This window comes from Rhodopseudomonas sp. BR0M22 (genome assembly GCF_010907035.1).
GTDB lineage: Bacteria > Pseudomonadota > Alphaproteobacteria > Rhizobiales > Xanthobacteraceae > Rhodopseudomonas.
Genome location: NZ_QUMK01000047.1, coordinates 1 through 45,354 on the forward strand (window position 1 = coordinate 1; position 45,354 = coordinate 45,354).

Consider the following 45,354-nt stretch of genomic DNA (forward strand, 5'->3'; position numbering starts at 1 on the left):
AGATGTGTATAAGGGACAGGATCTACACGATGTGGCTGAAACGCTGGACCGCGCAGAACATCGTGATCGGCGGCGCGGCGGGTGCGCTGCCGCCGGTGGTGGCGTGGGCGTCGGTCACCGGATCGCTGGCGGTCGAGCCGATCCTGCTGTTCTTGATCATCTTCTTCTGGACGCCGCCGCATTTCTGGGCGCTCGCTCTGTTCCGCAACGACGACTACGCCCGCGCCGGGGTGCCGATGCTGCCTGTGGTCGCCGGTCCCGATCACACCCGGCTGCAGATCCTGCTCTACACCGTGGCGCTGGTCGCGGTGGCGGCCGCGCCGTGGCCGCTCGGCTATTTCGGTGCGATCTATGGCGTCGCCTCGCTGGCGCTCGGCGGCTGGATGCTGGTGCTGGCGGTGCGGGTGTATCGCCAGCGCTCCGGCAGCGCGGCGCTGCGCGCGACCCGGAATTTATTCAAGTTCTCGATCCTGTATCTGTTCGCCCTGTTTGCTATCCTCCTGGTCGAGGTCGTTGTCGCGGCGGTTCTGCGGCTGATCGGATGATGGAGGACGCGATGGAGCCAGTTCACAAGCCGCCGCCGGGCATCGTTCTCACCGAGGCACAGAAGAAACGCCAGCGCGAGCGTTCGATCGCGATCGCTGTGGCGCTCGGCGTGCTGGTGGTGCTGTTCTTCGCGGTCACCATGGTCAAGGGACCGGCGGTCTTGCACCGGCCGATTTGAGGATGCCGACGATGTCGCCTCCGCCCTCCCAAACTCCGCAGCAACCCGTGCCGCATCGCGGGCTCGGGCGTGATACGGCGGTGGCGGCGGTGTGTGGTCTGGTGGTCGCGCTGATGGTCGGTGCGTCGTTCGCCGCTGTGCCGTTCTATAACTGGTTCTGCCGCACCACCGGCTTCAACGGCACCACACAGGTGGCGCGCGCCGCGCCGAGTGCCGCGCCGCTGGCCCGGACCGTCACGGTCGGCTTCGATTCCAACGTCAATGGTCTGCCGTGGAAGTTCGAGCCAGAGCAGCGCGAGATCGATGTTCCGATCGGCAAGGTGGTGACGATCTACTACCGCGTCACCAATCTCTCCAAGCACGCCACCAGCGGACAGGCGGCCTACAACGTTACGCCGCTGACCGTCGGATCCTACTTCACCAAGATCAACTGCTTCTGCTTCACCGAGCAGACCCTGGCGGCCGGTGAAAGCCGCGACATGCCGGTAGTGTTCTACATCGATCCGGCATTCGCCGCCGATTCGGAGAACGACACCGTCAAGACGATCACCTTGTCCTACACCTACTACCCGGTGCGCGATCCGGCGCCGAAGCCGGTGGCTTCGAGCGAATCGGCGCCGCGCAAGGGCAATCTCTGAACGCCGCAACAAGAACAGCCCGGGACTTAAAGACCGCCATCCCGGAGGGACCGAAACGGAGAGCGACCATGGCCACGGCGCACGTCAAGCATCACGACTATCATCTCGTCGATCCGAGCCCGTGGCCGTTCGTCGGCTCGGTGTCGGCGTTCGTCATGGCGCTCGGCGCGGTGTCCTGGATGCACCAGATGTATCAGGGGGCCCCGATCGTGTTCGGCGTCGGGGTGATCGGCGTGCTCTACACCATGGCGAGCTGGTGGAGCGACGTGATCCGCGAGGCGCAGTATCAGCACGATCACACCCGGGTGGTGCAGCTCAGCCACCGCTACGGCATGATCCTGTTCATCGCCTCCGAAGTGATGTTCTTCGTCGCCTGGTTCTGGGCCTATTTCAACTCGGCGCTGTTTCCGGCCGACCCGGTCCACGCCACCCGCGATGCGCTGTTCGGCGGGGTATGGCCGCCGAAGGGGATCGAGACGTTCGATCCGTGGCATCTGCCGCTGCTCAATACGCTGATCCTGCTGACGTCGGGCACCACCGTGACCTGGGCGCATCACGCACTGCTGCACAACGACCGCAAGGGTCTGAAGCAGGGGCTGATCTTCACCATCCTGCTCGGCGCGACGTTCTCCTGCGTGCAGGTCTACGAATACAGCCACGCGACCTTCTCGTTCGCGGGCAACATCTATGGCGCCACGTTCTTCATGGCGACCGGCTTCCATGGCTTCCACGTCCTGGTCGGCACCATCTTCCTGCTGGTCTGCCTGATCCGCGCTTATGCGGGGCATTTCACGCCGAAGCAGCATCTGGGCTTCGAATTCGCCGCCTGGTACTGGCACTTCGTCGACGTCGTCTGGCTGTTCCTGTTCGTCTGCATCTACGTCTGGGGCCATGGTGCGTCCGCCATGGCGCACGGCGCGCATTGATGCGGACGACCAGGTTGGTCATTGCGAGCCAAGCGAAGCAATCCAGATCCGCGCATCGGAGCCTCCGGATTGCTTCGTCGCTTCGCTTCTTGCGATGACGCCAAATGGAGGCGTCATCGCCCACCCTCCTGCAGAGTGCATTGCGCGGCATTGCCTGCCGCTGCCCGCGCTGCGGCGAAGGTAAGCTCTATTCGGGCTTCCTGACTCTGGCGCCGCGCTGCGAGGTCTGCGGCCTCGATTTCGGCTTTACGGATGTCGGCGACGGCGCTGCGGTGTTCACCATCCTGATCGGCGGCGCGGTCGTGGTGCTGTGCGCGCTGATCGTCGAGGTCAAGTATCAGCCGCCGTTCTGGCTCCACGCGGCGCTGTGGCTGCCGATGGTGCTGATCACCACGCTTTTGCCGCTGCGCTCGATCAAGGCGCTGCTGGTCGCGCTGCAATTCCACCACAAGGCGCGGGAGGGCCGCCTGGTCGGCCGCGAGCCGCAATGACCACGGCTGCGGCACACAGGCGCGGCATCGCGGGCATGAGCGTGATCGCACTGACGATGGTGGCCGTGCTGCTGTCGCTGGGGATCTGGCAATTGCAGCGGCGCGACGAGAAGCATCGGCTGATCGCAGCGCTCAACGAGCGGTTGGCTGCCAGCCCGGTGGCGCTGCCGGCGGCGCGCGACTGGCCGACGCTCGATCCGGCGCACGATGAATTCAGGCGCGTCCGGTTCACCGCGACCTATCTGAAACTGCCGGACGCGATGGTGTATTCGTCGGGTTCGGCGGTGCGCGACGACGTCGCCGGGCCCGGCACCTGGGCGTTTCTGCCGGCGCGGCTGCCGGACGGCCGCACCGTGGTGATCAACGCCGGCTTCGTGCCCAACACCATGCAGGATCGCGGTGCCGAGAACCGTGCGATTCAGCCGCTGCTGAACGGGGAGGCGGCGACGCTGACCGGCTATTTGCGGTTTCCCGAGCAGCCCGGCCTGTTCGTCCCGGCCCCGAACCTCGACACGCGGTTGTGGTTCAGCCGCGACGTGCCGGCGATGGCCGTGGCGCTGGGCTGGGACAAGGCGGCCGATATCGCGCCGTTCTATATCGACCTCGAGACGCCGCTGCCGGCCAACGGCGTGCCCAAGCCCGGGCCGCTCGGCGTGCATCTGCGCGACAACCACATGCAATACGCCATCACCTGGTTCGGCCTGGCGCTCGCGGTTGCGATTGCGTTCGGGGTCTGGCTGTTCGGCCAGCGGGGGCGTTCCGCCCCCGTGCTCGGTTGATGCCGCGGGCTTGGCCGGCCTCCGGCGTATCGTGTAGGATCGCCACAAGCGTCGGTCTGGTTCAGTCCTTGTGGGCCCAGGAGCCACCTCATGCCGTCAAGCTATAGCTACTCGGTCATTCTCGAGCCCCAGGAAGGCGGCGGTTTCACCGTGCTCGTCCCGGCGCTTCCCGAGGTCGTGACGGAGGGGGACACCGAGCAGGAAGCGCTGGCTAACGCCGAGGAGGCGATCCGTGCTGTCCTCGCCTACCGGCGGGACCAGGGAAGGGCGCCCCCATCCGATGCACATCCCGAAATTCGCTACGTGACTGTAGCTGCCTGACATGGGCGACGGCCGGCTGCCAGTCATCGGCGGCAGGCGGGTGATCCAGGCGCTCATGAGAACGGGTTTTGTCGTCGATCGGATCGTCGGCAGCCACCATGTTCTGGTCTATCCCGGCGATCCGGCGCGCACCGTGACGGTTCCGGTCCATGCAGGACGAGACCTGAAGCCGGGCACGCTGCGATCGATTATCCGGCAGACCGGGCTGACGGTGGAGGAGTTCGTCGACCTTCTTTGAGGCGGCATCCCCCCGCTGCAAAGGTGGCAACATGCAGCGGCAACGTCCCGTTGCCTGCCTAAGCGACGAACAGGGGCTTCTCCGATGGGAGCGATTTCCCCTGCGCCTCAAACTCCTTTATGGTGAAGCCGATTTCACCCGCGCGTGAGACTGAACTCGATCAATATCAAAGGCTTGGGCGTTAGGCCGGGCCTTTGGAGGCACCCTTGACGACCTATGTTTCGACCCGGGGCGACGCCCCGCGCCTCGGCTTTTGCGACGTGATGCTGACCGGGCTCGCCCGCGACGGCGGGCTTTATATCCCCGAAGTCTGGCCCCAGCTCACCCCCGACACCATTACCAGCCTGTTCGGCCGGCCCTATTGGGAAGTCGCCGTCGAGGTGATCCGGCCGTTCGTCGCCGGCGAGATTTCCGACGCAGAGCTCGGCCGCATGGCCAGCGATGCCTATGCCACGTTCCGGCACCCGGCGGTGGTGCCGCTGCGCCAGACCGGCCCGAGCCAGTTCGTGCTCGAACTGTTCCACGGCCCGACGCTGGCGTTCAAGGACGTCGCGATGCAGCTGCTGTCGCGGCTGATGGATCATGTGCTCGAGAAGCGCAAGCAGCGCACCACCATCGTGGTGGCAACCTCCGGCGACACCGGCGGTGCCGCGGTCGAAGCCTTCGCCAATCTGAACAATGTCGACCTCATCGTGCTGTTTCCGCACGGCCGGATCTCCGACGTGCAGCGGATGATGATGACCACGTCGGGCGCGCCGAACGTGCATCCGCTGGCGATCGAGGGCCATTTCGACGATTGCCAGGCGATCGTGAAGGGGCTGTTCAATCACCACAAATTCCGCGATCAGGTGGCGCTGTCGGGCGTCAATTCGATCAACTGGGCCCGCATCGTGGCCCAGGTGGTGTACTACTTCACCAGCGCGGTGGCGCTGGGAGCGCCGAACCGCGTGGTCGACTTCACCGTCCCGACCGGCAATTTCGGCGACATCTTCGCCGGCTACGTCGCCAAGAAGATGGGCCTGCCGGTGCGGCGGCTGAAGATCGCTGCCAACGTCAACGACATCCTGGCGCGCACGCTGAAGACCGGCATCTACGAGGTCCGTGAGGTCCACGCCACCACCTCCCCGTCGATGGACATCCAGGTGTCGTCGAATTTCGAGCGGTTGCTGTTCGAGGCCTCCGGTCGCGATGCTGCGCTGATCCGGTCGCTGATGGGCTCGCTGTCCCAATCCGGCCGGTTCGTGCTGCCGGATACGGTGCTGGCCGCGATCCGCGAGGAGTTCGACGCCGGCCGCGCCGACGAGCCGGAAACCGAGTCCGCGATCCGTGCCGCCTGGCGCGAGGCGGGCGACCTGATCGATCCGCACACCGCAGTGGCGCTGGCCGTCGCCGATCGCGACACCACCGATTCGAGCGTGCCGAACATCGTTCTGTCGACCGCCCACGCGGCCAAGTTTCCGGACGCCGTGGAAGCCGCCTGCGGCATTCGGCCGGAACTGCCGGCCTGGCTCGACGGTCTGATGAGCAAACCCGAATCGATCAAGATCATGCCGCGCGATCAGGTGGCAATCGAACGTCATGTGCTGGCGGTGAGCCGCGCCGCCAAGCAAGGAGTCGCCGGATGACCGTGGAAGTCAGCAAGCTGCCCTCCGGCCTCACCGTCGTCACCGACACCATGCCGCATCTCGAAACCGCGGCGCTCGGCGTCTGGACCGGCGTCGGCGGCCGCGACGAGAAGCCCGACGAGCACGGTATCTCGCACCTCCTTGAACACATGGCGTTCAAGGGCACCACGCGCCGCACCTCCCGCGAGATCGCCGAGGAGATCGAGGCGGTCGGCGGCGACCTCAATGCCGGCACTTCGACCGAGACCACCGCGTATTACGCGCGGGTGATGAAGGCGGACGTGCCGCTGGCGCTCGACGTGCTGAGCGACATCCTGGCCAATCCGTCGTTCGAGGCCGAAGAGCTCGAACGCGAGAAGAGCGTGATCGTGCAGGAGATCGGTGCCGCGCAGGACACGCCCGACGACGTCGTGTTCGAATATCTCAACGAGCTTTGCTATCCGGAGCAGCCGATCGGCCGCTCGCTGCTCGGCACCGCCAAGACGCTCAAGAGTTTCAGCCGCGAGAAGCTGCAGTCGTATCTGTCGACGCATTATCGCGGGCCCGACATGGTGGTGGCGGCGGCCGGCGCGGTCGACCACGCTCGCATCGTCGAGGAGGTATCGCACCGCTTCGCCAGCTTTGACGGCACACCGGCGCCGAAGCCGCAGCCGGCGATGTTCGGCGCCGGCGGCGCCCGCGTGGTGCATCGCGACCTCGAGCAGGCGCATCTGACGCTCGCGCTCGAAGGGCTGCCGCAGAGTGCGCCGACGCTGTTCAGCATGCAGGTGTTCACCAACATCCTTGGCGGCGGAATGTCGTCGCGGCTGTTCCAGGAGGTGCGGGAGAAGCGGGGGCTGTGCTACTCGATCTATACCTTCCACGCGCCCTACAGCGACACCGGCTTTTTCGGCCTCTACACCGGCACCGATCCGGCCGATGCGCCGGAGATGATGGAGGTGATCGTCGACGTCATCAACGACGCAGTCGATACCCTCACCGAAGCCGAAATCGCCCGCGCCAAAGCCCAGATGAAGGCCGGCCTGCTGATGGCGCTCGAAAGCTGCTCGTCGCGCGCCGAACAGCTCGCCCGTCATATTCTCGCTTATGGCCGACCGTTGCCGGTCGACGAGTTGGTCGGTCGGATCGACGCTGTCACGGTCGAGACGGCCCGCGAGGCAGGACGCACGCTGCTGGCGCGCAGCCGGCCGGCTGTGGTGGCGCTCGGCAGCGGCCGCGGTCTCGACAGAGCAGCCGGCTTTGCTGAAGGCTTGACACAATCCAAGTCCAAGACGTCCTATCATTGATCTGACGCCGCGGGTCGCGGCGTTCGTGGCCCGCCGAATCTGCGGGTCGGGAGTGCCGCGATGGCGCTGTTTCGTATGCCCTCCGTCGGCCCCGCCGCGCTGGCGCCGCGCGGCAATGGGTTGCTGCTGCGCGCGCCGCAGATGGCGGATTTTCCGCAATGGGCCGAGCTGCGCGAATACAGCCGGGCCTATCTGACGCCGTGGGAGCCGATTTGGCCTTCGGACGATCTGACCCGTGCCGGCTTCCGCCGCAGGCTGCGACGCTACGCCGAGGACATCGCCGCGGACCGCTCCTATCCGTTCCTGGTGTTTCGCGAGCCGGACAACCAGTTGGTCGGCGGCGTCACCCTGTCGAACGTCCGCCGCGGCATCGTGCAGGCCGGCACCATCGGCTATTGGACCGGGCAGCCGTTCGCACGTCAGGGTTTCATGACGGCCGCTCTCCGCGTGCTGTTGCCGACGTTGTTCGGCGAGCTCAACCTGCACCGCGTCGAAGCCGCCTGCATCCCCACCAATGCCCCCTCGATCCGCGTGCTGGAGAAATGCGGCTTCACCCGGGAGGGGCTGGCCCGGCGTTACCTGTGCATCAACGGCGTCTGGCAGGACCATCTGCTGTTCGGCCTTCTGCACGAGGACTTCCGCGGCTGATTCGTCCGGTGCCGGACCGCCTGCCGCCTTTGGTTCGCCGGCATTGCTTTGCTATAACCCCGGCCGACGAAACGATGGCAAGGCCGGGTGGAGTGAATGGCTCAGGAGATTGAACGGGTGCCGGCGTGGCACCGGACCGCGCGGGCGGCGCGGGGCGCGGTCGCGGTGGCGATCTGCGGCACGGTATTGGCGGCGACGCCGGCGTGGTCGCAATCGTTCTCCGATCGCTTCAAGAGCCTGTTCGGCGGCTCGTCCGATCGGGATCAGGCGCCGACCGTCACCAACGGTCCTCCGGTCGAAAGCGAACTGACCTGTCCGTCGGTGACGGTGCGCTCCGGCGCCTCGACCTATGCGGTCGGTCTGCCCGGCAAGGAAGCCAGCGGCGCCGATCTGCGCTATCAGGCGGTGATCAGCCGCACCGCTCGCGAATGCAATCTCAACGCCGGCATCATCTCGGCCAAGATCGGCATTCAGGGCCGAATCATTGCCGGCCCGGCCGGTGCGCCGACCTCGGTCGAAGTCCCGCTGCGCGTCGCCGTGGTGCAGGAGGGCGTGTCGCCGAAGACGGTGTTCACCAAGGCGTATCGCACGACAGTGTCGATGCAGCCCGACGGCAGTGTGCCGTTCAGCCTGGTGGCCGAGGACGTCGCCTATCCGGCGCCGTCGGTCAGCGCCAACGATGCCTACGTGTTCTATATCGGCTTCGATCCGCAGGCGCTGAAGCCGGAGCCGCGGTCGCGCAAGCGGAAGTAACCCGCAGTACGATTGAAACGGCCGCGACGTCGATCGCATGACCACCCCACAAACAAAAAGGCCGGCGCGATTGCTCGCGCCGGCCTTTGATGTTTGAGAGGCGACCGCTCAGTTGAGCTTGCCGCGGACTTCCTGGATGCCCTTGCTGAGAAGGTCGTCGGCGAGGTTGCCCTTGACCGATTCCGACAGGATCCGTCCGGCTGCTGCCACCGCTGCCTCGGCTGCCGCCGCGCGAACGTCGGCGAGGGCCTGAGCTTCGGCGAGGGCGATCTTGCTCTCCGCGGTCTTGGTGCGGCGGGCGACGAAGTCTTCCAGCTTGGCCTTGGCTTCCGCTGCGATCCGTTCGGCATCGGCCTTGGCGCTCTCGACGATCGCCTGAGCTTCGCGTTCGGCCGAAGCGCGGCGCGCCCGATAGTCGGCGAGCAGCTTGGCAGCCTCGTCCTTCAGCTTGCGCGCCTCGTCGAGTTCCGCCTTGATCCGATCGCGACGCTTGTCGAGCGCCTGCAGCACGGTGCGATGCACGCCGACATAGGCGAACACGCCCATCAGAATGACGAACGCAATCGCGACCCAGGTCTCTGCTTCTCCGAAGATTGCCATCAGCCTCAGCCCTTCAACGAAGCGTCGACTGCGCTATCCACCGCCTTGCTGTCCGGCGTGACGCCGGCGAGCTGCTGGACGATCGCCGAGGCGGCGTCCGACGCGATGTTGCGCACGTTACCCATCGCGGCGGTACGCGTCGATGCGATGGTCTTCTCGGCGTCTGCGAGCTTCGCAGCCAGCCGTTCTTCCAGCGTCTTGCGCTCGGCTTCCGCCTGCGCGTTGAGCTTTTCGCGGGTTTCCGCGCCGATCGCCTGGGCCCGGGCGCGGGCATCGGCGAGTTCGGCCTCGTAGGCCTTCAGCGCGTCGTCCGCTTCGCCCTTCAGCTTCTGTGCCGCCGCCAGATCGCCGTCGACGGTCTTCTGCCGCTCTTCGATCACACCGCCGACGCGCGGCAGTGCGATCTTGGAAACGATCAGGTAGAGCGCAACGAATGCGATCGCCAGCGACACCAGTTGCGAGGCAAAGGTTTCCTGCTGGAAGGGCGGGAACGGCGCCTTGTGGCCTCCGTCCGCTTCCGTGTGGGCAGTGCTGCCCTTGGCGTCGCCATGACCTTGAGCCACGGGCTTCTCCTGTTCGGCCGGTCGCGACCCCGGAAGGTCAGGACCGGATTTTGGGTCTTAGAGGGCGAACAGCAGCAGCAGCGCGATCAGCAGCGAGAAGATGCCGAGCGCTTCGGTCACCGCGAAGCCGAAAATCAGGTTGCCGAACTGGCCCTGGGCGGCCGAGGGATTGCGCACCGCAGCGGCGAGGTAGTTGCCGAAGATGATGCCCACGCCAGCGCCGGCGCCGCCCATGCCAATGCAGGCAATACCAGCGCCAATGTACTTCGCGGCAATCGGATCCATGTAACGAACTCCTGTTGGGGTTGGGTGTAGTCGTTTGCGAGTGGGTCTTTAGTGGCCCGGATGAATTGCATCGTTGAGATAGATGCAAGTCAGAATGGCGAACACATAAGCCTGCAGGAACGCGACCAGCAGCTCCAGCGCGGTCAGCGCAATGGTCAGGCCGAGCGGCAGCACCGCGCCGAACCAGCCGACGACGCCGACTGCGCCGAGCATCGCCACGAAGCTCGCGAACACCTTCAGCGCGATGTGGCCCGCCAGCATGTTGGCGAACAGACGCACCGAGTGCGAAACCGGCTTGAGGAAGAACGAGATCACTTCGATGAAGACGACCAGCGGCAGGATGTAGATCGGCACGCCGGAGGGAACGAACAGCTTGAAGAACTTCAGCCCGTTCTTGGCGAGGCCGTAGATCAGCACCGTGAAGAACACCAGCAGGGCCAGCGCGACGGTGACGATCAGATGGCTCGACACCGTGAAGGTGTAGGGGATGATGCCGATCAGGTTCGACACTGCGATGAACATGAACAGCGAGAACACCAACGGGAAGAACTTCAGGCCTTCCTTGCCGGCCGTCGACCGGATCATGTTGGCGACAAATTCGTAGGACAGCTCGGCGATCGACTGGAACCGGCTCGGCACCAGCTGGCGGCCCGGCAGCAGCATCAGGATGCCGATCAGCGCCACTGTGCCGAACATGTAGGTCGACGAATTGGTGAACGCGATTTCCTGCCCGCCAATGTGACCGATGGTGAAGAGCTTGGTGATCTGGAACTGATGGATCGGATCGGCGGCCATTCGTGTCTCGGTCTGTCAGTGGCGCGATCTTGCGCGGGAATCGAACGATCGGATGCGCTTCGGATCCCGCTCAGAGCCGCTCGGATTGCTTCGCCATCACACCCGCTGCCCTCATCACATTGATCACACCGGCAATAAAGCCGACGATCGCAAATCCGATGAGGCCCCAGGGCGAGGTCGACAACAAGCGATCGAAACCCCAGCCGAGAGCCGCTCCGCCGAGAACGCCCGCGACCAGCTCCGAGGAAAGCCGAAAACCGAGTGCCATGGCCGAAGCTCTGGCAGGTCCGTCTTCACTTCCTGTTCCGGATTGGTCCGACTGGAGCTTCCGGCTTTCCCGAGAATGGGCCAGCCGTTGCTCCAGGCTTCCGAGCCTTGCGGAAAGCGCGGCCTCCTCGGGCGATCCGTCGCGCGTTTCATGCGATCGTCGGCTGCCGTCGTGCGTGTCGTCCGCCATGATGTGGAGACCCGAACTAGCTGCCGCTAACGATGAAATAACGCCCCGGAGACCCTTAAAAGCCGCGCGGACCATACTGACCACCTGTAGGCAAGTCAAGATTCGGTCGCAGCCCGTTACAGCGTTGTTTTGGCTGATTTTATTGATGATCTGCGAGTCGATGCGATAACTTGTCCGCAGTGCATTTGCGGCGTTGCGCCATGATCCGGCTTGCACGGTGCGAATGGCTCTGATCCGATGCGCCGGCTTCCAGCGATCCGTTCGCAACGATCTGCGAGGAAGCTCTCGCCATCGGAGCCCGCATGTCGCGTCGGATAGACTATTACTTCTCGTTCCAATCGCCCTGGGCTTATATCGGCCACCAGTCGTTGCGGCGGCTGGCGGACACCTACGATCTGAAACTGATCTACAAGCCGGTGCTCCTGACCGGGCTGTTCTCCGAAACCGGCGGGCTGCCACTAGCGAAGCGGCATCCGGCAAGGCAGCATTACCGGACCGTCGAACTGCAGCGCTGGCGTGACAAGCGCGGCCTCGACTTCAAGTTGTGGCCGAAGCACTGGCCGTTCGACGCGCGGCTCGCCGATGGCGTGGTGATCGCCGCGCTCGCCGCCGGGATCGATCCCGAGCCGTATGTCCAGCGCGCTTATGCCGCGGTGTGGGAACGCGAGCTCGATCTCGCCCAGCCGGAGGTGCTGATCGAACTCGCCGATGCGGCTGGTCTGCCGGGCGAAAAGCTGGTTGCCCAGGCCGGTTCGGACGAAATTCGTGCCGCTTACGAACAGAACCGGCTCGATGCGATCGCCGGCGATGTGTTCGGCTCGCCCGCTTATGTGCTCGACGGCGAGGTGTTCTGGGGCCAGGACCGGATCGAACTGCTCGAGGATGCGTTGAAATCCGGTCGCGGGCCGTACCGGCCGGTCGACCGGGCCCCCATATAGGCGGGGTCTGGAATCGTAACGCGGAGCATCCCGATGAGCTTTGCACCCATGGCCGCGGTCTTCTCGCCCGCGGGCGCCCGGCGCGGCCCGCGCCTCGCCGCGCTGACGTTGTTGCTCGCTGTCGGCGGCGCGGGTGGCGCGGTGGCCGAAACGCCGTTGCCGGACAGCGAGAACGGGCGCTATGCTTTCAAACCCGCAACCGAGGGCGTGGTGCGGCTCGATACCCGCACCGGCAAGGTCTCGACCTGCACGGATAAAGGCAGCGGTTGGGCCTGTTACGAGATCGCTGACGAGCGCGCCGCATTCGATGCCGAGACGGGCCGGCTGCAGGCCGAGATCGACCGGCTGAAGCAGGAAGCCGAGGCGCTGCGCGCGGCCAACGATAGCCTGAAAGCGCAGCTCGCCAGCGCCGGTCAGTCCGGCGGCAAGATCGAAGAGGCACTGCCGAAGAGCGATCGGATGCCGCAGCCGCAGGTCACCGAAAAGGATGGCCAGCGCAAGCTGGAGATCCCATTGCCCAGCGACCAGGACGTCAATCGAGTCATGGGCTTCCTCGAGCGTGCTTGGCGGCGCCTGGTCGAGACGGCCAATCGGCTGCAGAAAGACTTCAGCGGCGACAAGATCTGACCGTCGTGAAGCGAGATCGCCGATGAGTTCATCCCGCATTCTCGGTCGCGCGCCGCTGGCGCGCGCGGCTGTCACCAGCGTCGCATCATCGTCTCTGACCGTGCAGACCGGCGGCGCCGGGTTCACCGACATCAGCCGCGAGGTCGCGGCATTCGTCACCGAGGCGCAGGCGCGCGACGGCAGTGTTACCGTGTTCGTTCGACACACGTCGGCGTCGCTGACCATCCAGGAAAATGCCGACCCGACCGTGCTGGCCGATCTCACCACGGTGCTGAACCGGCTGGCGCCGGAAAATGCCGGCTGGCGCCACGACACCGAGGGAGCGGACGACATGCCGGCCCACGTCAAGACCATGCTGACATCGGTGTCGCTGCAGATCCCGGTGCTGCAGGGCCGGCTCGCGCTCGGCACCTGGCAGGGCATCTATCTGATCGAACACCGCGCGCGCCCGCATCGCCGCGAGGTCGTACTGCAATTTATCGGTACGACGGCGTAATCACTCTTCCCAATATGGACTGCGCCATCATCCTGATGAGGTGCCCGGTGGAGTCGAGCGTCTGGAAGGGGGAGGACATGCAGTAGTCGCGGCCTATGGTTCGAGACAGCGCTACGCGTCTCCTGACCATGAGGTTGTGCACCTTGTTATCCGCCTCATCTTAGCGCCAAAAACAAAGCGGCCGCGGATTGCTCCGCGGCCGTTGCTATTTGGGTGGTCCGGCGCGGGCGCCGGACCACTGATCATCAGGTCTTGCTGATGTCGACGTTCTTGGTTTCCGGCAGGAAGATCAGGCCGACCACGACGGTGATCGACGCGAACACGATCGGGTACCACAGGCCGGCGTAGATATCGCCGGTCGAGGCGACGATCGCGAACGCGGTCGCCGGCAGCAGGCCGCCGAACCAGCCGTTGCCGATGTGATACGGCAGCGACATCGAGGTGTAGCGGATCCGGGTCGGGAACAGTTCGACCAGCAGCGCCGCGATCGGGCCGTACACCATGGTGACGAACAGCACGAGGACGAACAGCAATCCGATCACCGCTGCGGTTCTCGAATTGAAGACGTCGAACGGGTGCGACATCTTGATGATCTGCGGGTTGCCGGCCTTCGGATAGCCGGCTTCCTGCACCGCTGCCAGCACCTGAGGATTCGAGGCCTTGGCGTCGCTGTACGGCACTTCCTTGTCGTTCACCATCACCTTGACGCCGGAGCCGGCGGGGCCGCTGACGGTGGAGTACTTCACCGAGGACTTCGACAGGAAGTCACGCGCGGTGTCGCACGGCTTGGTGAAGACACGGGTGCCGACCGGGTTGAACAGGTCGCCGCAGCCGGCGGGATCGGCCACGACCTGCACCTTCACGGTCTCGATCGCCTTTTCCAGCGCCGGATTGGCGTAGGTGGTGATCATCCGGAAGACCGGGAAGAACGACAGCGCCGCGATCAGACAGCCGGTCAGGATGATCGGCTTGCGGCCGATCTTGTCCGACAGCCAGCCGAAGATGATGAAGAACCCGGTGCCGAGCAGCAGCGACCACGCGATCAGCAGGTTCGAGGTGTAGCCGTCGACCTTCAGGATCGATTGCAGGAAGAACAGCGCGTAGAACTGGCCAGTGTACCACACCACGCCCTGACCCATCACCGCGCCGAGCAGCGCGATCAGCACGATCTTGGCGTTGCCCCAATTAGCGAACGCTTCGGTGAGCGGCGCCTTCGAGGTTTTGCCCTCCTCCTTCATCTGTTTGAACACCGGCGATTCGTTGAGCCGGAGCCGGATCCAGACCGAAACGCCGAGCAGCGCGACCGACACCAGGAACGGCACGCGCCAGCCCCAATCGGCGAACGCAGCTTCGCCCACGATGGTGCGCGTGGCGAGGATCACCAGCAGCGACAGGAACAGGCCGAGCGTCGCGGTGGTCTGAATGAACGAGGTGTAGTAGCCGCGTTTGCCGGGCGGGGCGTGCTCTGCGACGTAAGTCGCGGCGCCGCCGTATTCGCCGCCGAGCGCGAGGCCCTGCAGCAAGCGCAGCGTGATCAGGATGATCGGCGCGGCGATGCCAATCTTCTCCGCGTTGGGCAACAGGCCGACGATGAAGGTCGACAGGCCCATGATCAGGATGGTGACCAGGAAGGTGTATTTGCGGCCGACGATGTCGCCGATCCGGCCGAACACGATGGCACCGAACGGACGCACCAGGAAGCCGGCGGCGAACGCCAGCAGCGCAAAGATGTCCCGGGTGGCCGGCGGATAGGCGCTGAAGAATTGCGCACCGATGATCGCGGCGAGCGATCCGTACAGATAAAAATCGTACCATTCGAAAACGGTACCGAGCGAAGAAGCGAGAATGACGAAGCGCTCGTCGCGGGTCATTCCGCCAGATCGCCTGCTCGTCGCAGCGAGTGTAGCCATCAGTGTTTGCCTCCCTGAGGTTGTTTCGAGGGCTATGTTGTTGTTTTTATTGAGCAAGTGCCGTGCGTCATCGCTCCGGCAAATCGTGCGTCAGTGTACGGTAGCACCACCGCTGCGTTGCGGCATTACGACTTTCGACGCCAAAAGTGCGCACAGTTGCGCTTGCTCAATGTTTTCGGTCGCGTGTGAGGGCATGATGATACGGACGAGGCGGTGACGTCCGCCTTGCCAGCCGTCCATCTGAGGGCGACACTTGCAACCGGTTCGCTGCGGCGTGCCGGGAGAAAGACGGTTCGGTTCCAGCTTGCGAGTAAGGGACATCATGAGCACCCCCGCCAGCACGCACTTGATCATTGCCGACGACCACCCGTTGTTTCGCGATGCACTTCGTCTGGCGGTTGCCAGCGTCGTTTCGACCGCGAAGATTGGTGAGGTCGGATCTTTCGAAGACCTGACTGCGATGCTCGAGCGCGAGGGCGATGTCGACCTGGTGCTGCTCGACCTCAAGATGCCGGGGATCAGCGGTTTTTCGGGGCTGATCTATCTGCGGGCACAGTATCCGGCGATCCCGGTGGTGGTGGTGTCCGCCAGCGACGATGTCGAGACCATCCGTCGCTCGCTGGATTTCGGTGCCTCGGGCTTTGTGCCGAAGCGGTTCGGTGTCGAGAAGCTCGGCGAGGCGATCCTGCGGGTGCTGGACGGGGACGTCTGGGTTCCGCCGGACGTCGACCTGTCGGCGGCGGCCGATCCGGAGACCTCCAAGCTGCGCGACCGGCTGGTGACGCTGACGCCGCAGCAGGTGCGGGTGCTGATGATGCTGTCCGAGGGGCTGCTGAACAAGCAGATCGCCTACGAGCTCGGCGTGTCGGAGGCGACCATCAAGGCGCACGTTTCGGCGATCCTGCAAAAGCTCGGGGTCGAAAGCCGCACCCAGGCGGTGATCGCCGCGGCGAAGATCTCCGGCAACCAGTGGCGCCAGGAAGAGCCGATCGCGTCGTAGACTTCGTCGTCTTGTCCGCCTGAGAAAGCCTTTCCCTCATGGTGAGGAGGCGCGAAGCGCCGTCTCGAACCATGAGGCGGCACCGCCTTGCCTCCCAGCTCATCCTCCGAGACGGCCCCTGCGCGGCCTCCTCAGAATGAGGTCGGCGTGCCGGTATAAGGGCTTACTCGGCCGCCGCGACCGCCTGTTGGGCGTGCCATTGGCTCAGCAGCGCGCGCAGCGAGGCGGCTTTCACCGGCTTGTTCAGCACCGCGATTTCTTCCTGCCGTGCCGAGGCGCGCACGCCGGGGCTGCGGTCGGCGGTGATCAGGATCGCCGGGATGGTCTGGCCGAAGCGCTGACGGATTTCGCGGATCGCCGCGATGCCGTTGCCGCGGTCGAGGTGGTAGTCGACCAGAAGGCCGGTGACGCGCTGCTCGCTGCTCTCGATCGCCCGGATCGCAGCTTCGGGATCGGCGACCGCGATCACCTTGGCGTCCCAGGTTGTCAGCAGCGTCTTCATGCCGTCGAGGATTGCCGGATCGTTCTCGATGCAAACCACGAGGATGCCGCTCATCGAGGCGCGTGACAGCGGCGTCGCGCTGGTCACCGCGGCGGTGTGGTTGACGACTTCGGCGACCGGCACCGTCACCGAGAAGCACGAGCCGCCGCCGCGGTTGGAATCCAGCGCGATGCCGTGGTTGAGCACCCGCGCCAGCCGCTCCACGATCGACAGGCCGAGGCCGAGGCCGCGGGCGATCCGGGCGCCCTGTTCGAGCCGGTGGAATTCCTTGAAGATCTCGCCGCGCTTGAGGATCGGCACGCCGACGCCGGTGTCGTAGATGCCGATTCTCAGCGATTGGCCCTGCCGCCGGCAGCCGACCAGCACCCGGCCCTGCGGGGTGTATTTGATCGCGTTGGAGATCAGGTTTTGCAGCAGCCGCCGCAGCATCAGCCGGTCCGACTGAACCGGCAGCGAGCACGGCACGAAGCTCAGCTCCAGCCCCTTGGCGCGCGCCGTCGGGGCGAACTCGATTTCCAGCGACCGCATCAGATCGCCGATGACGAAGCTGGAGATCGACGGCGTCATCGCGCCGGCGTCGAGCCGCGAGATATCGAGCAGCGCGCCGATGATTTCTTCGATCGCCTGCAGCGACTCGTCGATGTTGTCGACCAGCCGCGAGTCTTCACCGCCGGCCTGACGTTCGACCAGGCTGGTCGCGTATAGCCGCGCCGCATTGAGCGGCTGCAGAATGTCGTGGCTGGCCGCGGCGAGAAAGCGGGTCTTGGAGATGTTGGCTTCTTCGGCGGTACTCTTGGCCAAAGCGAGCTGCGAATTCAGCCGCGTCAGCTCCTCGGTGCGTTCACGCACCCGGCGCTCCAGCGTGGCGTTGGCGCGTTCCAGTGCTTCGGCGGCTTCGAAGCTCGGGGTGACGTCGGAGAACGTGATCACCAGTCCGCCGTCCGGCATCCGGTTGGCCCGGACCTCGACCACCAGATGGCGGTCCGGAAACCGTTCGATGAACGGCTCGCCCTCGGTGGTGTAGGCGGCCATCCGCATCTGGGTGTGGGCCTCGGCATCGGTCGGGGCGATGCCGTTGCTGGCGAGGAATTCCAGGATCTCGATCAGCGGGATGCCGATCTGAATGATGTGCGGCGGCAGGCCAAGAATTTCGCCGAACTGCCGGTTCGAGCAGATCAGTTGCAGTTCGGGATTGAACACCGCGATGCCCTGGCGGACGTGGTTCAGCGCGGTTTGCAGGATTTCGCGGTTGAAATGCAGGGCCGCGTGGGAGTCGTCGAGCAGCTTCAGCGCGGCTTCGGCCGAGACCGTGCGCCTGCGCAGCAGCAGCGACAGAACCAGTCGCGACGACGCCGCGCCGATCGACGACGCAATCAGATGCTCGGCGTGCTTCAGCAGCTCGAAATCCGCCGGTGCGGTGGGGTCGAGCGTGATGCGCCGACCGGCGGCGAAGTTGCGGAACGAGTCACGGGCGCGGTCCGGACCGAGATATTGCGACACCGCCCCGACGATGTCCTGCACCGTCACGGTGGTGCGCCAGCGCCGGAACGCGGGGGTCATCGGTGTCAGCGTGTCGGGCACGAACACTTCGGCCTGCAGCCGCTCGATCGACGACGGCTGCCGCAGCAGCGACAGCACGAGATAGGCCAGGAGATTGAGCGACAGGCTCCACAGCACGCCGTGCAGCAGCGGCGGCAGATCGGAGCCGAACAGCGCCTGCGGCCGCAGCGCCTCGATGCCCCACGGGCCGTGTTGCAGCAGCAGCAGACCGGCGGTCGAACTCTCCATGAAGCTCGGGATGAACAGCGTGTAGGCCCACACCGCGAACCCGACCAACAGGCCGCCGATCGCGCCCCGCGCGGTGGCGCGGCGCCAGATCAGGCCGCCGAAGAACGACGGCGCGAACTGGGCGATCGCGGCGAACGACAACAGGCCGATCGCGGCGAGCTGGGTGTTGCCGAGCGCTCGGTAGTACAGATAGGCGAGGATCAGGATTGCGAAGATCGCCAGCCGCCGCACCGTCAGCAGGAAGCTCCCGAAATTGCGCTGTTCGTCGGGTCGCGGCGCGCCGTGACGCTTCAGCACCAGCGGCATCACCAGATCGTTCGACACCATCACGGCCAGCGCGACGCATTCGACGATCACCATCGCGGTCGCGGCCGACAGCCCGCCGATGAACACCGCGACGCTGAGCATCGGGGCGTTGGCCTCGATCGGCAGCGCCAGCACGTACATGTCGCTGTCGACCTTGCCGAACGGGAATTTGACCAGGCCGGCCAGCGCGATCGGGATCACGAACAGGTTGATCGCCACCAGATACAGCGGAAACAGCCAGCGGGCGCGGCCGACCTCGGCCTCGTTGGAATTCTCCACCACGCTGACGTGGAACTGCCGGGGCAGCATCATGAACGCGCAGAACGACAGCGCCGTCATGGTCAGGAAATTGGCCGGCGACGCCGAGTCGAGCGCCCGGACCGCTTCCGGCATCTGCATCGCCCGCTCGATCAGAGCCGACGGACTGAACAGCCAGAAGGTGACGAAGATGCCGGCTGCCAGGAACGCCACCAGCTTGACGATCGACTCGGTCGCGATCGCCAGCATCAGGCCGTGCTGATGCTCTGTGGCGCTGGCCTGGCGGGTGCCGAACAGAACAGTGAACACCGCCATCGCCATCGCGACGATCAGCGCGATGTCGCCGACGATCGGAATGTCGGCGATGTTGTGGTCGTCGCCGAGGATGGTCTGAAGCGACGACGACACCGCCTTCAATTGCAGCGCGATATAGGGCACCGAGCCGATGATGGCGATGATCGCCACGGTGGCGGCGACCTTCTGGCTCTTGCCGTAGCGGGCGGCGATGAAGTCGGCGATCGAGGTGATGTTCTGCGATTTCGCCAACCGGATGACGCGGCGCAGCAGCGGCGTCGCCACCATGATCATCAGCACCGGGCCGACATAGATCGCCAGGAAGTCGAAGCTGGAGCGGCTGGCGAAGCCGACCGACCCGAAGAACGTCCAGGAGGTGCAGTAGATCGCCAGCGACAGCGGATAGATCAGCCCGCCGGCGCGTTCGCGCTGGCCTTGCGACAGCCGGTCGCCCCAGCTCGCGACGCAGAACAGAAACCCGATATAGGCGAGCGCCGCTGCGATCACGCCCCAATCGTGCAGCATCGCGGTCGTGCTCCCTCGCGCCAGGCGGCAGGCGATTGATCGATCGCCCCGCACTCGGCCGGATGCGGCCTTGCAGGACGTGATCGCCAGTCTACCAAAATCGAAGGGGCGCCTGCGACAGGGATTTTCCCGGCCGCGGGCGCCCCCGCTGGATAGTCGTTATCTTATCGCGCCCGCGATGCGGATCACTCCGCGGCGATCGCCTTGGCGCCGAGCGGCAGACCGAGCTCGTTCCAGACCTGCACCAGGGATTCGGCGAGCGCGTCGATCAGCTTGTCGTCGTGATACGGCGACGGCGTGATCCGCAGACGCTCCAGGCCGCGGGCGACGGTCGGATAGTTGATCGGCTGGATGTAGATGCCGTGCTGTTCGAGCAGCAGATCGGACGCCTTCTTGCACTTCTCGGCATCGCCGACGAACACCGGCACGATGTGGGTGTCGGTCGGCATCACCGGAATGCCGGCGTTGTTCAGCACCGCCTTGACGCGGGCGGCGCGGTCCTGATGCCGCTCACGCTCCCAGGTCGAGGCGCGCAGATGCTTGATCGCGGCGGTCGCGGCGGCGCAGATCGGCGGCGGCAGCGAGGTGGTGAAGATGAAGCCCGGCGCGTAGGAGCGCACCGCGTCGATCACCTCGGCCTTGCCGGCGATGTAGCCACCGAGGCAGCCGAACGCCTTGGCGAGGGTCGCCTCGATGATGTCGATCCGCGCCATTACGCCGTCGCGCTCGGCGACGCCGGCACCGTGAGCACCGTACATGCCGACTGCGTGCACTTCGTCGCAGTAGGTCATCGCATTGTACTTCTCGGCGAGATCGCAGATCTTCGCCAGCGGAGCAGTGTCGCCGTCCATCGAGTACAGGCTCTCGAATGCGATCAGCTTCGGCCGATCCGGGCCGGCTGCGATCAGCAGTTCTTCGAGATGCGCCGTGTCGTTGTGGCGCCATACCATGCGCTCGCAGCCCGACTGGCGGATGCCTTCGATCATCGAATTGTGGTTGAGCGCGTCCGACAGGATCAGGCAGTTCGGAATCAGCTTGCCGAGGGTCGACAGGCCGGTCTGGTTGGAGACGTAGCCCGAGGTGAACAGCAGCGCCGCTTCCTTGCCGTGCAGCGAGGCGATTTCCTGTTCCAGCTGCACCAGCGGATGATGCGTGCCGGCGATGTTGCGGGTGCCTCCCGCGCCGGTGCCGATCCGCGTTGCGGTCTCGACCATCGCGCCGACCACTTTCGGGTGCTGGCCCATGCCCAAGTAATCGTTCGAGCACCAGATCACGACATCGCGAGGTCCGGAAGCGGAGTGCCAAGTGGCGTGCGGGAACCTGCCGGCGAGTCGCTCGAGATCGGCGAACACGCGGTAACGACGCTCCTCGTGCAGGCGGTTGAGAGCGTCTTGAAAGAACTGGTTGTACTGCATCGCGATGACCTGTTGGGGAGGCGGATCGAACGACGGAACGCCGTGGGCGGCGAAACTATTAGAACTCTTCCATCACCGAAGTCGAGGCGCAATTCGACGATCGAACCGCGCCGGTTCCGATCCATATCACCGGTCTCGCAGGTGATTGCTTGATGAAGATCAATGCCGTTGCGAGGGCGCGTCCCGGCATGTCCGGGAAGATGCGGACAGCGAGTCCAAAAGTTAAGTCGGCGTAAATCGCAGGATCCCGTCGGTGATCGGTGCAATCTGCAGACGGTGCTGCGCAAGCATGTAGTTGACGTGCGCGATCAGCTCGCCGACCGCAAAGCCGGTCTGATGTGCATCGAGCACATGTTTGTGAAACACCACCGGGACGAGTTCGGCGGAGCTCATCGGCGTAGCGCGGCAGGCGTCGGCGATCATGCCGCAGCGTTCCTCGTGATGATCGGCGAGCTGTTTGATGCGGGCTTTAACGCCGTGAAACGGCAGGCCATGTCCCGGCAGCACCAGCGCATCGTCGGGCAAAAGCGCGTCGAGCTCAGCGAGCGAGGCGAGGTAGGAGCCGAGCGCATCTTCATCCGGCTCGTGGGCCCAGACGCTGACGTTGGGCGAGATCTTGCTGAGTACCTGATCGGCGGACAGGAATAATTTTTCGGCCGCGCAGTACAGCATCACCTGATCGGGCGAGTGGCCGGCGCCGGTGATAATACGAAACGACCGTTCGCCGATCCGAATCTCCTGGCCCTTGGCGAGGCGGCGATACGCCGCGGGCAGCGGTACTGTCTTCTTCAAATAGTCCTGGCCGCGGCCGACCAATTGGTCGATCACATTTTCGTCAATGCCGTGGCGGCGGAAGAATGCGCGGTTGTTCACCAGCCGCTCGTCGGTTCGCCTGTTCTGGTGATACACGCCCTGCAGATATTCGATCTGCGACATGTAGAACGGGCAGCCGAAACGCTGCACGATCCAGCCGGCCATGCCGACGTGATCCGGATGCGCATGGGTGACGATCACCCGGCTGATGGCAAAGCCCGCGAGCGCGCCGTCGAACAGCGTTTCCCACGCCGCGATGGTGGCATCGTTGCCGAAGCCGGTGTCGACCATGGCCCAGCCGTCGCCGTCGGCGAGCAGATAGATGTTCACATGGTTGAGCCTGAACGGCAGCTTGAGCCGCAGCCACAATACCCCCGGCGCGACTTCGACCGCCTGATCCGGTCCTGGGTGGCTGTCGTACAGATAATCGAGTTCGTCGTGCGGTGTGGTGGCGTCGGTCTTCTTATTCATTCGGCGCAGGCTCCCTGACCCGGCTTAGCGGGAGCGGAGCGGAGGCGCCAGCCGAAAAACCGCCTGGGCGGCTGCAGCCACCACAGGGCTGAGCCCTACCGCGCCAAAGCGCTGAGGCGGCAGCGTCTGGACGCAAAAAAGGCCGGCGGCGCGTGCGCCACCGGCCGTTCGATCCTCCGCCGGCCGGTCAGGCGGCGCGGATATTGATCAGGAACGCGTCGATCTCCTCGCGCAGCAGCGCCGCTTCCTGGCGCAGCGAGCCCGAGGCATTGAGTACCTCGGCGGCCGCAGAGCCGGCCTGAGAGGCCGCGGCGCTGACGCCGACGATATTGCTGGAGACCTCGCTGGTGCCGCCGGCGGCGTGCTGGATGTTGCGGGCGATCTCGCGGGTCGCCGCGCCCTGCTGCTCGACCGCGGCGGTGATGGCGGTGGTCACCTCGTTGATCGAGGTGATGGTCTGGCCGATGTTGCGGATCGCGCCGACCGCGGTGCTCGTCACCCCTTGCATCGCGGCTATCTGGGCCCGGATTTCCTCGGTCGCCTTCGCGGTCTGGCTGGCGAGGTCCTTGACCTCGGCCGCCACCACCGCAAAGCCGCGTCCGGCGTCGCCGGCGCGCGCCGCTTCGATCGTGGCGTTCAGGGCGAGCAGGTTGGTCTGCGACGCAATGCTCTGGATCAGGTCGATCACCGCGCTGATCCGCTCGGCGTTGTCGGCGAGCCCCTGCATCGTCGTGTCGGTCTCGCCGGCTTCGCGCACCGCGCGGGTGGCGATCTCCGCCGACGTGGTGACCTGACGGCTGATCTCGGCGATCGAGGAGGCGAGTTGCTCGGTGCCGGTCGCGACCGTCTGGACGTTGACCGAAGTCTCTTCGGCCGCCGAGGCGACGGTGGTGACCAGCGCGCTCGACTGCTCCGATGTCGTCGCCATCGCGTCCGCGGTTTCCTGCATCTGGTCGGTGGAGGATTGCAGCTTCTCCATCGCGGTGCGCACGGTCGCTTCGAACTCGGCGATCCGCGTCTCGATCCGCTGGGTCCGCTCGGCCTTGGCGGCGCGATCCTTGTCCTGCTCCTCGCTCAAGGCGCGCGCGCGGATCATGCTGTCGCGGAAAACTTCGAGCGTTTCAGCCATCACGGCGATTTCGTCGCGGCGGCTGCCGCGATCGATCGCGGTCTCGAGATTGCCGGCCGACAGGCTCTGCATCGATTTCTGCAGCCCGCCGATCCGGCGCAGGATGCTGCGGCCGACATACAGCCAGACGAACAGGGCGGAGCCGATCAGCGTGAGCGCGCCGAGCGCGATCATCACCTGAGTCGCCAGCGTGATCTGCGATTGCGCCTGCGAGGTTCCGACCTTGGTTTCGTTGCGAACGGTGTCGACGAGCTGTTTGACGCTGATGCCGAGGCCGACATTGAGCTTACGGGTCTCGTCGAGCAGCAGGTCGCGATAATCGCGAGCGTCGAGTTCGAGCTGCCGCAGCTTGAACGCGCTGGTCTTGCCGTCGCCGAGCGCCATCAATTTCTGTGCGGTAGCCTTGATCTCGGACGTGGTCTTGTTGTCGGGAAGGCCGTCCAGATTGGTGTTCACGACCTGCCGGGATTCCTTGAAGCTGGCTTCCACCGGCTCCAGATCGTCGGAGCTCGATGCAGACAGCGCCGCCATCAGATCGGAAGCGATCAGATTGCTGAGAGCGATCACGTTGCCGAGCTGTTCGATGCGTCGGCCCGCGTCGGTCGCGTCGTCCTGCGATAGGTTGGCCGAGCCGAGCAGCGCGTTCATCTGAGTCTGGGCGTCGAGCATCGCCGGATTGGCGACGGCGATGAAGGCGTCGTGGGCACGGCGCAGCTCGGCATAGAGTTTGGCGTGCTGCGTGCTCAGATCGAGCCGTTCCTTGGCGGCGGAGCCGAGGCTGCGGATGGTGTCGGCGATGTTCTTCAGGGTCTCGTTGAGCGCCGACACGACGGCTTTGTCGCCGCCGTAAGTGGTGATGTCGGCGAGCTTCTGAAGCGCGACCTGCTGGGCCGCCTTCATCCGCGCCGAACGATCGCGGAGCTGCTCCTCGGTTTGCGAGTCGAGCAGGATCGGTGCCTGACTGGCGAGACTTTCGCTTTCGGTGGCGAGCTGCAGACTGGCGGCCAGCTTGGGAATGTCGCGACCGCTCAGCTCCGACATCGTCCTGCCGAGTTGGTGCAGGCTCACGCCTGCCCAGGCACTGATCAGGATTGCCATACCGGCAATGACGGCGAATGCGGCGAACAGACTGCCACGAATTCCGAGTTGCGGAAAACGAAGCCGCGGACGTCGGAATTTCGGGAATTTCCCAGACATATTTCCCCCACCAGACATGATTCAACGTGGCGTCGGTCTCGGCGGCGCCTGGCGGGAGTATCAGATTAGGGAGTTAATATTCTTCACGTAACTCCACGAGGATCGATCGCAATTTGAGCAATCGGTTCGGCGGTGGTCGATATGGTTTCGCAAATGAAAAAGGGCCGGCGCGAGGCCGGCCCTTTCCTGCTTCCAAGAGAGGAAGCGATCAGGTCTTAGTACTTGGCAACAACCGGGCCGCCCCAGTTGAAGCGGTAGTTCAGGCCGGCCTTGACAACGTGCTCGTCGTTCTTCGCGGTGAAGCCCGGGGCGAGGGTGACGTTGCCGAAGTCGTAGTACTGGTACTCGATCTTGCCCGACCAGTTCGGAGCGAACAGGTATTCGAGACCGCCACCGACGGTGTAACCATCGGTCTTGCTGTCGATCGCAACGCCGACGCCGTTGAAGGTCAGGCTGCTCGAGTAGTCGGCGTAAGCCCAACCACCCTTGACGTAGAGCAGCGCCGGACCCCAGGTGTAGCCGAGGCGGCCGGTGACCGAGGCCAGACCACGCTGGTTGTCAGCGTAGGTGAACAGGGCGCCCGGGGCACCGAAGGTGACCGACTGGTTGGTGCCGCTCAGCCAGCTGTACTGACCTTCAACACCGAGCACCCAGTTCGGAGCGAACTGCCAGTCGTAACCAGCCTGCACACCGCCGAGGAACTTGCCGTTGTCGGAAGCGGTGACGCCGGTGCCGATGCTGTTGTCGCCCGAGAAGGCGCCGCCGATGTGACCACCGATGTAGAAGCCGGTCCAGTTGTAGATCGGGGCCGGGGCGTAGGCCGGAGCCTTGGTGTACGGACGGGCAGCGAGGTCGGCGGCGAGGGCCGGGGCCGCGCCGAGGGCGACCAGGGCCACGGTGCCGAGCAGAATCTTCTTCATGATGTTGTCTCCAGACTTTGTCAGACGCACCGTTCGTCGGCGCCATCTGCTGCTTGGCTTAGCGGGATTTTACGTAAAATGCTGTCACCGGGAGGCCACACTCCCTTCGGAACTAAACTCATGACACCGCACAATTTTTTATGGCTAATGGAACCTTAATCGAGTCTAAATTCCGCCTTAATTCGGAACCCGGCGCGCCGTCGCATTAGGCGGCAAAAATTCCGCTCTGCCCAAACTTTCGGCGGCCCGTGGATGCCCGTTTAACGTCTTGATTTATGACGGATATGTACGGTCCGGCACGCTTGCCTCCCTCCGCCAGAATGATGTTATAATGTAACGAAAGCGCGGTTCGTGGCGGGCGATGGGATAGGGCGTGAGCGAGTTTTCCTCTTCTTCTTCTCACCCGAGAAGCGGCGCGCACCATGTGCATCTGCACGTCCACGGCGCCGAATCGCCGCATCCCCCGCAGCCGGCACCCTGGTCGATCCTGAGAATGGGACTGGTCAGCCGGGTCGCGGCGGCCGCCGCCGCCAGTGCCGTGCTGTGGGCCCTGGTGCTGCTGGCAATGAGGTGACGATGACCGCGCAGCTCACTTTCCAGAACGTCACGCTGGGTTACGATCGCCACCCGGCCGTGCATCATCTGACCGGCCGCGTCGACGCCGGCACTCTGCTGGCCGTGGTCGGTCCCAATGGCGCCGGCAAGTCGACCCTGTTCCGCGGAATCGTCGGGATTCTGAAACCTTTGGCCGGATCGATCGACCGCAATGGCGTCGATGTCCACGATATCGCCTATCTGCCGCAGAGCGCCGAGATCGACCGGACGTTTCCGATCTCGGTGTTCGATTTCGTCGGCACCGGCCTGTGGCGTGCGACCGGCGCGTTCGGCAGCCTCGGCCGACCGGCCAAGCAGCGGATCTCCGGCGCGCTGGCCGCGGTCGGGCTGTCAGGTTTCGAGAACCGCAACATCGGCACGCTGTCGGGCGGTCAGATGCAACGCATGCTGTTTGCGCGCGTGCTGCTGCAGGATGCACGGGTGATCGTGCTCGACGAGCCGTTCAATGCCGTCGATGCGCGGACCACAGCCGACCTTGTCGCTCTGGTGCAGCATTGGCACGAGGAGGGGCGGACCGTGATCGCCGCGCTGCACGACATGGAGTTGGTGCATGCTAGCTTTCCCGAGACGCTGCTACTGGCGCGGACTGCGGTGGCGTGGGGGCCGACCGCCGAGGTGCTGACCCCTGACAACCAGACCGAAGCGCGGCGGATGTGCGAGGCGTTCGACGACGGCGCGCCGGCCTGCACCGCGGCTCCGCAGGCTGCCTGACACCATGATGCTGTACCAGGCGCTGATCGCGCCGTTCACCGAATTCGAATTCATGCGCCGGGCGCTCGCCGGTATCGTCGCGCTGTCGCTCGGCGGCGCGCCGATCGGCGTATTTCTGATGCTGCGGCGGATGAGTCTGGTCGGCGACGCGATGGCCCACGCTATCCTGCCCGGCGCGGCGATCGGCTTCCTGCTGTCGGGACTCAACCTGTTCGCGATGACGTTCGGCGGCCTGATCGCCGGCTTCGCGGTCGCGATTCTGGCCGGACTGGTGTCGCGCGTCACCGAGCTGAAGGAAGACGCCTCGCTGGCGGCGTTCTATCTGGTGTCGCTGGCGCTCGGCGTCACCATCGTGTCGATGCGCGGCACCAATATCGACCTGCTGCATGTGCTGTTCGGCAACATCCTGGCGATGGACGACCGCACCCTGTTGGTGATCGCCTTCAACGCGACGCTGACACTGTTGGCGCTCGCGGTGATCTGGCGTCCGCTGGTGATCGAATGCGTCGACCCGTTGTTTCTGCGCACCGTCAGCCGCGCCGGCGCGCCGGCGCATCTGATCTTCATGGCGCTGGTGGTGATCAATCTGGTCAACGGCTTTCATGCCCTCGGCACGCTGCTCGCGGTCGGCCTGATGATCCTGCCGGCAGGTATCGCCAAGTTCTGGGCCCGCGACATTTCCGGGATGATGCTGGTGGCGGTCGGCAGCGCGATGCTGTCGGGCTATTGCGGCCTGGTGCTGTCGTATCACGGCGGCCTGCCGTCGGGCCCCGCGATCATTCTGGTCGCGGCGGTGATCTATCTGATTTCGTTGTTTTTCGGCCGGTCCGGCGGAGTGGTTCGCAAGCTGTTTCCCGGCCGTCACCTGGAGGCTTGAGAGCGATGATCCGTTGGGGAATGGTGTTGATCGCGGCGCTGCTGATGGCGGCCCCGGCGCAGGCCGATGATCGTGTTCGCGTGGTCGCGAGCTTTTCGATTCTCGGTGATTTCGTCCGCAACGTCGGCGCCGATCGCGTCGAGGTCTCCACGCTGGTCGGACCGAACGGCGACGCTCACGTCTACACGCCGTCTCCAGCCGACGCCAAGACCATCGCCGACGCCCGGCTGGTGGTGGTCAACGGCCTCGGTCTCGAAGGCTGGCTGCCGCGGCTGGTGCAGTCGTCCGGCGGCAAGGCGACCATCGTCACCGCGACCAAGGGCATCAAGGTGCGCGAGGCCGATGCCGATGATGATCACGGCCATGGCGGCGGCGATCATGCCCACGACCACGGTAAGACCGATCCGCACGCCTGGCAGTCCGTGCCCAACGCCAAGATCTATGTCGCCAACATTCGCGATGCGCTGATCGCGGCCGATCCCGCCGGCGCCGCGACCTACCGCGCTAATGCCGAGGCCTATCTGGCCAAGCTCGACGCGCTCGACCGCGACGTCCGCGCCGCGGTTGCGTCGATCCCGGCTCCACGCCGCAAGGTGATCTCCACCCATGAGGCGTTCGGCTATTTCGCCGATGCCTATGGGATCGCCTTCATTGCCCCGCAGGGCGTGTCGACCGAGTCCGAGGCGAGCGCCCGCGACGTCGCCAGCATCATCACTCAGATCCGCAAGGACAAAGTGCCGGCGGTGTTCCTGGAGAATATCAGCGACCCGCGGCTGATGCAGCGGATCAGCGCCGAGACCGGCGCCAAGATCGGCGGGACGCTGTATTCCGACAGTCTGACGCCTGAAAACGGCGACGCCCCCACTTACATTGATATGGTCAGGCACAATATAAAGACGCTGACCGGCGCGCTGAGCAGTTAGCGGCCCGGTCCCGCTGCGTCCGGCCGCCCGGCGAAACGCGCGGTCCCCGCCCTTTCCGGCCCCGACTTTCGAGACGCGCACAACGTGTGTTTCAGGCTGGGGTTTCGTGCTGGAGCAAGTATCCGATGTCCTCTACCGCTGCCTCGAAAATTCCCGTCACCGTGCTCACCGGCTATCTCGGCGCCGGCAAGACGACGCTGCTGAACCGCATTCTGTCGGAGAACCACGGCAAGAAATACGCGGTGATCGTCAACGAATTCGGCGAGATCGGCATCGACAATGACCTGATCATCGGTGCGGACGAAGAAGTGTTCGAGATGAACAACGGCTGCGTCTGCTGCACGGTGCGCGGCGACCTGGTGCGGATTCTCGCCGGGCTGATGAAGCGCAAGGGCAAGTTCGACGCGATCATCGTCGAGACCACTGGGCTCGCCGATCCGGCGCCGGTGGCGCAGACTTTCTTCGTCGACGAAGACGTGCAGAACGCCGCGCGGCTCGATGCGGTGGTGACCGTCGCCGACGCCAAATGGCTGAGCGAGCGGCTGAAGGACGCGCCGGAAGCCAAGAACCAGATCGCCTTCGCCGACGTCATCGTGCTGAACAAGACCGATCTCGTCTCTCCGGCCGAACTGGCCGAAGTCGAAGCCCGGATCCGCGCGATCAACCCTTACGCCAAGCTGCATCGAACCGAGCGCTGCCAGGTTGCGCTCGCCGACGTGCTGGAGCGCGGCGCGTTCGATCTCGACCGGATTCTGGAGATCGAGCCGGCCTTCCTCGAAGCTGACGAACATGATCACCATCACGATCACGACCATCACCACGGTCACGATCATCATCATGGTCACGGGCTGAAGCACTATCACGACGAGGACATGCAATCGCTGTCGCTGAAGAGCGACAAGCCGCTCGATCCGGCCAAGTTCATGCCCTGGCTGCAGCAATTGGTGCAGACCGAAGGCGGTAAGATCCTGCGTTCCAAGGGCATTCTCGCCTTCAGAGGCGACGATGATCGTTATGTGTTCCAGGGCGTTCACATGATGCTGGAAGGTGATCACCAGCGGCCCTGGAAGGACGATGAGCCGCGCGAAAGCCGCGTCGTGTTCATCGGCCGCGATCTGCCCGAACAGGCGATCCGCGACGGCTTCGCCAAGTGCATCGCGTCATGAGCGGCTTCGAGGCGCCCGGCGAGGCCGGGTCGATCGCGTCGGTCACCGATCGGGTCAAGCCGGTCGCGATCGAAGGCGGTGCCAGTGCGGTTCACTTCCTCGGCGATACCGCGGTGTTCATCGGCACCGAGGAGAACGCGACGCTGGTCGCCGCCGACGGCACGACTTCGACTGTCCCGCTGCAAGGCGGCGGCATTCTCAGTGCGGCGTGCGACGGCAAGCGCATCGTCACCGGCGGTGACGACGGCAAGGTGATGCTGCTGGACGCGTCGGGCAAGGCCGAGACCGTCACCACCGATGCCAAGCGGCGCTGGATCGACAACGTCGCGCTGCATCCGGACGGCGCGGTGGCGTGGTCGGCCGGCAAGATCGCCTACGTTCGCGCGCCCAAGGGCGAAGACAAGTTCTTCGAGGTACCCTCGACCGTCGGCGGCCTCGCGTTCGCGCCGAAGGGGCTGCGGCTGGCGATTGCGCATTACAACGGCGTGACGCTGTGGTTTCCGAACATGGCCGGCAATGCCGAATTCCTCGAATGGGCCGGCTCGCATCTCGGCGTGATGTTCAGCCCGGACAACCGCTTCCTGGTCACCGCCATGCACGAGCCGGCGCTGCATGGTTGGCGCCTGGCGGATTCCAAGCACATGCGGATGACCGGCTATCCCGGCCGGGTGCGGTCGATGGCCTGGACGGTCGGCGGCAAGGGCCTCGCCACCTCCGGGGCCGATACCGTGATCATCTGGCCGTTCGCCAGCAAGGATGGGCCGATGGGCAAGCAGCCGGCGATGCTGGCGCCGCTCGGGGCGCGCGTCAGCGCGGTCGCCTGCCATCCCAAGAACGACATCCTCGCAGCCGGCTACAGCGACGGCACCGTGTTGCTGGTGCGGATGAACGACGGCGCCGAAATCCTCGCCCGTCGCAACGGCACGCCGCCGATTGCGGCACTCGGCTGGAATCCCGGCGGCACGCTGTTGGCGTTCGCCGACGAGGATGGTGCGGGCGGCATCCTTCCGCTGTAAGAGGGAGCCGTCTCCGAAAGCAGGCGGCTTCCGATGCGCTTCCTCACCACCTTCCAGACCGCGGACTTCTTCGACACGCTGGTCAGCCTCACCGTCGCGTTCGTGCTCGGGATGCTGATCGGTGCGGAGCGGCAATATCGGACCCGCGCGGCGGGACTGCGCACCAACGTGCTGGTGGCGGTCGGCGCTGCCGCCTTCGTCGATCTGGCGATGCATCTGGCCGGTGCCGACGGCGCCGTTCGGGTGATCGCCTATGTGGTCTCCGGCATCGGTTTTCTCGGTGCCGGCGTGATCATGAAAGAGGGCATGAACGTCCGCGGCCTGAACACCGCCGCGACGCTGTGGAGCTCGGCCGCGGTCGGCTGCTGCGCCGGCGGCGACATGGCGGCGCAGGCGGCGGCGCTGACGGTGTTCGTGATCGCCGGCAATACGCTGCTTCGGCCGCTGGTGAACGCCATCGACCGTATCCCGTTCGACGAACGCACCTCGGAGGCCACCTATGCGGTCCGCCTGACGGCCGGCAGCGCTGCTGCAGGCCGGCTGCGCGAGCACCTCGAAGAACGGCTGGAACAGGCCGATTATCCGGTTGCGGAGGTCGAGGTGGAAGCGGCCGAACGTGCCGACGACAAGGTCGAGATCGTCGCCACCCTGGTGTCGACTGCGGTCGAGCCGAGCGAACTGGACGCGGTGGTCGCAGAACTCGGCAAGGAACCGGGTGTGGATTACGCCTCGTGGGAAACCAGCACTAAAGATTGATTCACCTTGTAGGCAATTGCGACCGTTCGGGAACCCAGTGCGACACTGGAACCCGGAACGATGGCTGCGCGCGCCCGTTGGTTCTGCGAGCAAGGGATGAGAAACATGACGGCGAACGACAACGACAAGGAGCGCGGCCTGAAGCGGGATCTGCTGCTGGCCGGTGTGCTGATCGCGGCTGGCGTGGCGCTTTCCGGCCTGTCGCTCACTCAGCTTGATACCAGCACTGGGCGGCTGCAATTCGCCCAGGCGACGCCGCAGCCGCCAACCTCGACTCCGGGCGCGGAAACCAAGTCGCCGGCCCCGGAAGATCCGAAGCCGACCGGCGCCCGCCCGCACGATATTCCGCCGCAACCGGCGCGGCCTGACCAGGACGCGATCCAGTCCGGCGCCAAGCCGGCGCTACCGCCCGCTCCGCCGGAGAAAATCGGCGACCCGATCAAGCCAAAGGGCGGCTGAATCACGACAGCTAGAAACGGACGATCGATACTTGCCGGGCCGCATTGCGGGCTCGGCCTTTTTCTTGTGCTGAGAGTGGAGCTTGCATCGTGGCGGGAGATTCCGGGTTCGCGCTACGCGCGCCCCGGAATGACTCGTGGAGGCGACTCACCGCACAACGTCATTCCGGGGCGCGAGCGCAGCTCGCGAACCCGGAATCTCGCCGTGTTCTGGCGGGAAGCGGACAGCGCGAACGCTGTCTGTTCAAAGGCCGCTCGGCCTCAGCGCACCAGGACGTTCTTGAACTGCCACGGATCGGAGGTGTCGATGTCCTCCGGGAACAGGCCGGGGCGGTCGGCGAGCGGGGTCCAGTCGGTGTAGTAGCCCTTCACCGGGCCGAGATACGGCTTCTGCACTTCGAGGCAGCGGCGGAAGTCCATCTCGTCGGCTTCGACGATGCCGGCTTCCGGGTTCTCCAGCGCCCACACCATGCCGGCGAGCACGGCCGACGACACCTGCATGCCGGTGGCGTTCTGATAGGGGCAGACTTCGCGGGTTTCTTCGATCGAGAGCTGCGAGCCGTACCAATAGGCGTTCTTGGCGTGGCCGTAGACCAGCACGCCGAGCTCGTCGATGCCGTCGACGATCTCGTTTTCATCCAGGATGTGCCACTTCGGCTGCATCTTGCCCTCGGCGCCGAACATCTCGTGCAGCGACAGCACCGCGTCGTTGGCCGGGTGATACGCATAGTGGCAGGTCGGCCGGTACACCACGTTTTGGCCGTCCCGCACCGTGAAGTAGTCGGCGATCGAGATCGACTCGTTGTGAGTGACGAGGAAGCCGTACTGCGCGCCCGGCGTCGGGCACCAGGTGCGGACGCGGGTGTTGGCGCCCGGCTGCAGCAGATAGATCGCGGCCTGACAGCCTTCGGTGTGCTTGCGGCCGTTGTCCGGGATCCAGGTCTCGTGCGTACCCCAGCCGAGTTCGGCCGGCTGCAGTCCTTCGGACACGAAGCCTTCCACCGACCAGGTGTTGACGAACACGTTCATCGGCTTCGGCGTTTTGGCGCGCTGGGTATCACGCTCGGCGATGTGGATGCCCTTGACGCCGAGCTTCTGCGCGAGCTGGCCCCAGCCTTCGCGGCTCTTCGGCTCGTTGAATTCGAGGCCGGTATCGCGGGCGATGTCGAGCAGTGCCTGCTTGACGAACCACGACACCATGCCGGGGTTGGCGCCGCAGGTCGACACCGCAGTGGTGCCGCCCGGGTTCTTGGCCTTGGCGGCCAGCAGCGTCTCGCGCAGCGCGTAGTTGGAGCGCTTCTCCGGGCCGGCATTCTTGTCGAAGTAGAACCCGAGCCACGGCTCGACCACGGTGTCGATGTACAGAGAGCCGATCTCGCGGCACATCGTCATGAGGTCGACCGAGCCGGTATCGACCGACAGGTTGACGCAGAAGCCCTGGCCGCCGCCTTCGGTCAGCAGCGGGACCAGCAGTTCGCGGTAATTGTCCTTGGTGACCGCCTGCTTGATGAAGCGGACGCCATGCTTCTCGGCGAGCTCGCTGTCGGCGTGCGGGTCGATGATCACGAACCGCTTCTTGTCGTACTCGAAGTGCCGCTCAATCAGGGGCAGCGTGCCCTTGCCGATCGAGCCGAAGCCGATCATCACGATGGGGCCGGTGATCTTGGCGTGGATCTTCGAGGTAGACGACATCAGGTTTGCACTCCGGACAGGGGGATAGGGATCACGCCGCTATGTGCGGACAGGACGGTTCGGGAATATGACGGCGAGGTGAATTTCGGATGTCACCCGCGACCGGCAGTCAGTTCGGTTCGGACACGCTGAGCAACGTCAGGGAGCGCTGCTCGCCCGACGGGGTCTCGAAGCTGATCGACTGTCCGACGGAAAGGCCGATAAGCGCGGCACCGATCGGGGTCAATACCGAAATACGGCCCGATTCGACGTCGGCTTCGGTCGGATACACCAGCGTCACCTGCTTTTCCTTGCCGGTGGTATCGTCGCGGAAGGTGAGGGCGGACTCCATGCAGACGATCCCCGGCAAGGGATCATTGTCGGGCGCCACATTGGCGCGGGCGACCTCGCCGGCGAGGAATTCGGCGGTGGCCGGGTATCGCTGTGCGGCGGCTTCGGCGAGCTGGCCGAGCCGCTCGGCGTCGCAGTTCCGGATGGTAATCGGTGGGCGCTGTGTCCGAATGGATTGCATCATGTCTTTCACGGGTCCTTGTCACGCCGCACGCGTCATGCGCATCGGCATTCATGGGATAAGTAGCAGTCTGAAAAAGGGGAAAAGTCGTCGACGAGATCGTTAAGCCCGGACGGCGCACGCGCGCGCCCGGGTCACCTTCCTGCGTGAAGGCGACCGGCGCGCAGCGTCAAACGGTTGCGGGGCAAGATCGTCATGATCGTCGGAACCTAGGGCTCCCCGCCCGAAAGTCAACGGGGAGCCGATTATTGTATGATTAGATAGGCTTAGCTGCGGCGCTTGGCGGTGACTTCGATTTCGATCTTCATTTCCGGCTTGTACAGGCCGGCAACCGCGACGATCGTGGCCGCCGGGCGGATCTCCGACAGGTTCTCGCCGCACACCGCGAACACCGCGTCCGCATCCTTCGGATCGGTGATGTAGTAGGTCGCGCGCACGATATCCTCCATCGCGAAGCCCGCTTCCTTCAGCGCCGCGCCGATGGTCTTGAAGCAGTTGCGGGTCTGCGAGGTGACGTCCTCGGGCAACGTCATGGTGGTGTAGTCGTAGCCGGTGGTGCCGGAGACGAAGACGAAATCGCCGTCGACCACGGCGCGGCTGTAGCCGGCGGTCTTCTCGAACGGCGATCCGGTGGAAATCAGGCGACGCGACATCGAAACAATCCTGGAACTGAGGGAAGATCGGCAGCCAATGCCGTGTCTGACTTTGCAAATCAAGGCCGAGACTGTCTCAGCCCTGACACACGATCGGGTTACGCTACGGTTGTCTCGGCGCTGCGGTCCCGCCGCCTGCGCCAGGCATCGACGGCGATCTTGAGGGCGAACACGGCGAGCACCAGCACCGTGACGCGCGGGCGCTTGGCCGGGTCGCGGGGCGCGAACGCGCGATGAGTCGGGCGCGGGAAACTCAGAATACGCATCGGACTATCCTTACGCTTACGCGGCGCGACGAAGACGCACCCGCTCGGCGCGCGCCGGCTTGGCGGCGGCGCCGGTGGCGACGATGAGGCCGGCGGCGCCATCGAGCGCGCCTTCGCGCAGTTCGAGGCCGAGCAGGCGGTCGCGTTCGAACGGGCCGGGCAGCGCCAGCTCAGTCATCTTCTCGGCCGAGAAGCCGAACCGCGCGTAGTACGGCGCATCGCCGAGCAGGATCACGGCGCCGTGGCCGCGTGCGGCGGCTTCGGCCAGCGCCACGCGCATCAGCGCACCGCCGACGCCGAACTCGCGGCACGACGAATCGACGGCGAGGGGGCCGAGCACGAGTGCGGCCCGGCCCCCTGCGTCGACATGCCAGAGCCGCACCGTGCCCACCAGCCGGCCTTGACGGACCGCGGAGAAGGCGAGGCCTTCCGCGGGCGCGCGTCCATCACGCAAACGCTGGCAGGTGCGCGCATGCCGGCCTTCGCCGAAGCACGCATCCAGCAGGCGCTCACGCGCGGCAATGTCGGAGCTCTTTTCCGCACGGATCGCGAACGGAACGGCTGCGACGTTCAAGGCGGTCAGGGTGGCGAGGGTGTTCGTCATGGCACGTCGATCCCCACGCTCTCCGGCGAACCGCGCCGGCAGCATGTTGTCAGCAAAAAAAACGCATGTGACGGGAGAGGCCGGCGAGCCGGCCTCGACTTTTTTGGCTTCCTCTCCCGCGCACGGGAGAGGCCCGGGGTGAGGGCGACACCAGTCGCTGCTTCACCCTGCTATCCGATCACCTCGCAAGCGAGGAAGGGAAGGCTCAGATGTGGTAGGTCGCCAGCGGCGGGAAGCCGTTGAACGCCACCGCCGAGTAGGTCGACGTATAGGCGCCGGTGCCTTCGATCAGCAGCTTGTCGCCGATCTCGAGCGTCACCGGCAGCGGATACGGCAGCTTCTCGTACAGCACGTCGGCGGAGTCGCAGGTCGGACCGGCGAGCACGCAAGGCGTCATCTCGGCGCCGTCGTGGCGCGACTTGATCGCGTAGCGGATCGACTCGTCCATCGTCTCGGCGAGACCGCCGAACTTGCCGATGTCGAGATACACCCAGCGCAACTCGTCCTCGTCGCTCTTCTTCGAGATCAGCACGACTTCGGTCTCGATCACGCCGGCATTGCCGACCATGCCGCGGCCCGGCTCGATAATGGTCTCCGGGATCTGGTTGCCGAAGTGCTTGCGCAGCGCCCGGAAGATCGAGCGGCCGTACTGCACCACGGCCGGCACTTCCTTCAGGTACTTGGTCGGAAAGCCGCCGCCCATGTTGACCATCGACAGGTTGATGCCGCGCTCGGCGCAGTCGCGGAACACCTGCGCGGCCATCGCCAGCGCGCGGTCCCACGCCTTCACCTTGCGCTGCTGGGAGCCGACATGGAACGAGATGCCGTAGGCTTCCAGGCCGAGACGCTTGGCGACGTCGAGCACGTCCACCGCCATCTCCGGATCGCAGCCGAACTTGCGCGACAGCGGCCACTCGGCGCCGGCGCAATCGTAAAGGATACGGCAGAACACCTTCGAGCCGGGCGCAACGCGCGCGATCTTCTCCACCTCGGCGGTGCAGTCGACCGAGAACAGGCGGATGCCGAGCTCGTAGGCGCGCGCGATGTCGCGCTCCTTCTTGATGGTGTTACCAAACGAGATGCGGTCCGGGGTCGCTCCCGCGGCCAGCGCCATCTGGATCTCCTGCACCGAGGCGCAGTCGAAGCACGAGCCAAGCGAGGCCAGCAGCGACAGCACTTCCGGCGCCGGGTTGGCCTTGATCGCATAGAACACGCGGCTGTCCGGCAGCGCCTTGGCGAAATGCGTGAAGTTGTCGCGGACCACTTCGAGGTCGACGACCAGGCACGGCTCGACGTCCAGACCCTTGGCGCGGCGGTCGCGCAGGAATTCGCGGATACGTTCGGTCATGGCACTCTCCCACGCGCCCAGCGACGGGCGCGAACCAAAACGATGGCGCTGGTCCGACGGCTTCAGCGCCGTCGCGCGATGGAGGCGCGGCGAGCGATCAGCTCGGACAAGCAGTGCTGCCTTGGATTGGTTGGGAAGGATCCCGCCCGCTCACTGGCAATGAAGGACAAGCCTCTTCGGTATTCGCGCCGGCTGATGGAAAGCCGGCAGAGACCAAAAAAGCCCGCTCCGTCGTTGCTTTAAGTCGCGTCCCCCGTTGAGAACGAGGTGCGCCGGTTCGCCTCCGGCTGTCAGTCACGGTTGCAAGAGAGGAAGCCACCTTCAACGGCATCTCTTGAGAGAGATGCTGGCCTCTGCGCGTCGCCGCTTCGAGACCCTCGGCTCTTCATCCCTTGGCGGCTGTCCGGCCTCTTGTCCGGATACCTACCGACTGACACACGACCACGGGCACGTGCGAAATTGGGCAAGGGTCAAATAGGTGTTTCGATGCCGGGCTGCAAGATTTTTTTTGTCTTAACCGGCGAATTACTCCGCCCCCGTCGCGAAGCGTTGCCGATCCATCACACAGTCGCGGACGAAGCTGAACATCTGTTCAAGTTCGTCAATAACCACGGGGGTAAATGTGACGGCGGCGTGGCGGCGCGTTGGCGTGCAGTACCGGGAAATCAGGCGCGCTTGAAGAACGGCTCGATGCGCTGCGCGTTGCGAATGAAGCCGATCATGATCACGACGCCGATCACGAACAGCACCGCCTGCAGGATGTGAGCGGCGACCTCGCCTAGCCCGAACAGGATCGCCAACGCCCACCCGCCTGCGAATGCGGCTCCGAACACCTCGGCGCCGATCAGGATGGCGGCGCTGATGACGGTGATGACGCTCGGCCAAGCGATCTGGCGCGATCCGGCGGCGGTGACAGGCTTGCTCATGGTTCGAAAGGTCCTTCTGGCGGGCGCAATCTAGCGAAATCGCCCGCGGCGGCAAGCGGTACGCGATGGTCTGTTAAAGTGTCAGCAGTGGGGCGCCCGGTTCAACCTGCGTAATTTACCGGCATTGGCGAGGTGTTCCGGGCGCAAAAAAGCCTTACCCAATGGTATATGTCGGAACCCGAAACGCTCCGCACGCAGGATGGATTGATGTCAGAGAGCTCCGCGCCGATTGCCGCACCCCTCATGTCCGGCAATCCGCTGCTTGCCGCCTGGACCACCCCATTTCAGACCCCGCCGTTCGACGAGATTGCGCCCGAGCACTTCATGCCCGCGTTCGAGCGGGCGTTCGCCGATCACGCGGGCGAGATTGCGGCGATCGTCAACGACCCCGCCGAGCCGGATTTCGATAACACCGTCACGGCGCTGGAGCGCTCCGGCAAGCTGCTGAACCGGGTCGCTGCGGTGTTCTACGATCTGGTGTCGGCGCATTCGAGCCCGGAGCTCTTGAAGATCGACGAAGAGGTGTCGCTGCGGATGGCGCGGCACTGGAATCCGATCATGATGAACGCGGTGCTGTTCGGCCGGATCGCGGCGCTGCGCGACAAGCGCGACAGCCTCGATCTGACGCCCGAGCAGAGCCGGCTGCTCGACCGCACGTACACCCGCTTCCATCGCTCCGGTGCCGGCCTCGACGAGGCGGCCAAGGCGCGGATGGCCGAAATCAACGAGCGGCTGGCGCAGCTCGGCACCGGCTTCAGCCATCATCTGCTCGGCGACGAACAGGACTGGTTCATGGAGCTCGCCGAAGGCGACACCGACGGCCTGCCGGCCAGCTTCGTCGCAGCCGCCCGTGCTGCGGCCGAAGAGCGCGGGATGCCCGGCAAGGCGGTCGTGACGCTGTCGCGCTCGTCGGTCGAGCCGTTCCTGAAGATGTCGAGCCGGCGCGATCTGCGCGAGAAGGCGTATCGGGCCTTCATCGCCCGCGGCGACAATGGCAACGATAACGACAACAACACGATCATCGGCGAGATCCTGCGCCTGCGCGAGGAGAGCGCCAAGCTGCTCGGCTACCCGACCTTCGCGGCCTACCGGCTGGAAGATTCGATGGCCAAGACGCCGGAGGCGGTGCGCGGCCTGCTGGAGCGGGTGTGGAAACCGGCGCGCGCCCGCGCGCTCGCCGACCGCGACGCGCTGCAGGAGCTGGTGACGGAGGAGGGCGGCAACTTCAAGCTGGCGCCGTGGGACTGGCGCTATTACGCCGAGAAGCTGCGGCAGCGCCGCGCCAATTTCGACGACGCCGCGATCAAACCGTATCTGACGCTCGACAACATGATCGCCGCGGCGTTCGACACCGCCACGCGGCTGTTCGGCATTACCTTCGCCGAGCGGAAGGACGTCCCGGTGTGGCACCCGGACGTTCGGGTCTGGGAGGTGAAGGACGCCGATGGCGGCCATCGCGGACTGTTTTATGGCGATTACTATGCCCGGCCTTCGAAGCGCTCCGGCGCCTGGATGACCTCGCTGCGCGATCAGCAGAAGCTCGACGGCGATGTGGCGCCGCTGATCATCAACGTCTGCAACTTCGCCAAGGGCGCGGGCGGCGAACCGTCGCTGCTGTCGCCGGACGATGCCCGCACGCTGTTCCACGAGTTCGGCCACGGCCTGCACGGCATGCTGTCGGATGTGACCTATCCGTCGCTGTCCGGCACCAGCGTGTTCACCGACTTCGTCGAGCTGCCGTCGCAGCTCTACGAGCACTGGCAGGAGCAGCCTCAGGTGCTGCGGCAATTCGCCCGCCACTATCAGACCGGCGAGCCGCTGCCGGACGAGTTGCTGCAACGCTTCCTGAAGGCGCGCAAATTCGGCCAGGGCTTCGCCACCGTCGAGTTCGTCTCCTCGGCGCTGCTCGATCTCGAATTCCACACCCAGCCGGCCGCCAGCATCGGCGAGATCCGCGCTTTCGAGCGCAAGGAACTCGCCAAGATCGGCATGCCGGATGAAATCGCAATGCGGCACCGGCCGACCCAGTTCGGCCACATCTTCTCCGGCGATCATTATGCCTCTGGCTACTACAGCTACATGTGGAGCGAGGTGATGGATGCCGACGCGTTCGGCGCGTTCGAAGAGGCCGGCGACATCTTTGCGCCCGAGGTGGCCAAGCGGCTGCGCGACGACATCTATTCGTCCGGCGGTTCGCGCGACCCGGAGGAAGCCTATGTGGCGTTCCGCGGTCGCAAGCCGGAGCCCGACGCGCTGCTCCGCCGCCGCGGCCTGCTCGATACGCCGGAGGCTGCGTAGCCGCATGATCGGCCTGTTGCGCCGCGCCGCCATCCGCTCCGCGCTGATCGCGGCCGTGCTAGCTCTAGTGGGCATCGGCGCCGCCGAGGCGCACCCGCACGTCTGGGTGACTTCGACCAGCGAGCTGGTCTATGCGCCGGACGGTTCGCTCACCGGCGTGCGGCATTCTTGGGCGTTCGACGACATGTTCTCGACCTACGCTCTGCAGGGCATCGAGACCAAGCAAAAGGGCGTCTACACCCGTGAGGATCTGGCGCCGCTGGCGCAGACCAACGTCGATTCGCTGAAAGAATTCGCCTATTTCACCTTCGCCAAGGTCGGCGGCAAGAAGCAGAAGTTTGGAGATCCGGTCGATTACTATCTGTCCTACAAGGACAGCGTGTTGACACTGCACTTCTTCCTGCCGCTGAAGACCCCGGTGAAGAGCAGCCAGCTGGCGGTCGAGGTGTTCGATCCGAGCTACTTCATCGACTTCTCGTTCGCCGAGAAAAATCCGGTCAGTCTGGTCGGCGCGCCGGCCGGCTGCAAATTCGACTTCCAGCGCCCCAACGACGGCACCGCGACGGCTCAACGGATGAGCGAGGACAACTTCCTCAACGGCGACAATTCCAACTACGGCGCGATGTTCGCCAACAAGATCACGGTGACCTGCCCATGACGTCTCATCGCCGGTTTGCGGTTGCCGCCTTGTTCGTCTGCATCGCCGCGCTCGTGCTCGGCGACGCCACGCTGCACGCGGCGTTCGCCCACAATCCCTTCGGCGCGCCGAAGGGGACGCCGGAGCCGCAGGCCGGCGGCATCGTCGGCTGGCTGCTGGCGCAGCAATCGGCGTTCTACAAGCAGATGTCGGCGACGATCCGCGCCGCCAAGGCCGACGGCAGCGCGGTGTGGACGCTGCTCGGCATCTCGTTCGCTTACGGCGTGTTCCACGCCGCCGGGCCCGGGCACGGCAAGGCGGTGATCTCGTCCTATCTGGTCGCCAACGAAGAGACCGCCCGGCGCGGTATCGCGCTGTCGTTCATTTCGGCGCTGCTGCAGGCGCTCGTCGCGGTATCGATCGTCGGCGTTTGCGCGTGGCTGCTCAACGCCACCGCCAGCACGATGTGCAGCGCCGAGCGGGCGATCGAGATCGGCAGCTACGCTCTGATCGCGCTGTTCGGTGCGCGGCTGGTCTGGGTCAAGGGCGGCGGCTTCCTGCGTGCCCTGCAGGCCTCGATGCGCAAGCCGCAATTGGCGATGGCGGGTGTGCCGGCGGCGCTGGTGGATCACGACCGTCACCACCACGATCATGATCACGACCATGGTGGGCACGGTCATGCCCACGCCCGTGCTGCGCATGGCGATCATCAGCATCACCATCATGACCATGGTCACGACCACGACCACGACCACGCCCATCACGATCACCACCATCATCACGGTCCCGGCGAAGCCTGCGACCATTGCGGCCATTCGCACGGGCCTGAACCCAGCGAACTCGCCGGTCCGGGCGGTTGGCGGCGCGGCCTCGGTGCGGTGCTGACGGTCGGCATCAGGCCGTGTTCCGGCGCGATTTTGCTGCTGGTGTTCGCGCTGGCCCAGGGATTGTTCTGGGCCGGCATCGTCGCCACCTTCGTCATGGGGCTCGGCACCGCGATCACGGTCGCGACCATCGCGGTGGCGGCGGTGTCTGCCAAGGGGCTGGCCCGCAAGCTGGCCGTGCAGCGTGACGGCGGCGGCATGCTGGTGATGCGGGGGCTCGAATTCGGCGCCGCCGGCCTCGTGCTGCTGCTCGGCTGCGGACTTCTCCTAGGCTATGTTGCGGCCGAGCGTGTGACGTGTCTTTAACCAGCAGGCCGCAGAGTTCTGTTTTTGAACCGTCACGGCAAAACTCGACGGAGTTTCGTGCGTAGATGGTGTAGTCGTCACGGAGCCGCTGCGGTGATTCCGCAGTGGCTGAACAGCAGCCCCGTCATCGCGTCGTCTTGACAACGATAGGCCAAAGCGCGAAGCCAAGCAGCAACATGAGCGTCATCATACCGATCCATGGACCTGCGATCGCCCCGGCGCCCGCGCCGGAGCGGGTCGGCGTGCTCCTGGTCAACCTCGGGACCCCCGACAGTTGCGACACCAAGGGCGTGCGGATCTATCTGCGCGAGTTCCTGTCGGATCCGCGCGTGATCGAGAACCAGGGGCTGTTCTGGAAACTCGCGCTCAACGGCATCATTCTGAACACCCGTCCGGCCCGCAAGGCCAAGGACTATCAGAAGATCTGGAACCACGAGGCGAACGAATCGCCGCTCAAGACCATCACCCGCGGGCAGGCCGAGAAGCTGGCGGCGTCGCTGGGGGATCGCGGTCATCTGATCGTCGATTGGGCGATGCGCTACGGCAATCCGTCGCTGCGCGACCGGATCGAGGCGCTGGTGGCCAAGGGGTGTTCCCGGCTGCTGGTGGTGCCGCTGTATCCGCAATATTCCGCCGCGACCTCCGCGACGGTGTGCGATCAGGCGTTTCGCGTGCTGCGTGAATTGCGCGCTCAGCCGACGCTGCGGGTGACGCCGCCGTATTATCGCGATCCGGCCTATATCGATGCGCTGGCGACCTCGATCAATTCGCATCTCGGGACGCTGTCGTTCGAGCCGGAATTGATCGTCGCTTCGTTCCACGGCATGCCGCAGGCCTATATCGACAAGGGCGATCCGTATCAGGCGCAATGCGTTGCCACCGTCGAGGCGCTGCGCGAGCGGATGGGGCTGGCCGACGACAAGCTGCTGCTGACCTTCCAGTCGCGGTTCGGCTTCGACCAGTGGCTGCAGCCCTACACCGACAAGACCATCGAGGCGCTGGCCCGCAAGGGCGTGCGCAAGATCGCGGTGGTGATGCCGGGCTTCTCCGCCGACTGTCTGGAGACGCTGGAAGAGATCGCGCAGGAAAACGCCGAGATCTTCATGGAGAACGGCGGACAGGAATTCACCGCGATTCCCTGCCTCAACGATTCCGAACCCGGCATCCAGGTGATCCGCCAGCTCGTGCTGCGCGAGCTTCAGGGCTGGCTTTAATCAGCTGCAGCCTTCCGCGACCGATCCTTCATCGTCGAACCTGAATTGCCGCGGCTGCGACCCACCAGGGTTGCGCCGAACCGGCGCACCCATCACCATGCCCCACGACAAGTAAAATCCGGCGAGGAGAGTTTGCATGTTCTATGATCTCAGCGGGTTCGATGTGGTCTCCATCGTTCTCGTCCTGCTGGTGATCCTGACGCTGTTCGCCGGCGTCAAGACGGTCCCGCAGGGCTACGACTGGACCATCGAACGGTTCGGTAAGTTCACCCGGACGCTGTCGCCGGGTCTCAATCTGATCATCCCGTATTTCGATCGTGTCGGCCGCAAGGTGAACATGATGGAGCAGGTGATCGAGATTCCCGAACAGGAAGTGATCACCAAGGACAACGCCACCGTCACGGTGGACGGCGTCGCGTTCTATCAGGTGTTCGACGCCGCCAAGGCGAGCTACGAGGTCTCCGACCTCAACCAGGCGATCGTGGTGCTGACCATGACCAACATCCGCTCGGTGATGGGCTCGATGGACCTCGATGCGGTGCTGTCGCATCGCGACGAAATCAACGAACGGCTGCTGCGCGTGGTCGATGCCGCGGTGTCGCCGTGGGGCCTGAAGGTCAATCGCATCGAGATCAAGGACATCGCGCCGCCGGCCGATCTGGTCGAGGCGATGGGACGGCAGATGAAGGCGGAGCGCGTCAAGCGCGCCGACATTCTCGCCGCCGAGGGCCAGCGCCAGTCCGAGATCCTGCGCGCCGAGGGTGCCAAGCAGGCGCAGATTCTGCAGGCCGAGGGCCGCCGCGAGGCTGCGTTCCGCGACGCCGAGGCGCGCGAGCGCTCCGCCGAAGCCGAAGCGCGAGCGACCCAGATGGTCTCGGAGGCGATCAGCCAGGGCGACGTCTCGGCGCTCAACTACTTCATCGCCGACAAATACATCAAGGCGTTCGGGCAGCTCGCCGATGCGCCGAACCAGAAGGTGATCATGCTGCCGGTCGAGGCGATGAGCATGCTCGGCTCGCTCGCCGGGATCGGCGAGATCGCCAAGGCGACCTTTGGTGAGAGCGCCGCCTCGGCGCAGGCCGCAGCCCGCCGTGGCTCGGTGCCGCCGGCCGGGCCGGCGACCCCACCGGTGCGCTGAGGCAGGGGCGCGACCATGGCTGGATTGTTCGCCGCACTCGGCGCCTGGAACTGGCTGATTTTCGGCCTGGTGCTGATGGCGCTGGAGCTGCTCGCGCCTGGCGTATTTCTGTTCTGGCTTGGGTTGGCGGCGCTCTTGGTCGGGCTGTTGGCGTTGGTGCTGGAGCCGGGATGGCAGGTCCAGATCCTGCTGTTCGCGCTGTTTGCCGCCGCCGCGGTGCCGCTGTGGCGGCGGATGGCGCGCGGCGCTGCGGTCGAGTCGCACACCACCAACCCGTTTCTCAATCGCCGCACCGACGCGTTGGTCGGCCGCGAATTCACCCTGGAGAAGCCGATCGAGGGCGGCGTCGGCACGGTACGGATCGACGACACCGTCTGGCGCGTGTTCGGCCCCGATACGCCGGCCGGCAACCGTGTGCGGATCGTCGCGGCGGACGGGGTGAAGCTGACGGTGGCGGCGGTGTAGCTGACGGGCCTGCCCGCGAACTCTCGCCGTCATGGCCGGGCTTGACCCTACGAGATTCACACATCTGGCCTTAGCTTCCAGCCTGCGAGCATGGCTCTGAGGGATTGGAGGCCGTGGAGGATCACGATGGGGCCTGGCTTGCCGTAGTAGCCGGTCCATCCGCCAAGGCGGG

48 protein-coding genes are annotated in these 45,354 nt (G+C 65.2%); 30 read left to right on the top strand and 18 right to left on the bottom strand.

Going from position 1 to position 45,354, the window contains the following annotated elements:
* From DY468_RS15720 to DY468_RS15775, 12 genes are all read left to right on the top strand, one after another.
* On the top strand, positions 1-545 hold a 545-nt coding region (locus DY468_RS15720; RefSeq protein WP_164605741.1), incomplete at its 5' end, for a UbiA family prenyltransferase.
* Between the two features lie 11 nt (positions 546-556).
* Positions 557-724 carry a cytochrome c oxidase system small membrane protein gene (locus DY468_RS15725; RefSeq protein ID WP_164605742.1) on the top strand — a complete coding sequence of 56 codons (168 nt, stop codon included), beginning with the start codon at positions 557-559 and terminating at the stop codon, positions 722-724.
* A gap of 2 nt (positions 725-726) precedes the next feature.
* Positions 727-1,362, top strand: coding sequence for a cytochrome c oxidase assembly protein (locus DY468_RS15730; RefSeq protein ID WP_246700999.1), 636 nt, complete (start codon positions 727-729; stop codon positions 1,360-1,362).
* A 68-nt stretch (positions 1,363-1,430) separates the two neighbouring features.
* Positions 1,431-2,288, top strand: coding sequence for a cytochrome c oxidase subunit 3 (locus DY468_RS15735; protein WP_164605744.1), 858 nt, complete (start codon positions 1,431-1,433; stop codon positions 2,286-2,288).
* 104 nt (positions 2,289-2,392) lie between these two features.
* On the top strand, positions 2,393-2,779 hold the full coding sequence (locus DY468_RS15740) for a DUF983 domain-containing protein (RefSeq protein ID WP_164605745.1): 387 nt from the start codon (positions 2,393-2,395) through the stop codon (positions 2,777-2,779).
* Positions 2,776-3,558, top strand: coding sequence for an SURF1 family protein (locus DY468_RS15745; protein ID WP_164605746.1), 783 nt, complete (start codon positions 2,776-2,778; stop codon positions 3,556-3,558). Before DY468_RS15740 ends, DY468_RS15745 begins: the two co-directional genes overlap by 4 nt.
* Before the next feature lie 90 nt (positions 3,559-3,648).
* The gene (locus DY468_RS15750; protein WP_013500789.1) at positions 3,649-3,879 is read left to right on the top strand and encodes a type II toxin-antitoxin system HicB family antitoxin; all 231 of its coding nucleotides are present in this window, start codon (positions 3,649-3,651) and stop codon (positions 3,877-3,879) included.
* Position 3,880: 1 nt separating this feature from the next.
* The gene (locus DY468_RS15755) at positions 3,881-4,117 is read left to right on the top strand and encodes a type II toxin-antitoxin system HicA family toxin (RefSeq protein ID WP_164605747.1); all 237 of its coding nucleotides are present in this window, start codon (positions 3,881-3,883) and stop codon (positions 4,115-4,117) included.
* A 206-nt stretch (positions 4,118-4,323) separates the two neighbouring features.
* On the top strand, positions 4,324-5,742 hold the full coding sequence (gene thrC / locus DY468_RS15760) for a threonine synthase (RefSeq protein WP_164605748.1): 1,419 nt from the start codon (positions 4,324-4,326) through the stop codon (positions 5,740-5,742).
* A complete protein-coding gene (locus DY468_RS15765) occupies positions 5,739-7,028 on the top strand; it encodes a M16 family metallopeptidase (protein WP_164605749.1) in 1,290 nt (429 codons plus the stop codon). Before thrC ends, DY468_RS15765 begins: the two co-directional genes overlap by 4 nt.
* 60 nt (positions 7,029-7,088) lie before the next feature.
* On the top strand, positions 7,089-7,676 hold the full coding sequence (locus tag DY468_RS15770) for a GNAT family N-acetyltransferase (RefSeq protein ID WP_164605750.1): 588 nt from the start codon (positions 7,089-7,091) through the stop codon (positions 7,674-7,676).
* 96 nt (positions 7,677-7,772) lie between these two features.
* A complete protein-coding gene (locus DY468_RS15775; protein ID WP_164605751.1) occupies positions 7,773-8,429 on the top strand; it encodes a hypothetical protein in 657 nt (218 codons plus the stop codon).
* A 108-nt stretch (positions 8,430-8,537) separates the two neighbouring features.
* Here DY468_RS15775 and DY468_RS15780 read toward each other — a convergent pair whose 3' ends face one another.
* From DY468_RS15780 to DY468_RS15800, 5 genes are all read right to left on the bottom strand, one after another.
* Complete coding sequence (locus tag DY468_RS15780) at positions 8,538-9,029, bottom strand: F0F1 ATP synthase subunit B family protein (protein ID WP_164605752.1); 492 nt, start codon at positions 9,027-9,029, stop codon at positions 8,538-8,540.
* Between the two features lie 5 nt (positions 9,030-9,034).
* Positions 9,035-9,592 (bottom strand): F0F1 ATP synthase subunit B family protein, encoded by a 558-nt coding sequence (locus tag DY468_RS15785; RefSeq protein ID WP_164605753.1) that lies wholly within the window; start codon positions 9,590-9,592, stop codon positions 9,035-9,037.
* Positions 9,593-9,649: 57 nt separating this feature from the next.
* A complete protein-coding gene (locus tag DY468_RS15790; protein WP_009796340.1) occupies positions 9,650-9,877 on the bottom strand; it encodes a F0F1 ATP synthase subunit C in 228 nt (75 codons plus the stop codon).
* Positions 9,878-9,925: 48 nt separating this feature from the next.
* Complete coding sequence (locus DY468_RS15795) at positions 9,926-10,672, bottom strand: F0F1 ATP synthase subunit A (protein WP_164605754.1); 747 nt, start codon at positions 10,670-10,672, stop codon at positions 9,926-9,928.
* A gap of 70 nt (positions 10,673-10,742) precedes the next feature.
* Complete coding sequence (locus DY468_RS15800) at positions 10,743-11,129, bottom strand: AtpZ/AtpI family protein (RefSeq protein ID WP_164605755.1); 387 nt, start codon at positions 11,127-11,129, stop codon at positions 10,743-10,745.
* 302 nt (positions 11,130-11,431) lie between these two features.
* Between DY468_RS15800 and DY468_RS15805 the strand changes: the two genes are divergently transcribed.
* The 3 genes from DY468_RS15805 to DY468_RS15815 are packed head-to-tail and all read left to right on the top strand — an operon-like array spanning position 11,432 to position 13,190.
* Entirely contained in the window at positions 11,432-12,067 is a 636-nt protein-coding gene (locus DY468_RS15805; protein ID WP_164605756.1) for a 2-hydroxychromene-2-carboxylate isomerase, read from the top strand.
* A gap of 33 nt (positions 12,068-12,100) precedes the next feature.
* Positions 12,101-12,694, top strand: a complete 594-nt coding sequence (locus DY468_RS15810; protein ID WP_164605757.1) for a hypothetical protein — start codon at positions 12,101-12,103, stop codon at positions 12,692-12,694.
* A gap of 22 nt (positions 12,695-12,716) precedes the next feature.
* A complete protein-coding gene (locus tag DY468_RS15815) occupies positions 12,717-13,190 on the top strand; it encodes a secondary thiamine-phosphate synthase enzyme YjbQ (protein WP_164605758.1) in 474 nt (157 codons plus the stop codon).
* A 245-nt stretch (positions 13,191-13,435) separates the two neighbouring features.
* On the opposite strand, the gene DY468_RS15820 is transcribed toward DY468_RS15815, so the two are convergent.
* A complete protein-coding gene (locus tag DY468_RS15820) occupies positions 13,436-15,100 on the bottom strand; it encodes an MFS transporter (protein WP_164605759.1) in 1,665 nt (554 codons plus the stop codon).
* Between the two features lie 322 nt (positions 15,101-15,422).
* Between DY468_RS15820 and DY468_RS15825 the strand changes: the two genes are divergently transcribed.
* Positions 15,423-16,100, top strand: a complete 678-nt coding sequence (locus tag DY468_RS15825; protein WP_164605760.1) for a response regulator transcription factor — start codon at positions 15,423-15,425, stop codon at positions 16,098-16,100.
* Between the two features lie 163 nt (positions 16,101-16,263).
* On the opposite strand, the gene DY468_RS15830 is transcribed toward DY468_RS15825, so the two are convergent.
* The 5 genes from DY468_RS15830 to DY468_RS15850 form a co-directional block, all read right to left on the bottom strand.
* On the bottom strand, positions 16,264-19,773 hold the full coding sequence (locus DY468_RS15830; RefSeq protein ID WP_164605761.1) for a hybrid sensor histidine kinase/response regulator: 3,510 nt from the start codon (positions 19,771-19,773) through the stop codon (positions 16,264-16,266).
* 185 nt (positions 19,774-19,958) lie between these two features.
* The gene (hemA, locus tag DY468_RS15835; protein ID WP_164605762.1) at positions 19,959-21,188 is read right to left on the bottom strand and encodes a 5-aminolevulinate synthase; all 1,230 of its coding nucleotides are present in this window, start codon (positions 21,186-21,188) and stop codon (positions 19,959-19,961) included.
* Positions 21,189-21,410: 222 nt separating this feature from the next.
* Positions 21,411-22,472, bottom strand: a complete 1,062-nt coding sequence (locus DY468_RS15840; RefSeq protein WP_164605763.1) for an MBL fold metallo-hydrolase — start codon at positions 22,470-22,472, stop codon at positions 21,411-21,413.
* Positions 22,473-22,659: 187 nt separating this feature from the next.
* Positions 22,660-24,798: a methyl-accepting chemotaxis protein gene (locus DY468_RS15845; RefSeq protein ID WP_164605764.1), complete on the bottom strand. Its 2,139-nt coding sequence runs from the start codon at positions 24,796-24,798 to the stop codon at positions 22,660-22,662.
* 215 nt (positions 24,799-25,013) lie between these two features.
* A complete protein-coding gene (locus DY468_RS15850) occupies positions 25,014-25,718 on the bottom strand; it encodes an outer membrane protein (protein WP_164605765.1) in 705 nt (234 codons plus the stop codon).
* Positions 25,719-26,091: 373 nt separating this feature from the next.
* Here DY468_RS15850 and DY468_RS15855 point away from each other — a divergent pair, with 373 nt between their 5' ends.
* From DY468_RS15855 to DY468_RS15890, 8 genes are all read left to right on the top strand, one after another.
* Entirely contained in the window at positions 26,092-26,292 is a 201-nt protein-coding gene (locus DY468_RS15855; RefSeq protein WP_164605766.1) for a hypothetical protein, read from the top strand.
* Between the two features lie 2 nt (positions 26,293-26,294).
* Positions 26,295-27,044: a metal ABC transporter ATP-binding protein gene (locus tag DY468_RS15860; protein ID WP_164605767.1), complete on the top strand. Its 750-nt coding sequence runs from the start codon at positions 26,295-26,297 to the stop codon at positions 27,042-27,044.
* Positions 27,045-27,051: 7 nt separating this feature from the next.
* Positions 27,052-27,921 carry a metal ABC transporter permease gene (locus DY468_RS15865; RefSeq protein WP_205512406.1) on the top strand — a complete coding sequence of 290 codons (870 nt, stop codon included), beginning with the start codon at positions 27,052-27,054 and terminating at the stop codon, positions 27,919-27,921.
* A gap of 5 nt (positions 27,922-27,926) precedes the next feature.
* Positions 27,927-28,844 carry a metal ABC transporter substrate-binding protein gene (locus tag DY468_RS15870; protein ID WP_164605769.1) on the top strand — a complete coding sequence of 306 codons (918 nt, stop codon included), beginning with the start codon at positions 27,927-27,929 and terminating at the stop codon, positions 28,842-28,844.
* A 125-nt stretch (positions 28,845-28,969) separates the two neighbouring features.
* Positions 28,970-30,010 (top strand): CobW family GTP-binding protein, encoded by a 1,041-nt coding sequence (locus DY468_RS15875; protein WP_164605770.1) that lies wholly within the window; start codon positions 28,970-28,972, stop codon positions 30,008-30,010.
* Complete coding sequence (locus tag DY468_RS15880) at positions 30,007-31,026, top strand: WD40 repeat domain-containing protein (RefSeq protein ID WP_164605771.1); 1,020 nt, start codon at positions 30,007-30,009, stop codon at positions 31,024-31,026. Before DY468_RS15875 ends, DY468_RS15880 begins: the two co-directional genes overlap by 4 nt.
* A 33-nt stretch (positions 31,027-31,059) precedes the next feature.
* Positions 31,060-31,782: an MgtC/SapB family protein gene (locus tag DY468_RS15885; RefSeq protein WP_164605772.1), complete on the top strand. Its 723-nt coding sequence runs from the start codon at positions 31,060-31,062 to the stop codon at positions 31,780-31,782.
* Positions 31,783-31,887: 105 nt separating this feature from the next.
* Positions 31,888-32,241 carry a hypothetical protein gene (locus tag DY468_RS15890; RefSeq protein ID WP_246701000.1) on the top strand — a complete coding sequence of 118 codons (354 nt, stop codon included), beginning with the start codon at positions 31,888-31,890 and terminating at the stop codon, positions 32,239-32,241.
* 260 nt (positions 32,242-32,501) lie between these two features.
* On the opposite strand, the gene DY468_RS15895 is transcribed toward DY468_RS15890, so the two are convergent.
* The 7 genes from DY468_RS15895 to DY468_RS15925 all read right to left on the bottom strand — a co-directional run bounded on the left by DY468_RS15895 (position 32,502) and on the right by DY468_RS15925 (position 38,240).
* Positions 32,502-33,932, bottom strand: coding sequence for a homospermidine synthase (locus DY468_RS15895; RefSeq protein ID WP_164605774.1), 1,431 nt, complete (start codon positions 33,930-33,932; stop codon positions 32,502-32,504).
* A gap of 109 nt (positions 33,933-34,041) precedes the next feature.
* The gene (gene rnk, locus DY468_RS15900) at positions 34,042-34,446 is read right to left on the bottom strand and encodes a nucleoside diphosphate kinase regulator (protein ID WP_164605775.1); all 405 of its coding nucleotides are present in this window, start codon (positions 34,444-34,446) and stop codon (positions 34,042-34,044) included.
* Between the two features lie 263 nt (positions 34,447-34,709).
* Positions 34,710-35,096, bottom strand: a complete 387-nt coding sequence (locus DY468_RS15905; RefSeq protein ID WP_013500818.1) for a RidA family protein — start codon at positions 35,094-35,096, stop codon at positions 34,710-34,712.
* A gap of 98 nt (positions 35,097-35,194) precedes the next feature.
* Positions 35,195-35,362 (bottom strand): hypothetical protein, encoded by a 168-nt coding sequence (locus DY468_RS15910; RefSeq protein WP_164605740.1) that lies wholly within the window; start codon positions 35,360-35,362, stop codon positions 35,195-35,197.
* 16 nt (positions 35,363-35,378) lie between these two features.
* Positions 35,379-35,966 carry a GNAT family N-acetyltransferase gene (locus tag DY468_RS15915; RefSeq protein WP_164605776.1) on the bottom strand — a complete coding sequence of 196 codons (588 nt, stop codon included), beginning with the start codon at positions 35,964-35,966 and terminating at the stop codon, positions 35,379-35,381.
* A gap of 205 nt (positions 35,967-36,171) precedes the next feature.
* Entirely contained in the window at positions 36,172-37,314 is a 1,143-nt protein-coding gene (locus tag DY468_RS15920; RefSeq protein ID WP_164605777.1) for a type III PLP-dependent enzyme, read from the bottom strand.
* Between the two features lie 665 nt (positions 37,315-37,979).
* Positions 37,980-38,240, bottom strand: coding sequence for a hypothetical protein (locus tag DY468_RS15925; RefSeq protein ID WP_164605778.1), 261 nt, complete (start codon positions 38,238-38,240; stop codon positions 37,980-37,982).
* 207 nt (positions 38,241-38,447) lie between these two features.
* Here DY468_RS15925 and DY468_RS15930 point away from each other — a divergent pair, with 207 nt between their 5' ends.
* The 6 genes from DY468_RS15930 (at position 38,448) to DY468_RS15955 (ending at position 45,182) form a co-directional block, all read left to right on the top strand.
* Complete coding sequence (locus tag DY468_RS15930) at positions 38,448-40,538, top strand: M3 family metallopeptidase (RefSeq protein ID WP_164605779.1); 2,091 nt, start codon at positions 38,448-38,450, stop codon at positions 40,536-40,538.
* Positions 40,539-40,542: 4 nt separating this feature from the next.
* Positions 40,543-41,196, top strand: coding sequence for a DUF1007 family protein (locus tag DY468_RS15935; protein ID WP_164605780.1), 654 nt, complete (start codon positions 40,543-40,545; stop codon positions 41,194-41,196).
* Positions 41,193-42,365 carry a nickel/cobalt transporter gene (locus DY468_RS15940; protein ID WP_164605781.1) on the top strand — a complete coding sequence of 391 codons (1,173 nt, stop codon included), beginning with the start codon at positions 41,193-41,195 and terminating at the stop codon, positions 42,363-42,365. The genes DY468_RS15935 and DY468_RS15940 overlap by 4 nt, the downstream gene beginning before the upstream one ends.
* Before the next feature lie 176 nt (positions 42,366-42,541).
* Positions 42,542-43,579 carry a ferrochelatase gene (gene hemH, locus DY468_RS15945; RefSeq protein WP_164605782.1) on the top strand — a complete coding sequence of 346 codons (1,038 nt, stop codon included), beginning with the start codon at positions 42,542-42,544 and terminating at the stop codon, positions 43,577-43,579.
* Positions 43,580-43,715: 136 nt separating this feature from the next.
* Positions 43,716-44,717 (top strand): SPFH domain-containing protein, encoded by a 1,002-nt coding sequence (locus DY468_RS15950; protein ID WP_164605783.1) that lies wholly within the window; start codon positions 43,716-43,718, stop codon positions 44,715-44,717.
* A gap of 15 nt (positions 44,718-44,732) precedes the next feature.
* Positions 44,733-45,182: an NfeD family protein gene (locus DY468_RS15955; protein ID WP_164605784.1), complete on the top strand. Its 450-nt coding sequence runs from the start codon at positions 44,733-44,735 to the stop codon at positions 45,180-45,182.
* Positions 45,183-45,354 lie beyond the last annotated feature (172 nt).

Excerpts from the sequence above, each read along its gene's own strand:
- DY468_RS15725 (WP_164605742.1), top strand. The coding sequence starts at position 557 with ATGGAGCCAGTTCACAAGCCGCCGCCGGGCATCGTTCTCACCGAGGCA.
- DY468_RS15730 (WP_246700999.1), top strand. The coding sequence starts at position 727 with ATGCCGACGATGTCGCCTCCGCCCTCCCAAACTCCGCAGCAACCCGTG.
- DY468_RS15735 (WP_164605744.1), top strand. The coding sequence starts at position 1,431 with ATGGCCACGGCGCACGTCAAGCATCACGACTATCATCTCGTCGATCCG.
- DY468_RS15740 (WP_164605745.1), top strand. The coding sequence starts at position 2,393 with ATGGAGGCGTCATCGCCCACCCTCCTGCAGAGTGCATTGCGCGGCATT.
- DY468_RS15745 (WP_164605746.1), top strand. The coding sequence starts at position 2,776 with ATGACCACGGCTGCGGCACACAGGCGCGGCATCGCGGGCATGAGCGTG.
- DY468_RS15750 (WP_013500789.1), top strand. The coding sequence starts at position 3,649 with ATGCCGTCAAGCTATAGCTACTCGGTCATTCTCGAGCCCCAGGAAGGC.
- DY468_RS15755 (WP_164605747.1), top strand. The coding sequence starts at position 3,881 with ATGGGCGACGGCCGGCTGCCAGTCATCGGCGGCAGGCGGGTGATCCAG.
- DY468_RS15765 (WP_164605749.1), top strand. The coding sequence starts at position 5,739 with ATGACCGTGGAAGTCAGCAAGCTGCCCTCCGGCCTCACCGTCGTCACC.
- DY468_RS15770 (WP_164605750.1), top strand. The coding sequence starts at position 7,089 with ATGGCGCTGTTTCGTATGCCCTCCGTCGGCCCCGCCGCGCTGGCGCCG.
- DY468_RS15775 (WP_164605751.1), top strand. The coding sequence starts at position 7,773 with ATGGCTCAGGAGATTGAACGGGTGCCGGCGTGGCACCGGACCGCGCGG.
- DY468_RS15780 (WP_164605752.1), bottom strand. The coding sequence starts at position 9,029 with ATGGCAATCTTCGGAGAAGCAGAGACCTGGGTCGCGATTGCGTTCGTC.
- DY468_RS15790 (WP_009796340.1), bottom strand. The coding sequence starts at position 9,877 with ATGGATCCGATTGCCGCGAAGTACATTGGCGCTGGTATTGCCTGCATT.
- DY468_RS15795 (WP_164605754.1), bottom strand. The coding sequence starts at position 10,672 with ATGGCCGCCGATCCGATCCATCAGTTCCAGATCACCAAGCTCTTCACC.
- DY468_RS15800 (WP_164605755.1), bottom strand. The coding sequence starts at position 11,129 with ATGGCGGACGACACGCACGACGGCAGCCGACGATCGCATGAAACGCGC.
- DY468_RS15805 (WP_164605756.1), top strand. The coding sequence starts at position 11,432 with ATGTCGCGTCGGATAGACTATTACTTCTCGTTCCAATCGCCCTGGGCT.
- DY468_RS15810 (WP_164605757.1), top strand. The coding sequence starts at position 12,101 with ATGAGCTTTGCACCCATGGCCGCGGTCTTCTCGCCCGCGGGCGCCCGG.
- DY468_RS15815 (WP_164605758.1), top strand. The coding sequence starts at position 12,717 with ATGAGTTCATCCCGCATTCTCGGTCGCGCGCCGCTGGCGCGCGCGGCT.
- DY468_RS15820 (WP_164605759.1), bottom strand. The coding sequence starts at position 15,100 with ATGGCTACACTCGCTGCGACGAGCAGGCGATCTGGCGGAATGACCCGC.
- DY468_RS15825 (WP_164605760.1), top strand. The coding sequence starts at position 15,423 with ATGAGCACCCCCGCCAGCACGCACTTGATCATTGCCGACGACCACCCG.
- DY468_RS15830 (WP_164605761.1), bottom strand. The coding sequence starts at position 19,773 with ATGCTGCACGATTGGGGCGTGATCGCAGCGGCGCTCGCCTATATCGGG.
- hemA (WP_164605762.1), bottom strand. The coding sequence starts at position 21,188 with ATGCAGTACAACCAGTTCTTTCAAGACGCTCTCAACCGCCTGCACGAG.
- DY468_RS15840 (WP_164605763.1), bottom strand. The coding sequence starts at position 22,472 with ATGAATAAGAAGACCGACGCCACCACACCGCACGACGAACTCGATTAT.
- DY468_RS15845 (WP_164605764.1), bottom strand. The coding sequence starts at position 24,798 with ATGTCTGGGAAATTCCCGAAATTCCGACGTCCGCGGCTTCGTTTTCCG.
- DY468_RS15850 (WP_164605765.1), bottom strand. The coding sequence starts at position 25,718 with ATGAAGAAGATTCTGCTCGGCACCGTGGCCCTGGTCGCCCTCGGCGCG.
- DY468_RS15860 (WP_164605767.1), top strand. The coding sequence starts at position 26,295 with ATGACCGCGCAGCTCACTTTCCAGAACGTCACGCTGGGTTACGATCGC.
- DY468_RS15865 (WP_205512406.1), top strand. The coding sequence starts at position 27,052 with ATGCTGTACCAGGCGCTGATCGCGCCGTTCACCGAATTCGAATTCATG.
- DY468_RS15870 (WP_164605769.1), top strand. The coding sequence starts at position 27,927 with ATGATCCGTTGGGGAATGGTGTTGATCGCGGCGCTGCTGATGGCGGCC.
- DY468_RS15875 (WP_164605770.1), top strand. The coding sequence starts at position 28,970 with ATGTCCTCTACCGCTGCCTCGAAAATTCCCGTCACCGTGCTCACCGGC.
- DY468_RS15880 (WP_164605771.1), top strand. The coding sequence starts at position 30,007 with ATGAGCGGCTTCGAGGCGCCCGGCGAGGCCGGGTCGATCGCGTCGGTC.
- DY468_RS15885 (WP_164605772.1), top strand. The coding sequence starts at position 31,060 with ATGCGCTTCCTCACCACCTTCCAGACCGCGGACTTCTTCGACACGCTG.
- DY468_RS15890 (WP_246701000.1), top strand. The coding sequence starts at position 31,888 with ATGACGGCGAACGACAACGACAAGGAGCGCGGCCTGAAGCGGGATCTG.
- DY468_RS15895 (WP_164605774.1), bottom strand. The coding sequence starts at position 33,932 with ATGTCGTCTACCTCGAAGATCCACGCCAAGATCACCGGCCCCATCGTG.
- rnk (WP_164605775.1), bottom strand. The coding sequence starts at position 34,446 with ATGATGCAATCCATTCGGACACAGCGCCCACCGATTACCATCCGGAAC.
- DY468_RS15905 (WP_013500818.1), bottom strand. The coding sequence starts at position 35,096 with ATGTCGCGTCGCCTGATTTCCACCGGATCGCCGTTCGAGAAGACCGCC.
- DY468_RS15910 (WP_164605740.1), bottom strand. The coding sequence starts at position 35,362 with ATGCGTATTCTGAGTTTCCCGCGCCCGACTCATCGCGCGTTCGCGCCC.
- DY468_RS15915 (WP_164605776.1), bottom strand. The coding sequence starts at position 35,966 with ATGACGAACACCCTCGCCACCCTGACCGCCTTGAACGTCGCAGCCGTT.
- DY468_RS15920 (WP_164605777.1), bottom strand. The coding sequence starts at position 37,314 with ATGACCGAACGTATCCGCGAATTCCTGCGCGACCGCCGCGCCAAGGGT.
- DY468_RS15925 (WP_164605778.1), bottom strand. The coding sequence starts at position 38,240 with ATGAGCAAGCCTGTCACCGCCGCCGGATCGCGCCAGATCGCTTGGCCG.
- DY468_RS15930 (WP_164605779.1), top strand. The coding sequence starts at position 38,448 with ATGTCAGAGAGCTCCGCGCCGATTGCCGCACCCCTCATGTCCGGCAAT.
- DY468_RS15935 (WP_164605780.1), top strand. The coding sequence starts at position 40,543 with ATGATCGGCCTGTTGCGCCGCGCCGCCATCCGCTCCGCGCTGATCGCG.
- DY468_RS15940 (WP_164605781.1), top strand. The coding sequence starts at position 41,193 with ATGACGTCTCATCGCCGGTTTGCGGTTGCCGCCTTGTTCGTCTGCATC.
- hemH (WP_164605782.1), top strand. The coding sequence starts at position 42,542 with ATGAGCGTCATCATACCGATCCATGGACCTGCGATCGCCCCGGCGCCC.
- DY468_RS15950 (WP_164605783.1), top strand. The coding sequence starts at position 43,716 with ATGTTCTATGATCTCAGCGGGTTCGATGTGGTCTCCATCGTTCTCGTC.
- DY468_RS15955 (WP_164605784.1), top strand. The coding sequence starts at position 44,733 with ATGGCTGGATTGTTCGCCGCACTCGGCGCCTGGAACTGGCTGATTTTC.